General features: G+C 64.8%; 60 protein-coding genes, 1 tRNA gene and 1 pseudogene (1 of these 62 cut by a window edge). 44 read left to right on the top strand and 18 right to left on the bottom strand.

The features are described from left to right. The 3 genes in view from B4N44_RS10490 to B4N44_RS10480 are tightly spaced (at most 43 nt apart) and all read left to right on the top strand, a layout consistent with a single transcriptional unit that may run on beyond the window. Positions 1–423 carry the 3' portion of an HPP family protein gene (locus tag B4N44_RS10490; RefSeq protein ID WP_296700444.1) on the top strand. 117 nt of this gene lie to the left of the window's left edge, so only the last 423 of its 540 coding nucleotides appear in the window; its start codon lies off the left edge, out of view; it ends in the stop codon at positions 421–423. After that, positions 420–1,136 (top strand): c-type cytochrome, encoded by a 717-nt coding sequence (locus tag B4N44_RS10485; protein WP_296700388.1) that lies wholly within the window; start codon positions 420–422, stop codon positions 1,134–1,136. Before B4N44_RS10490 ends, B4N44_RS10485 begins: the two co-directional genes overlap by 4 nt. 43 nt (positions 1,137–1,179) lie before the next feature. Further along, positions 1,180–1,539 carry a nitrous oxide-stimulated promoter family protein gene (locus tag B4N44_RS10480; protein WP_296700385.1) on the top strand — a complete coding sequence of 120 codons (360 nt, stop codon included), beginning with the start codon at positions 1,180–1,182 and terminating at the stop codon, positions 1,537–1,539. 18 nt (positions 1,540–1,557) lie between these two features. Here the strand turns inward: B4N44_RS10480 and B4N44_RS10475 are convergent, their stop codons facing one another. Then, a complete protein-coding gene (locus B4N44_RS10475) occupies positions 1,558–2,739 on the bottom strand; it encodes an NnrS family protein (protein WP_296700381.1) in 1,182 nt (393 codons plus the stop codon). A gap of 315 nt (positions 2,740–3,054) precedes the next feature. Here B4N44_RS10475 and uvrC point away from each other — a divergent pair, with 315 nt between their 5' ends. From uvrC to B4N44_RS10365, 24 genes and pseudogenes are all read left to right on the top strand, one after another. Beyond that, positions 3,055–4,908, top strand: coding sequence for an excinuclease ABC subunit UvrC (gene uvrC, locus B4N44_RS10470; RefSeq protein WP_296700378.1), 1,854 nt, complete (start codon positions 3,055–3,057; stop codon positions 4,906–4,908). A gap of 3 nt (positions 4,909–4,911) precedes the next feature. Then, the gene (gene pgsA / locus B4N44_RS10465) at positions 4,912–5,487 is read left to right on the top strand and encodes a CDP-diacylglycerol--glycerol-3-phosphate 3-phosphatidyltransferase (RefSeq protein ID WP_296700376.1); all 576 of its coding nucleotides are present in this window, start codon (positions 4,912–4,914) and stop codon (positions 5,485–5,487) included. A gap of 129 nt (positions 5,488–5,616) precedes the next feature. Further along, positions 5,617–5,691, top strand: a tRNA-Gly gene (locus tag B4N44_RS10460). A 93-nt stretch (positions 5,692–5,784) separates the two neighbouring features. Next, complete coding sequence (locus B4N44_RS10455; RefSeq protein ID WP_296700373.1) at positions 5,785–6,666, top strand: tyrosine-type recombinase/integrase; 882 nt, start codon at positions 5,785–5,787, stop codon at positions 6,664–6,666. A gap of 155 nt (positions 6,667–6,821) precedes the next feature. After that, complete coding sequence (locus tag B4N44_RS10450) at positions 6,822–7,328, top strand: hypothetical protein (RefSeq protein WP_296700371.1); 507 nt, start codon at positions 6,822–6,824, stop codon at positions 7,326–7,328. A 268-nt stretch (positions 7,329–7,596) separates the two neighbouring features. Next, positions 7,597–7,815 (top strand): hypothetical protein, encoded by a 219-nt coding sequence (locus tag B4N44_RS10445; protein ID WP_296700368.1) that lies wholly within the window; start codon positions 7,597–7,599, stop codon positions 7,813–7,815. Next, positions 7,808–10,660 carry a PriCT-2 domain-containing protein gene (locus B4N44_RS10440; protein ID WP_296700366.1) on the top strand — a complete coding sequence of 951 codons (2,853 nt, stop codon included), beginning with the start codon at positions 7,808–7,810 and terminating at the stop codon, positions 10,658–10,660. The genes B4N44_RS10445 and B4N44_RS10440 overlap by 8 nt, the downstream gene beginning before the upstream one ends. Before the next feature lie 283 nt (positions 10,661–10,943). Next, entirely contained in the window at positions 10,944–11,318 is a 375-nt protein-coding gene (locus tag B4N44_RS10435; RefSeq protein WP_296700363.1) for a hypothetical protein, read from the top strand. 208 nt (positions 11,319–11,526) lie between these two features. Continuing rightward, positions 11,527–11,991 (top strand): hypothetical protein, encoded by a 465-nt coding sequence (locus B4N44_RS10430; RefSeq protein ID WP_296700360.1) that lies wholly within the window; start codon positions 11,527–11,529, stop codon positions 11,989–11,991. Between the two features lie 44 nt (positions 11,992–12,035). Further along, on the top strand, positions 12,036–12,380 hold the full coding sequence (locus tag B4N44_RS10425) for a hypothetical protein (protein WP_296700358.1): 345 nt from the start codon (positions 12,036–12,038) through the stop codon (positions 12,378–12,380). After that, positions 12,377–12,781 (top strand): hypothetical protein, encoded by a 405-nt coding sequence (locus B4N44_RS10420; RefSeq protein ID WP_296700355.1) that lies wholly within the window; start codon positions 12,377–12,379, stop codon positions 12,779–12,781. The genes B4N44_RS10425 and B4N44_RS10420 overlap by 4 nt, the downstream gene beginning before the upstream one ends. Then, on the top strand, positions 12,774–13,034 hold the full coding sequence (locus B4N44_RS10415; protein WP_296700352.1) for a hypothetical protein: 261 nt from the start codon (positions 12,774–12,776) through the stop codon (positions 13,032–13,034). Before B4N44_RS10420 ends, B4N44_RS10415 begins: the two co-directional genes overlap by 8 nt. Continuing rightward, positions 12,965–13,498, top strand: coding sequence for a hypothetical protein (locus B4N44_RS10410; RefSeq protein ID WP_296700350.1), 534 nt, complete (start codon positions 12,965–12,967; stop codon positions 13,496–13,498). The genes B4N44_RS10415 and B4N44_RS10410 overlap by 70 nt, the downstream gene beginning before the upstream one ends. 3 nt (positions 13,499–13,501) lie before the next feature. After that, entirely contained in the window at positions 13,502–13,822 is a 321-nt protein-coding gene (locus B4N44_RS19940) for a hypothetical protein (protein WP_414718138.1), read from the top strand. Beyond that, positions 13,794–14,036 carry a hypothetical protein gene (locus B4N44_RS10405; protein WP_296700348.1) on the top strand — a complete coding sequence of 81 codons (243 nt, stop codon included), beginning with the start codon at positions 13,794–13,796 and terminating at the stop codon, positions 14,034–14,036. The genes B4N44_RS19940 and B4N44_RS10405 overlap by 29 nt, the downstream gene beginning before the upstream one ends. A 1,177-nt stretch (positions 14,037–15,213) precedes the next feature. Continuing rightward, entirely contained in the window at positions 15,214–15,534 is a 321-nt protein-coding gene (locus B4N44_RS10400; RefSeq protein ID WP_296700345.1) for a hypothetical protein, read from the top strand. After that, positions 15,531–15,968 carry a hypothetical protein gene (locus tag B4N44_RS10395; protein WP_296700342.1) on the top strand — a complete coding sequence of 146 codons (438 nt, stop codon included), beginning with the start codon at positions 15,531–15,533 and terminating at the stop codon, positions 15,966–15,968. The genes B4N44_RS10400 and B4N44_RS10395 overlap by 4 nt, the downstream gene beginning before the upstream one ends. Further along, the gene (locus tag B4N44_RS10390) at positions 15,965–16,150 is read left to right on the top strand and encodes a hypothetical protein (RefSeq protein ID WP_296700339.1); all 186 of its coding nucleotides are present in this window, start codon (positions 15,965–15,967) and stop codon (positions 16,148–16,150) included. The genes B4N44_RS10395 and B4N44_RS10390 overlap by 4 nt, the downstream gene beginning before the upstream one ends. Beyond that, positions 16,147–16,371: a hypothetical protein gene (locus B4N44_RS10385; protein ID WP_296700337.1), complete on the top strand. Its 225-nt coding sequence runs from the start codon at positions 16,147–16,149 to the stop codon at positions 16,369–16,371. Before B4N44_RS10390 ends, B4N44_RS10385 begins: the two co-directional genes overlap by 4 nt. Before the next feature lie 48 nt (positions 16,372–16,419). Beyond that, positions 16,420–16,659, top strand: coding sequence for a hypothetical protein (locus B4N44_RS10380; protein WP_296700334.1), 240 nt, complete (start codon positions 16,420–16,422; stop codon positions 16,657–16,659). A 125-nt stretch (positions 16,660–16,784) separates the two neighbouring features. Further along, positions 16,785–17,066, top strand: a complete 282-nt coding sequence (locus B4N44_RS10375; protein ID WP_296700331.1) for a hypothetical protein — start codon at positions 16,785–16,787, stop codon at positions 17,064–17,066. A 961-nt stretch (positions 17,067–18,027) separates the two neighbouring features. Next, positions 18,028–18,210, top strand: a pseudogene (locus tag B4N44_RS10370) (transposase); the annotation flags it as partial. Positions 18,211–18,223: 13 nt separating this feature from the next. Continuing rightward, positions 18,224–18,496, top strand: coding sequence for a Fic family protein (locus B4N44_RS19935; protein WP_414718139.1), 273 nt, complete (start codon positions 18,224–18,226; stop codon positions 18,494–18,496). Continuing rightward, positions 18,390–18,731, top strand: coding sequence for a hypothetical protein (locus B4N44_RS10365; RefSeq protein ID WP_296700329.1), 342 nt, complete (start codon positions 18,390–18,392; stop codon positions 18,729–18,731). The genes B4N44_RS19935 and B4N44_RS10365 overlap by 107 nt, the downstream gene beginning before the upstream one ends. Before the next feature lie 20 nt (positions 18,732–18,751). Here B4N44_RS10365 and B4N44_RS10360 read toward each other — a convergent pair whose 3' ends face one another. From B4N44_RS10360 to B4N44_RS10350, 3 genes are all read right to left on the bottom strand, one after another. Continuing rightward, positions 18,752–18,982, bottom strand: coding sequence for a hypothetical protein (locus B4N44_RS10360; protein ID WP_296700326.1), 231 nt, complete (start codon positions 18,980–18,982; stop codon positions 18,752–18,754). Between the two features lie 252 nt (positions 18,983–19,234). Next, positions 19,235–19,525, bottom strand: a complete 291-nt coding sequence (locus B4N44_RS10355; RefSeq protein WP_296700324.1) for a hypothetical protein — start codon at positions 19,523–19,525, stop codon at positions 19,235–19,237. Positions 19,526–19,617: 92 nt separating this feature from the next. Further along, positions 19,618–19,749, bottom strand: a complete 132-nt coding sequence (locus B4N44_RS10350; RefSeq protein ID WP_296700322.1) for a helix-turn-helix domain-containing protein — start codon at positions 19,747–19,749, stop codon at positions 19,618–19,620. 254 nt (positions 19,750–20,003) lie between these two features. Here B4N44_RS10350 and B4N44_RS10345 point away from each other — a divergent pair, with 254 nt between their 5' ends. After that, complete coding sequence (locus B4N44_RS10345) at positions 20,004–20,936, top strand: aldo/keto reductase (protein WP_296700320.1); 933 nt, start codon at positions 20,004–20,006, stop codon at positions 20,934–20,936. Between the two features lie 8 nt (positions 20,937–20,944). Continuing rightward, positions 20,945–21,616: a DUF6064 family protein gene (locus B4N44_RS10340; RefSeq protein ID WP_296700317.1), complete on the top strand. Its 672-nt coding sequence runs from the start codon at positions 20,945–20,947 to the stop codon at positions 21,614–21,616. A 65-nt stretch (positions 21,617–21,681) separates the two neighbouring features. On the opposite strand, the gene B4N44_RS10335 is transcribed toward B4N44_RS10340, so the two are convergent. From B4N44_RS10335 to B4N44_RS10320, 4 genes are all read right to left on the bottom strand, one after another. Continuing rightward, positions 21,682–22,116 (bottom strand): YybH family protein, encoded by a 435-nt coding sequence (locus B4N44_RS10335; RefSeq protein ID WP_296700314.1) that lies wholly within the window; start codon positions 22,114–22,116, stop codon positions 21,682–21,684. Beyond that, the gene (locus B4N44_RS10330) at positions 22,113–22,748 is read right to left on the bottom strand and encodes a Uma2 family endonuclease (RefSeq protein ID WP_296700313.1); all 636 of its coding nucleotides are present in this window, start codon (positions 22,746–22,748) and stop codon (positions 22,113–22,115) included. The genes B4N44_RS10335 and B4N44_RS10330 overlap by 4 nt, the downstream gene beginning before the upstream one ends. A gap of 100 nt (positions 22,749–22,848) precedes the next feature. After that, on the bottom strand, positions 22,849–24,402 hold the full coding sequence (locus tag B4N44_RS10325; RefSeq protein ID WP_296700310.1) for a glycine betaine ABC transporter substrate-binding protein: 1,554 nt from the start codon (positions 24,400–24,402) through the stop codon (positions 22,849–22,851). A gap of 59 nt (positions 24,403–24,461) precedes the next feature. Then, positions 24,462–25,211: an ATP-binding cassette domain-containing protein gene (locus B4N44_RS10320; protein ID WP_296700307.1), complete on the bottom strand. Its 750-nt coding sequence runs from the start codon at positions 25,209–25,211 to the stop codon at positions 24,462–24,464. 98 nt (positions 25,212–25,309) lie between these two features. Here B4N44_RS10320 and B4N44_RS10315 point away from each other — a divergent pair, with 98 nt between their 5' ends. After that, on the top strand, positions 25,310–27,397 hold the full coding sequence (locus tag B4N44_RS10315) for a molybdopterin-containing oxidoreductase family protein (RefSeq protein WP_296700304.1): 2,088 nt from the start codon (positions 25,310–25,312) through the stop codon (positions 27,395–27,397). Positions 27,398–27,587: 190 nt separating this feature from the next. Here the strand turns inward: B4N44_RS10315 and B4N44_RS10310 are convergent, their stop codons facing one another. From B4N44_RS10310 to B4N44_RS10300, 3 genes are read right to left on the bottom strand one after another with little or no spacing between them, the layout of a single operon-like run. Then, entirely contained in the window at positions 27,588–29,363 is a 1,776-nt protein-coding gene (locus tag B4N44_RS10310) for a diguanylate cyclase (RefSeq protein ID WP_296700301.1), read from the bottom strand. Further along, positions 29,360–31,663, bottom strand: a complete 2,304-nt coding sequence (locus tag B4N44_RS10305; RefSeq protein ID WP_296700300.1) for an ATP-binding protein — start codon at positions 31,661–31,663, stop codon at positions 29,360–29,362. Before B4N44_RS10305 ends, B4N44_RS10310 begins: the two co-directional genes overlap by 4 nt. A 2-nt stretch (positions 31,664–31,665) precedes the next feature. Next, positions 31,666–31,839, bottom strand: coding sequence for a hypothetical protein (locus B4N44_RS10300; protein WP_296700297.1), 174 nt, complete (start codon positions 31,837–31,839; stop codon positions 31,666–31,668). Between the two features lie 332 nt (positions 31,840–32,171). Between B4N44_RS10300 and B4N44_RS10295 the strand changes: the two genes are divergently transcribed. After that, the gene (locus tag B4N44_RS10295; protein ID WP_296700296.1) at positions 32,172–33,032 is read left to right on the top strand and encodes a hypothetical protein; all 861 of its coding nucleotides are present in this window, start codon (positions 32,172–32,174) and stop codon (positions 33,030–33,032) included. 26 nt (positions 33,033–33,058) lie between these two features. Here the strand turns inward: B4N44_RS10295 and B4N44_RS10290 are convergent, their stop codons facing one another. Then, positions 33,059–34,036 (bottom strand): hydrolase, encoded by a 978-nt coding sequence (locus B4N44_RS10290; RefSeq protein WP_296700441.1) that lies wholly within the window; start codon positions 34,034–34,036, stop codon positions 33,059–33,061. A gap of 127 nt (positions 34,037–34,163) precedes the next feature. On the opposite strand from B4N44_RS10290, the gene B4N44_RS10285 reads away from it, so the two are divergent. The 7 genes from B4N44_RS10285 (at position 34,164) to B4N44_RS10255 (ending at position 43,430) form a co-directional block, all read left to right on the top strand. Next, positions 34,164–35,516: a TolC family outer membrane protein gene (locus B4N44_RS10285; RefSeq protein WP_296700291.1), complete on the top strand. Its 1,353-nt coding sequence runs from the start codon at positions 34,164–34,166 to the stop codon at positions 35,514–35,516. Between the two features lie 3 nt (positions 35,517–35,519). Further along, positions 35,520–36,611 carry a chorismate synthase gene (gene aroC / locus B4N44_RS10280; RefSeq protein ID WP_296700288.1) on the top strand — a complete coding sequence of 364 codons (1,092 nt, stop codon included), beginning with the start codon at positions 35,520–35,522 and terminating at the stop codon, positions 36,609–36,611. A gap of 200 nt (positions 36,612–36,811) precedes the next feature. Next, the gene (locus B4N44_RS10275; RefSeq protein ID WP_296700437.1) at positions 36,812–37,975 is read left to right on the top strand and encodes an MFS transporter; all 1,164 of its coding nucleotides are present in this window, start codon (positions 36,812–36,814) and stop codon (positions 37,973–37,975) included. 177 nt (positions 37,976–38,152) lie between these two features. After that, on the top strand, positions 38,153–40,243 hold the full coding sequence (gene glgX, locus B4N44_RS10270) for a glycogen debranching protein GlgX (protein WP_296700285.1): 2,091 nt from the start codon (positions 38,153–38,155) through the stop codon (positions 40,241–40,243). Positions 40,244–40,368: 125 nt separating this feature from the next. Then, the gene (locus B4N44_RS10265; protein ID WP_296700283.1) at positions 40,369–41,604 is read left to right on the top strand and encodes a glycoside hydrolase family 57; all 1,236 of its coding nucleotides are present in this window, start codon (positions 40,369–40,371) and stop codon (positions 41,602–41,604) included. Then, positions 41,601–42,674: a hypothetical protein gene (locus tag B4N44_RS10260; RefSeq protein WP_296700281.1), complete on the top strand. Its 1,074-nt coding sequence runs from the start codon at positions 41,601–41,603 to the stop codon at positions 42,672–42,674. Before B4N44_RS10265 ends, B4N44_RS10260 begins: the two co-directional genes overlap by 4 nt. 78 nt (positions 42,675–42,752) lie before the next feature. Then, positions 42,753–43,430, top strand: coding sequence for an SOUL family heme-binding protein (locus B4N44_RS10255; protein WP_296700279.1), 678 nt, complete (start codon positions 42,753–42,755; stop codon positions 43,428–43,430). Positions 43,431–43,506: 76 nt separating this feature from the next. Here the strand turns inward: B4N44_RS10255 and B4N44_RS10250 are convergent, their stop codons facing one another. Next, positions 43,507–43,695, bottom strand: a complete 189-nt coding sequence (locus tag B4N44_RS10250; protein WP_296700276.1) for a hypothetical protein — start codon at positions 43,693–43,695, stop codon at positions 43,507–43,509. 151 nt (positions 43,696–43,846) lie between these two features. Then, on the bottom strand, positions 43,847–44,170 hold the full coding sequence (locus tag B4N44_RS10245) for a DUF1840 domain-containing protein (protein ID WP_296700273.1): 324 nt from the start codon (positions 44,168–44,170) through the stop codon (positions 43,847–43,849). 211 nt (positions 44,171–44,381) lie between these two features. Here B4N44_RS10245 and B4N44_RS10240 point away from each other — a divergent pair, with 211 nt between their 5' ends. From B4N44_RS10240 to fghA, 5 genes are all read left to right on the top strand, one after another. After that, positions 44,382–46,055, top strand: coding sequence for a glutamine--tRNA ligase/YqeY domain fusion protein (locus B4N44_RS10240; protein WP_296700270.1), 1,674 nt, complete (start codon positions 44,382–44,384; stop codon positions 46,053–46,055). Continuing rightward, complete coding sequence (locus B4N44_RS10235; protein WP_296700268.1) at positions 46,052–46,633, top strand: DinB family protein; 582 nt, start codon at positions 46,052–46,054, stop codon at positions 46,631–46,633. The genes B4N44_RS10240 and B4N44_RS10235 overlap by 4 nt, the downstream gene beginning before the upstream one ends. Then, positions 46,630–47,334 carry a uracil-DNA glycosylase family protein gene (locus B4N44_RS10230; RefSeq protein WP_296700265.1) on the top strand — a complete coding sequence of 235 codons (705 nt, stop codon included), beginning with the start codon at positions 46,630–46,632 and terminating at the stop codon, positions 47,332–47,334. The genes B4N44_RS10235 and B4N44_RS10230 overlap by 4 nt, the downstream gene beginning before the upstream one ends. 102 nt (positions 47,335–47,436) lie before the next feature. Further along, positions 47,437–48,546 carry an S-(hydroxymethyl)glutathione dehydrogenase/class III alcohol dehydrogenase gene (locus tag B4N44_RS10225; protein ID WP_296700262.1) on the top strand — a complete coding sequence of 370 codons (1,110 nt, stop codon included), beginning with the start codon at positions 47,437–47,439 and terminating at the stop codon, positions 48,544–48,546. A gap of 92 nt (positions 48,547–48,638) precedes the next feature. Next, complete coding sequence (gene fghA, locus B4N44_RS10220) at positions 48,639–49,484, top strand: S-formylglutathione hydrolase (protein ID WP_296700260.1); 846 nt, start codon at positions 48,639–48,641, stop codon at positions 49,482–49,484. A 29-nt stretch (positions 49,485–49,513) separates the two neighbouring features. On the opposite strand, the gene B4N44_RS10215 is transcribed toward fghA, so the two are convergent. Then, positions 49,514–50,215, bottom strand: a complete 702-nt coding sequence (locus tag B4N44_RS10215; RefSeq protein WP_296700434.1) for a cupin domain-containing protein — start codon at positions 50,213–50,215, stop codon at positions 49,514–49,516. Positions 50,216–50,449: 234 nt separating this feature from the next. Here B4N44_RS10215 and B4N44_RS10210 point away from each other — a divergent pair, with 234 nt between their 5' ends. Then, positions 50,450–50,887, top strand: coding sequence for a rhodanese-like domain-containing protein (locus B4N44_RS10210; RefSeq protein ID WP_296700257.1), 438 nt, complete (start codon positions 50,450–50,452; stop codon positions 50,885–50,887). Between the two features lie 95 nt (positions 50,888–50,982). On the opposite strand, the gene B4N44_RS10205 is transcribed toward B4N44_RS10210, so the two are convergent. The 3 genes from B4N44_RS10205 to katG all read right to left on the bottom strand — a co-directional run. Further along, positions 50,983–51,507, bottom strand: coding sequence for a DMT family transporter (locus B4N44_RS10205; protein ID WP_296700255.1), 525 nt, complete (start codon positions 51,505–51,507; stop codon positions 50,983–50,985). Between the two features lie 51 nt (positions 51,508–51,558). Beyond that, the gene (locus B4N44_RS10200) at positions 51,559–53,211 is read right to left on the bottom strand and encodes a cation:proton antiporter (RefSeq protein ID WP_296700252.1); all 1,653 of its coding nucleotides are present in this window, start codon (positions 53,209–53,211) and stop codon (positions 51,559–51,561) included. 263 nt (positions 53,212–53,474) lie between these two features. Further along, a partial coding sequence (katG, locus tag B4N44_RS10195) for a catalase/peroxidase HPI (RefSeq protein WP_296700249.1) occupies positions 53,475–54,899 on the bottom strand: 1,425 nt, incomplete at its 5' end.

Here is a 54,899-nt window from a genome sequence, read left to right as displayed (position 1 = left end):
GTCAATCAGGCGTTCTTCTCGGGGACCGATCTCACGCTCGCCATCGGTTCGCTCGGTGCGTCCGCAGTCTTGCTCTACGGGGCGGCGCGCAGTCCATTGGCTCAACCCCGCAATCTGGTCGGCGGTCACCTCATCTCGGCGCTGGTCGGCGTGACCAGCTGGAAGCTGCTTTCGGCAGACCCCTGGCTGGCCCAAGCGGTGGCCGTGGCGACGGCCATCGCGTTGATGCACCTAAGCAAGACACTGCACCCGCCGGGCGGGGCAACCGCACTGATCGCGGTCATCGGATCGGAGGAGATTCACGCGATGGGCTATTTCTATGTGCTGATTCCGGCGACGCTCGGGCCGCTGATCCTGTTGGGGGTGGCCCTGATCGTCAACAATATCCCGGCAACCAGACGTTATCCGGAGAACTGGAGATGAGCCGGTCCTGGCGGCATGTCAATCGAGGCTTTGCCCTCCTCCTCGGCTGCCTGCTCGCCGCGCCCTGTACGCTCGCCGAGGAGGTCGCGGATCCGTTCGCCGACGCGGACATGGACAACGCCACCGAGATCAACGAGGTCTGTGCCGGCTGCCACGGCGAGTACGGCCAAGGCGGAAAAGACGGCGAATATCCCCGGCTTGCCGGTCTCCCGGCGGCCTTCATCGCACGGCAGCTCGAGCTGTTCCGAGGTCGCGAGCGCGAGAATCTGGCCATGGTCGAGCACACCGATCACCGACAGATGCCGGATTCGGATGTCCGCGATATCTCCGCCTTTCTGGCGGCGATCGAGCTGCCGAGTCGACTGCCGCCGGTCGACGAGACCGCGGCGGATTTCAACGCCTACGAGCGGCTGATGGCCACGAAGCGGATGGTTCAGATCCCGCGCGCGGAGGGCGATACGATTGCCGGCGAGCGCCTCTACGCTAAGGAGTGCGCCTCCTGCCACGGTCGCGATGGTCTGGGCCGCGAGCGCGATGCCGTGCCCATGTTGGCCGGTCAGTACACCGGCTATCTGCATCGTCAGGTCGAGAAATACATCGACAAGCGGCGTGTGCATGATCCCTCCGACCCGGATGCCGAGGAGCTGCTTGCCGCCTTCAGCGCCGAGGAGCTGCGCGACATCTTCGCCTACATCTCGATCCTCGACGACTGATCGTCGAGGAGACCCGCTTCCGATCCGAATCCGAGGACACCCCATGCCGTTCGGCCGACGCATAAGGCGCGAGAAGAAGACCATCACCGCCATGATGGCCATCTACTGCCGGGACCATCATCCCGGTCACAAGGGACTCTGCGCCGAGTGCGTGTCCTTGCTGGACTATTCGCATCGCCGTCTCGACACCTGTCCCTTCCAGGACGAAAAGCCGGCCTGCAATCTCTGCGAGGTGCACTGCTACAGCGCCGTGATGCGCGAGCGCGTGCGCGATGTCATGCGCTATGCCGGCCCGCGCATGCTCCGACCTCATCCGATCCTGAGTCTCGGTCATATCCTCGATAAACTCCGTCCGGCGCCGAAGCTGCAGGCTCGGGCGCAGTCGGCCAAGACGCGCAGGTAACCGCGGCCCGATGAGGCGTCAGCCGGATCGCCCGTCCGGTCGGGGCGCGACCAGCATAGGTGCATGAACCCAGAGGAAGAGTCCGAAGGCGAGGATCCAGCAGATCCCGGCGCTCATCAGCCAGGCGTGGTAACCGGCCGGGTAGATCAGAGGTGCGAGACCGCGCAAAGCCGCGGCGCAGTTGATCAGGACGAAGGCGAGGATGGTCAGGCGAGCGGCCTGCATCGCGCGACCCGTATGGCCGACGGCGACCCGGGCCATCATCCCGAGCGTCACCACACCGATGGCCCCGATGGTCAGGGTGTGCAGCGCGCCGCGGGCGGGTAGGTCGGTAAAGGCGGGGACACCGTCCAGGATCAGGCCAAGCGCAAGCCAGAGCAGCCCGACATAGAGTACGGTCAACATGGGTGTTGTCCAGAGACGTCGATCGTGCCAACCGAGGATCCGTATCAAGAGCACCAGACCCAACGCAATCGCAAAAGCGCCTGACTGAGATCCATAGGGCTGCATGAGGTCCGCGACCAGGAGTGCTGCGGCGAGGAGGAAGCTCAGACGCTCGAGGAACTGAAAGCTTCGCGGCTTGGCGCCGGCAATTCCGCGCTCGATGAAGAAGGGCATCACGCGGCCCGAGACCAAAAGCATCGTCAGGATGGCCAGGTCCAGCATCAGACGGTGACCCCGCGCCACCCCGCCCGGAAGGACGCCGAGCACATCCAGATGCACCGAAGCACTCGCGAGCATCATGCCGGCGAACAGCAGCAGGAAGACGCGGTTCACCGGGTTGGGACCGAACCAGAGCGGCCGTCGCAATGCGAACGCCAGAACCGGGAAGAAGGCGACATCGGTGAGGGCGACCAGCAGCGGCGGCAGCCCGAGCCAGGGCATCAGACGCGCAGCCAACCAGAGTGCGACCAATCCCGCCAGTGCCGGACCCGTCGGCGTGTCCATGCTGCTCCAGTTGCGCACGGCTGTCAGCAGGAACCCTGCGATGACGGCCGCCAGATAACCGAAGAGCATCTCATGGGCGTGCCAAGCCGGCCCGGCGAGATAGCCGGGCTGCGGGACATGCCCCGTCAGCATCGCGAGCCAGATCAAGACGGAGAGGATGGCGGCGATCCCTGCGGCCAGGAAGAAGGGCCGGAAGCCGAGCGCAAGGACGCTGATCGGTCTTTTGGTCTTGGTGAGCGGGTCGACGCGCATCTGTGTGCTTGTCCTTATCGGTGGTCGGGAGCGAGCCCGAGCAGGGCCGGCTCCCGAGCGTCGGGAGTTGGTGTCGGAGGCGGTCGAGCCGGATCGCGCAGGTCGTCTTGCGCTGAGGTGGCCGGACCTCGCGGGGTCGGGGTGCGCTGTCGCAGCGACTTACCCTAGCGATGGCGTAAGGATGCAGCCTTGACGTGGATCAAAAGGAGAGGGCGGTCCGGGGCGAAGCGAAAGATCGGTTCGGCATGACAGCGCCTCGTGTTGCATTGAGGTTTGGTCTGGATCGGCATCGGTCGTTTGCGCTCTAATCCGCACATGAACGACACCCCTGCAGATCCGGATGCCGAGTGCAGCCAGCCCGCGCGAGCCCTCCTCGAGCGCATCCCCCAAAGCCCCGGCGTCTATCGCATGCTCGATGCCGAGGCCGCCGTGCTCTATGTCGGCAAGGCGAAGAACCTCAAGCGCCGGGTGTCGAGCTATTTCAGCCGGGCCCTGACACGTCGTCTTCAGGTGATGGTGAGCCAGATCGCCGACATCGAGGTGACGGTGACTCGCACCGAGGGCGAGGCGTTGCTGCTCGAGAGCAACCTCATCAAGTCACTGCGTCCGCGCTTCAATGTCCTGCTGCGCGACGACAAGAGCTATCCCTTCATCTATCTCAGCACCCAGGACGCGTTCCCGAGACTCGCCTTCTATCGGGGTCCGCGCAAATCCAAAGGGCGCCTCTTCGGCCCCTATCCAAGCGCCTGGGCGGTGCGCGAGACCCTTCAGTTGCTGCAGAAGCTCTTCCCGGTGCGTCAGTGCGAAGACAGCTTCTTCAACAACCGCTCGCGACCCTGTCTGCAGTATCAGATCAAGCGCTGCAGCGGCCCCTGTGTCGGACTCGTCAGCCGCGAGGCTTATGCCGAGGATGTCGCCCACACCATCCAGTTCCTCGACGGGCGCGCCGAAGAGGTGATCGCGGATCTGGGTCGCGGCATGGAGCAGGCCGCCGCCGCGCTCGAGTTCGAACGCGCCGCCGTGCTGCGTGATCAGATCGCGACCCTGAGCCGGATCCAGCAACGCCAATACGTGAGCGGGGAGGGCGGCGACCTGGACATCATCGCCTGCGCGCAGGAGGGCGGGACGAGCTGCGTGCAGGTCTTCTTCGTCCGCGCCGGGCGCAACCTCGGCAACAAGGCATTCTTTCCGAGGACGCCGGAGGACACCGACGACGCGACCCTTCTGGCCGGCTTTCTCGCCCAATTCTACGCCGACAAGCAGATCCCGCCCGAGCTGGTCGTCAGCGTCGAGCCGGAGGAGCGTGTGCTCTTGGAGACGGCGCTTTCGCAACGCGCCGAGCGGCGTGTGCACATCAAATGGCGGGTGCGCGCCGAGCGTGCGCGCTGGCTCGAGATGGCCCGCGGCAATGCCGAGGTCGCGCTCAAGTCCAGGCTCGGCAGCCAGGCCGGCTACGGACGCCGTATCGAGGCGCTGCGCGATGCCCTGGAGCTCCCCGAGCGGCCGCAGCGTATGGAGTGCTTCGACATCAGCCACACCCAAGGCGAGCGCACCGTCGCCTCCTGTGTGGTCTTCGACGGCGAGGGGCCGCGCAAGTCGGATTACCGCCGCTTCAACATCGAGGGCATCACCCCCGGCGACGACTACGCGGCCCTGCATCAGGCCCTGACCCGGCGCTACACCCGAGTGATGCAGGGCGAGTATCCGATCCCCGATATCCTCTTCATCGACGGCGGACGGGGACAGATCCGCGCGGTCGGCGATGCGCTCCAAGAGCTCGGTATCGCCGCCCTGCAGGTGGTGGGTATTTCGAAGGGGCCTGATCGGCGTCCGGGCACCGAGCTGCTTTGGTTGTTGGGCGTCGAGTCGCCGCTTATACTGGCAAGCGACTCCCCCGCCATGCATCTGATCGAGCAGATCCGCGACGAGGCCCATCGCTTCGCGATCACCGGTCATCGCCAGCGTCGTGCCAAGGCACGCACCACCTCCACGCTGGAAGGGCTCGCCGGGATCGGACCGCGGCGCCGCCAACGTCTCTTGAAGCAGTTCGGCGGCATCCGTGGCCTGGCCCACGCAGGGGTCGAGGACATTGCCTGCGTCGACGGCATCGGCCGGCAGTTGGCCCAACAGATCTACGATGCCTTTCACGAGGAGGCCACTGGGCCCTGACGTATGTGGAATATCCCCAACATTCTGACGATGCTCCGGATTGTCTTGATTCCGGTGTTTGTCGTCGTCTTTTACATGGGCGCACCCTGGGCGCCCTACGTCGCCGCCGCGGTCTTCGGTGCGGCCGCCCTGACGGATTGGCTTGACGGCTATCTTGCGCGTCTCTGGGAGCAGACCTCGCCGCTCGGCGCCTTCCTCGATCCGGTCGCCGACAAGCTGATGGTTGCGGTCGCGCTCGTCCTGCTCGTTCAGTACGACCCTCGCACGTTCTTGGCGCTCCCGGCGATGGTCATCATCGGACGCGAGATCACGGTCTCTGCGCTGCGCGAGTGGATGGCCGAGATCGGTGCGCGCGCCAAGGTCGCGGTCTCCATGACCGGCAAGATCAAGACCACGGCCCAGATGATCTCGATCGTGCTCATGATCCTGCACGATACAGTCTTCGGACCCTGGGTCTACGGGTTGGGTGTCGTTCTTCTGTACGTCGCTGCCGTCCTGACACTCTGGTCGATGGTGCTCTATCTGCACGCCGCTTGGCCGAGCCTGTCCGGTCAGGTCGATATCGAGGGGCGTGGTTGAGCCCGGCTCCGAGCGATGGCGCGAAGCCGTCAGCGGAGCCTTGTCCACACCGCCCCTGCGAGCCGCGAGATCGGATGCAATCCAGGGGTTGACAGCATCGCAAAAGGCCTTAAAATGCACGGCTCCAAAGCGGGAATAGCTCAGTGGTAGAGCACAACCTTGCCAAGGTTGGGGTCGCGAGTTCGAATCTCGTTTCCCGCTCCAATTCAACCCTAAGCGCTTGAAATTGCTTCCGAAAGTGCGCCGCCACGGCGATCAGTTCACGGTTCTGATCGTTTTGCACTCGGAGCAAGTTTTATGCCTACACTTTCCGTGACCATTGACGCGTTCGTCGCGTCGCGCGAATTCGACCGGGGAACCCTGGCCCGTCTCGCGTTTTGGGATGAGTCGCTCGGCTCTCGGGATCTCGCCGAGATCACCGCCGACGACGTGGACCTTGCGCTTGTTCGGCTCGCCGAACGCGGGCGCCTGGTGCCCCGCCGCGGTCAAGCCACCGAGCCGGCCGGCGCGCCCATGTCCGGCGCCACCTATAACCGCTACGTCTCGCAACTCGCCTCCGTCTTCAAATACGCTCGACGCCTGCGTCTGCTGCCCCGTGCCCATGTGCCCCCGACGCGCGGCGTGGAGAAATCCCCCGAGCCCGCCGACCCGAACCGATACCTTCGCGCGGAGGAGGTCGAGCGTATCCTTGCCGTCACCCGTCTACTCGACACCCGATGGGGCAAGCTGTCTGCCCTGGTCCTGGTTGCCTTTCACACCGGGTTGCGCGTCGGCAATCTCATGACCCTTCGATGGGGCGACGTGGACCTTGAGCGCCGCACCATCACCGTACTGAAGACCAAGAACGGCCGGCCCCAGGTCTCCGCACTCTCCGCGCGTGCGGCCGATGCACTGCGCCTGCTGCCGGGGAAGCAACCGGATGCCCTGGTCTTCGAGGGTAGCGAGGGGCGCCCGTTCGGGTTCCGCCGTCTCTGGATTCGCGTCTGCACCGAGGCGGGTCTGCCGGGTCGCAACTTCCATCAACTGCGCCACGGCTGCGGGCATGCGATGGCAACCTCCGGGGTCAATCAGGCCGCCATCATGGCCGTCATGGGACACCGCACCTTGAGCGCGAGCGCGCGCTACATGCACGCCAACGCATCCGACAAGCTCGACGTGGTGGATCGCGTGTTCGGCTAGAGACATCGCAACACCCGCCCGACAAGAAACCGACCGACGAAGTGAGGGGTTCCACGACGCTTCGGGTCGGTTTCAGCAAAAGCAGCTTGAACAGTATGAAAAACAACTTAGCCTGCTGAAACACGCCGTGGTGGCGAACTTTCGGAGGCCAGTTCATGCAATCCCAACCCGTTCACGTCGATTTGTCAGATTGGCGAACGATGCGCCAATGGGTCGCCGAGAAAGGCGGCTCGATCTTCAAGAGCTACTCGTCGTTCGAGTGGTTCATTCGGAAGCATCGCGCGGAACTTGTAGCCAGCGGCGAATATATCCCTCGTCCCGGGGCGAGCGGCTCTCTGTGCGGTCCCGGGCTCGCCACGAAGGTCCTGGAGATCATCCGCGACGAAGCGCAGAAAGCGGAGGATCTGCAAAACGCACCTGCCCCCGCGACCGAGCCCGATGGCGTTGTCGAGTTGGGTGGCAAAAAAGAAACGGTTCCGGCGGTTCCGCCGGAAGCTGTAGCGGATCCTGAAGGCGTTGTAGAGCTGAGTGTGTGGATGAAGCCCAGCGAGGCGGACGCCCTTCGAGCCATGGCCAGCGCGCGCGGATCCGCCGCGAACGACCTGGCGGAAGAGCTTGTTCGGGATGCGCTCGAGCGGATCAGGGAAGGTGGCCAGCTATGAGCCGGCGCGCCAAGACGAGCGACCGATGGAGCGGAAACAGAAAGACCGGCCGGGATTGCGCCCCGGTCGGTCTGGATGTTATCGCCTCGATCAATTATGTTGTGAGCCGTTCGCGGAGGACCTGCAAGTCCGACCGCGACGTTTAAGCACCGACCGATCAAAGCCAAAGGTGCACCGGCATGATGATGATACCGCGCCCGCGGTGCATCTGTCGTGTCTGCTCCCGTCTTTGCGCGGTTGGCCGTCCACATGCTTGGAGGCCGATCACATGCCCACCCCAACCTTGCCAAAACCGCCCCGGAACCGACACGCGCCGCTGAGGCAATCGCTCGGATCCGGGCTGCAGAATGCCCTCATGAAATACGCCGAGACGACCGGCGTTCTCCCCGAGACCGTCGCCGTGTCTGGCGTTACGGTGCGTCTGCGCGACGGCCGGCGAGCCCGGTACAGCGTTACGGTGACGCGGGAGTTCTTCACCCATGCGTGACGACGCCCCGACACCGCCACCCCTGGAAACACTCCAGCTTGAGATTCCCACCACCATGCAGGCCGCGCGGCGCTGGCTGGTGTGGAAGCTGATACCGGCCAAACCGAAGCCGCGAAAGGTCCCGTACTACGCCAACGGTAAGAAGCGATCCGGAAAGCTCGACAGTCCGGAGGATCTGGCTTGCCTGGTGACGATGGACGAAGCCGTCCACGCCGTCGCGCGTGGCGGATACGCTGGGCTCGGATTTGCGCTCGGTCCGGATGATGACGGACTCGTCTGGCAAGGGATCGACCTAGACAACACGGCGGAGCGGTCCGAGCTTGCAGCTTTGATCGACATCCTACCGGGCTACGTGGAGCGGTCGCCGTCCGGTAAGGGAGTGCACGCGATCGGCCACGGTTCCGCGTTCGAGGGCTTGGGCTCAAACAAGACCGGGATCGAGGCGTATTGCAGGGGTCGCTACTTCACCGTTACCGGCGAGGCCCTCGGGGGCGACCTTGAGGACCTTGCCCCTTTTGTTCGCGACACCCTGACGCCTTTGCATCGCGGCCATGAATCGGGTCGCGAAGCGGAGCCCACAGCAACACCTCGGCATGCCCTTGAGCCGCGCCAAATCTCCGAGCTACGCGAAGCCCTCTTTACCATCGACGCCGACCCCTATGAAACGTGGGTTCGGATGGGGCTCGCGCTCTCGGCTTACGGCAACATCGGCCGGGGCTTGTGGCTCGCTTGGAGCGCGACATCCGAGAAGTTCGACGCGGCACAAGCCGCCGCCAAGTGGCGCAGCTTCCAGGGCTCGGAGCTGGATTACCGCGCTGTCTTCGCTGAGGCGCAAAAGTGCGGATGGGCGAACCCGCGCGCCCGTCACGCGGAGGAACGACCGCCACCCGCAGCGGAGCCGGAGCCCGAGCCCGAAGAGGTCCCGGAGGATGAACAGATCGGCCCCTACGTCTGGTCTAAAGGGGTTTTCTACCAGTTGCGGACCATCACGACAGGCCGCGGCGAATCCAGGGAGACGACCGAGAAGCGGATACCGCTCGCCAACTTTTCGGCCGTGGTCGCCGAGCAGCGCCTGTATGACGACGGCGTGGAGACCGAGCATCGAACGCAGCTCAAGGTTTATCGGCCCTCCGCGGGTGGCGTCTCAACGGTGGACGTGGAGATCCTGACCGCACAGTTCAGCGGGATGGCGTGGGTCACGAACAAGCTCGGTCATCAATACGTCGTCACGGCCGGGTCATCCGTCCGTGACCATCTGCGGGCGGCGATCCAGACCTACAGCCGAGACATGGTGACACGCCAAATCTACACCCACACGGGATGGAGGAAGATCGGCGGCGAGCTTGTTTACCTGCACGCGGGAGGCGCGATCACGGCGAATGGAGCCCGAGACGACATTGATGTCGAGCTCGAAGACAACCTGATGAACTACCACCTCCCGCACCCACCGGAACCGCCGGCATTGGTTGACGCGGTGCGGAAATCGCTGCTCCAGATGCGGCTCGTTAACGACGGCGTGGGCGCCGTCCAGTTGGCGCGGATCTACGGCCCGCCGCTCGGCGGATGGTATCGGCAGGATTGCGGGGTTTTCGTAGACGGCCGGTCGGGGACCTTCAAGTCCGAGATCGCCGCCCTGGCGATGGCCCACTATGGGCAGGGCTGGAATGCGCGGTCCTTCCCCGAAAGCTGGTCCAGTACCGAAAACGCCATGATGAAAAAGGCGTTCGGCATCAAGGATGCCTTGTTCGAGATCGACGACTACAACCCTCAAGGGACCGCGAGCGATCAACAGGCCATGAGCATCAAGGCCGATCGCGTCTTTCGTGGCGCCGCCAACCAAGCCGGCCGGGGGCGCATGACCGCCGACACCCGCTTGCGTCGGACCTACTACCCGAGAGGCATGGTCTCGGCATCCGGTGAAGACCTACCGGCCGGGCGTTCGTTGCGGGCGCGAATGTGGATTCTCAGCTTGACCCCGGGGACGATGGAGCTGGACATCCTTACCGAGTGCCAGCGTCACGCCAGAGCGGGAATCTACGCCGCCGCGATGTCCGGATATCTGCGGTGGATCGCCTCCCGTGCGGAGCAGCTCGAAGCCGAACTGCCGATCCGCTACGAAGAGCTTCGCGCCGAAGTCGGCTCGGAGCTTCGGGACCATGAGCGCATCCCGGCCAACTTGGCGGGAATGCGTCTCTCGATCGAAGTCTTCTTTCGCTTCGCGCTCGACATCGGGGCGCTGTCTCGGGAGCGCGCCGCCGATCTCGAATCGCGGTGCAAAAGCGCCTTGCTGGACCAAGCGAGGGTTCAAGCCGACCTGCAGGAAACCTCGGAGGATGCCGTTCGCGCGATGGAACTACTCAGGGCGGCATTCTCTCTCGGTCGCGTCCACGTCATCGACGCAGCACAAGTGCCGGCGTCGAAACCGCCCGTATCCCGATCACACCTCTTGGGCTGGAAAACAACCATTCACATGCACCGCAATGAGGGACCAGACGGGGAGCCGCGCGTAGAGCAGCGATTCGAGGCACTCGGGGAGCCGATCGGCTACTTCGTCGACCAAGCCAACGACCTAGGCCCGCAGCTTTGGCTCAGTCCAGCCGCCGCGTATACGGCGATTGCCAAGCTCGCCAGAGACCAGGGAGCAGGGGCGCCGCGTTCGCAACACCGGCTGGCGAAAGCGCTCGCCGAACGCGGATTCCTGCAGCGGGGCTCGGGGCGCGACATCGGGCACAAGCATAACCGGGCCAACATCTCCCCCGATCGTGTGTGGCGGATGCCTCTAGGGCAGTTGCTTCCGAGCGGATCGCCTGAACACGAAGCCTCCCCCGCTCTCCATGAAAGTTAATAGGTGTTATCTGTGAAAAGTCGGGAAGTCGGGAAGGTTGCTGTTTTGCTCAAGGCTGGCGTGGGGTTAGACCTTCCCGACATGGTTTTTCGGAAGTCGGGAAGGCTGCAAAAGTCGGGAAGGGTAACGGCACGCTTCCCGACTTGCCTTCCCGACCCGAAAAGCCCTGTCGGGAAGGCGTTTTATCAATCAAGGCAATGGGTTAACCATACCTTCCCGACTTCCCGACATTTCCAGGGAGAGAGGGGCTTAGTTTTCTGCACACACACCGGGAGGGCTTGGCATGGCCCGCAAGGATGATGACCGCCCTCAGGTCCGCTGTTGCGACTGTCAGTCCTTCACCAGCGCGACGAACTACTGTGTGACCGCTCGGAAGGTCTTCGTCATCGGGAAGGCAACCACCTGCATGAAGTTCGCGCGGAAGTGGGCCAAGAGCGAGCAGACGCGAAACCCGCGTGAGGCTCGCCCTGGATCCGTGACGCGCCGGGAACCGTGGACGGTGGACGAGCTGAGGTTCTGCTTAGAGGTGGAGGATCTCGCCGACGCGGTTACGGAGGTCGCCGTAGATGAGCAGGGTAGGGCGGCCGTTCGGTTCGCCGCCGACGTGGATCTCGACACCATGAACCACGTCGGCCGGCTGCTGACTTCCGCGTTTTGAGGGTCATGCTTTCGATGCAGCATCCAACGGGCTCGGCTGAGTTTCGCAACCGCATGTTCTCTCGGAAGATTCAGCAGCGATGGGACCCCGGCACCCCCGCCGTAACCGCGGGGAATTCGAGCCCCGGTTTTCGACAGGATTTCAGTCGCTTAGGGTCTCGGCAGCAGATATGTTCGATGTCAACTGGCTATGGATCGAGATTGTCGATATGAAACAGAATGAAGGGCTCGCCATGCTGCGCCGCGCGATCACCGCGACCGCCCGGACCGACCCGGAGGCCGCGGCTTTCCTCGCCGATGGGCTGCGCCTAGCGGCCACCGGAGCTGTGGCGACCTTGGATGAGGGTCTCGGCATCCGCGGCCGCGGCATCGCGAGCCTTGCGACCCGCGAGCGCCTTTCCCGTCGAGATCGGCACCTCCGCCGCGCCTTCGCCCTGGTCCCGTTCAACGAAGACACGTCTACCCCCGCGCGCATCCGTGAGCTGGCGAGCGAGATCGGGATGTTCGAGGCGTCCACCTGGCGATGGTCCCGGCACCATGCACAACCACCGGCACGCCTTAGCCCTCTGCAGTGCGAGCTGTGGTTCGCCTTGAGCAGCGCACCGGCTCCGACATCCGCGACGCACCTGAAGCGCATTATCGCCGAACACCAAACACCCGGTTTTGATGGTTGATTCGTCGGCTGAAAATGTCCGCACTCCAAACACCGGACACGAACATGATCGACAACAGCATCATCAAACATCGGCCGGTCGCGCTCGCCGTCGGCGCAGCGATCGGCCCCGAGATCACCGCAGGCCACTATCCAACGCCGCGCAAGATGTCCGCCGAGCAGCAAGCCGAGATGGACGAAGCCCTCGCGCAGATCGCCGCCAACGAGCCGCACCGCGCCAACCAGGCCGGCCCCTCTGCGTCCGGGACTACTGACGCGCAAATGCGCGCGATGGAAGCACTCGAAAAAGCCCTGTCGTCAGGCCGCACCGGTGGACCCGCGCGCGACGTGGACATGAGCGCGCCGCGATCGCGGATTGTGCGGCCGGATCGCGGAGGCTTTCAGCGATGATCTCGGCACCATTGACGCTTGCTCAGAAGCAAGCCCGAGCCGCCAAGCTCGAGCCCTACGAGATGCGCTTGCGGGAGCTGCGACGCGCCGCCAAGGGCGCGCACGCTGCCCTGTCCGGGCTGATCGGCGAACGCCTCGCGCTGCACCAAGAGCGCCAAGACCTTGCGCGGTACATCGCCCAATGGGGAGTGGACCTGCAGCGCAATCCTCGTGTGCCCGGCACGCCCGAAGACCCGAAGCTAGCCGGCGCCCGAATTGACCTGAAGATGGTCGAGCAGCGCCTAGCCGAGCTGGAAACGGCGATCGAGTCCGCGCAAGCCGCCTGGAAGCCGCAAATCAAGCTGCTGACCGCGTGCGAGGAATGGCTGGAGGACAACACCGGGCGCATCGCCAATGGCTGACCCCGTGCCCCTGACTGCGGCTTATACGGAGATCGCCGGCGCCTCGCTCGATTTCGCGTGTCAGTGCGATGGCGTGGACGGCTTCGAGGTGATTTTCAGCGACAGCGAACCGGCGCCGACAGCGCGTGGGCTATGGGTGCGCGGAGGCGACATCTTCCGCCGCGACGGGCTGCGAGGTCGCGCGTGGGCACGCCTGCCGGCGAAGCGCCGCAGCGACAACAGCAACATCTACATCATCGGAACCATCGCATGACCATTGAGAAAATCCGCGACCGCATCACCGCCCTGCAAGCCGAGCGCAAAGCCGTGGAACGCGAGTGGCCCGCCCAAGCCGAAGCGGCCGAAAGCATCGCCGCCGAGGTCGAGCACCTTGCCGAGCGCGGCCGGGACATCCTTAACCCCTCCCGGCTGCGCAAAGGCAAAACCGACTTGACGAGTCACGCCGCATCCAGGATCGACGTGCTTTCGATCGTCGCCGCGCTGGACTTCGAGCGCACCGCCGCACGGCTCGCCGCGATTGCCTTCGAGGCACATCCCGAGCCCGGCATCAGCGCCGCAGACCGGCGCCGCCGCCTCGCCGAGCTCGACGCGGAGCTGCGTAGCCTGGAAATCGAGGAAGAGCGCGCGATTCGCAGCTCGCCGACGCCGATCGTTCGACGCGGCGATGCGGATCCTACTGTTGTTTTGGCGCCCGATCTCGGCCGGATCGCTGCCTGATTCTTGGCGCGGGCAGTTTTGGACGGCTGCGAGGTCGCGACTTCCTCCGCGGCCTCCCGGCGCCGACCCGGTCGCAAAGTCGGCACCCACCACCGAGGCCGTACATTGAGCGCATCTTGCCCCCTCTGCGGGTCTGAACACACGGCAGTACTGGAGACCCGCCAAGCCGGCGCCGACGCCATCAGGCGCCGCCGCAAGTGCCTTGGATGTCGATTCCGTTACAGCACACTCGAGACCATCACCCGAGCGGCCGCCATCGAGGCCGCCGCGCACCGCGCACGACGAACAGACGCCGATGAACCCCGCCCTGACCCTGCACCTTGACGGGCTGCTGCTCGCCGCCAACGACTCGGGCGGGTTCGACGTGCGCATGACCGACGAAGACACCGCCGTCGAGCTGTTCCGGTCCTGGTTCCGAGCGGAGCAGGCCCGGCTCGACCGGGAGGCCCGCGCCGCCGCCCGCCGGTCACATCTGCGCCTGGTCCCACCGCCCCGCCGAGCCGAGAGGATTGACCGATGCCCCGATACGCCGCCTTGATCCGCAAGCCTGCGACCACCCGGAAGCCGCTGCAGCGCGCAACGGTCCTGGCCGGCATGTTGGACCCACCGCCCCCGCCCGCGGCCGTCAACGCGAAGCGCGCCCGCTCTACGCGCTTCAGGATGACCGCACCGCCCGCTTGACCCGTGCCGTGCCCCGGTTGCGCTCACTGCGCAGCGCTGCGCAGTGAGCCCGGGCAATCTCACGGCTCAACCTTGAGCCGCGACATCTGCGCATGGGTTCGCCGATGTCCGCTCTCCTTATCCGCAAGGAGACCCGAACCCCTCCTGGATCAGGTCACGCCTTCCGACGCCTTGGACATGTGCGACAGCCGCAGCCCACAGCGCTTCCGTCTTGACGTTAAGTCATGGGGCGATCGGTACTTTGATGAGGTTTCTTACATCAAAGAAACCGACACTGAAGAAGTACCTGAACCCCAAAACACCCAGGAAGCAACGCCTGAATCCACTGAATCGCCTGTCGAGACCGAAGCGGAAAGCGAGATTCAGGGAGAGACCGAACCCAACCTGGATCGGGTCATGCCTTCCGACTGCACCCGCAGAAATCACCAGCGCCGACGCCACCTTGCGCGCACCCTTGAGGATCCATCGCCGAGCGCAAAAACCGACGAACGGTATGTAGACTTCCGTCCGCACGCTGTTACACTCGGCATATGTCACATGTTACCGATACCGAGAAACGGAAACCGACCCGCGTCCGCATGGCTGAATGGCGGGATCGGATGCGAGCCGAAGGGTTCGTGTCGGTTACGGAGTGGGTGCCTGCGGAGTCGAGACCGCTGGTCCGAGACATCTGCAAGAAACTGAGGGAGGGGAAGAGAACCGCGAAGACGAAGTGAAGTAGAGGAGATCGGCATCCAGGGGCGCGCCAACGCCCGAGGATGCCTGACCATCACCAACCTGTAACGGAGGTTCGGCAATGGCTACCAGCCATGATATATCACTGCGCGTGCCGACTTGGCACCGCATGACATCAGACGCCCTTGCGCGTCGAGACCATCGCACACTGCGCACTCTTCGCGCGTCCGTCGCCTGGTGCCTGTCCGGCATGCAAGGCCGGGAGCTGTCCGAGGCCCGGGCCCTACTGGCTCGCATCGAAGCCGCGCTGCGGTTTATCGGCGTTCGCCGCCGCCGTTCGATCTTGGGAGGTCGCCGACATGGAAGGTAAACGCCAGCCGAGCCGATCCATCATCCTCCTCGCGCGCGATCTCGTCGGCGAGATGCAGCGCTGCGGCAAGCCGATCGACGGCGATGACTTCGCTCACAAGGGCATCGCCCTGTCACATCAACTCTTCGGAGTCGTGCGCTACGGCTTACGCTGTGACCCCGTGCGCGCCGCCGATGTCGTCGCCGCGCACCGATGGCATGACGCTATCCTGCACATGGTCACGACCGCCCCGGACGGTCGCGCCGCCGAACTGACCCGCTTGGCGACCCGAGCCCATGCAGGATTGACCCCGATGGAGGCGAGCTCATGAGCGCAACACAATTCAGCGGCATGAGTGAGCTTTGGCAACTGGCGTGGGCGCTGCAAGGCTTGAACCGGACGCTCGACATCGAAGAAAGCGGGCTGGACGACACACCTTTCGAGCGCGATCGCCTGTCAGGCATCGCGACTGCGGCACACCTGCTGTCGAGCCGCTTACTCGAGTTCGCCGACGCCTTCAACGAGGTTGCGACCGCCGAACGCGAAACGACCCTGGCCCGCATCGCCGCCGATACGGGGGAGACGGCCGCGGAAGTCGCCGCCGGTCTGTTGAGCATCGCACTGGACGCCAGCATCGCCGAACGCGAAGCCGAGCAAGCCGCCGCGCTGGCTCGGGAGGAGCGCATCGCCGCCGCCCGACTGAAGGCGAAGGCGGCAATCATCACGGCCGTCGACCAGCTCGCCGCTGAGGAGCAGGCGGCATGAGCGACAGCGAGCACATGATAGATGCGATCGTCGGCGGGGTATGGCACCTGGAACGGTGGAACGAGGTAGCGGATCGGCTGTTTTCAGCAAGCATCGCGCTTATTTTCTGCGCACCGGATCACCCGGCACGGGAAGACATCGAGTTTCTTTCGCAGATCGGAGCAATGAGGGCAAGGTCATGACCGACGTGGAGAACTACAGGATCGAGGACAAGACCCGCGTGAATCTGCGGGGCAAGCCTGCGACATCCTTCAAAATGTTCGAGCGCAACGGCCGGGCGTTCGTCTTCGCGGGCAACTTCTTCAGGCCGGGAGGGCATGACGCGACCGACGAGCAGTGCATCGCCTTCGCGCGATTCGAGGGCGGAGCAGAAGACTTCGATCCGCTGGACCTGCAAGACTGACCAACCCGCCCGGCATCGGCCGGGCGCAACCTCAAGGAGCAAGGACGAATGAGCAACGATCAATCCTATCTCGACGGCACCCCGCGCGACGTGGTCGCCGTCCCGTTCGACGCGGAGGGCAATATGGGCGATTTGCAGCGGATCGGATCCGCGCTCGACTGGCGATCCGCCGTCCTGCTGGTGTCCGAATCTGGCTACCGGGTCGCACCGGAAGGCGAGGGGTTCGACTGCGGACACATCGCCAACGCTGAAGGCCCCGACGCTTTCGGGGTCGCCGTCCTGGTCTGAGCTGATTCGAGCTCAACCCGAGACCCGCCCGCGTGGCGGGTCTGCCGATCCAGTCCCTTGCGTGGTTCGGATCCAGACGCACGCCAACCCGCCCGGCATGCCCGGGCACACCCGGAGCCCGATCGATGAGTAACAAGGTCAACGACCCCGATGCAGTCCCGCGGATGTTAAGCGTACTGATTCCGATGTCGGATTCAGGCCGGTTTGATGACATAGATAGTCCCTTGGAACTGGTCTCTGCGTTCGAGTCTGCTCTTCGGGAACGAGGCGTTATCGCCAGCGATGAGAGCTTGTCATTGGCGGCCGTGGCGCGGTTGATGGACGCGATTTCATCCAACGAGCGCCAACACTTAGACGCGCTCGAAGATCGCCTAAAAGATCAAACCGCCCAACTCGACCCGAGCTGACCACACCCCTGTAGTTAGCCCTCCGCCGAAACTCACGTGAGTTTCGGTCAACACCTCCTTCAGGTTCTGATCTGTCCCAAAACGGAAGCGCTTCCGTTTTGGGACAGGCTGCCTTCAGGTTCCGATCAGGTCGCCAACCTTCCCGACTTATCCTCCCGACCCGAAAAGCCCTGTCGGGAAGGTATTTTCTCAATCAAGGCAATGGGTTAACCCTACCTTCCCGACTTCCCGACATTTCCAGGGAGAGAGGGGCTTAGTTTTCTGCGCACATTCGCGGAGGGTCCGCGTAATTCCGTGTTGCTCCGAGCCGCTCGCGTGCTAATCTTTCCGTGTATCGCCGTGGTCAATAAGGTAGCAATCTCCTTGCCAAGGTTGGGGTCGCGAGTTCGAATCTCGTTTCCCGCTCCAAATTTATCAAAAGCTCAAAAGCTCAAAAGCTCAAAAGCTCAAAAGCTCAAAAGCTCAAAAGCTCAAAAGCTCAAAAGCTCAAAAGCTCAAAAGCCGGCCTTGTGCCGGCTTTTGTTTGTGTGGCTGAACGGCGCCCAAATCGCGCCCGGAATCCTCGGCGATCGGGCCTTGAGGAGAGGCGAGATGTGGCTGAGAACAGAAAGGTCGCGTCCGCGCCGCGGAGGCGCTGGACGTAAACCTATGCGTCTCGCATAGGTGCAAGAGGCATCCATAAGTGACCGCCAACCTTCAGCATCTGAATCGGACCCTGTTCAGTCAGGGACTGCCCGGTTCTTCCGCAACGGGAGAAATCAGGCCGTGCGGTTGCCCCGTGACCTCGAGATCGATGCCGACGGGGTTTTGATGCGCCGCGAGGGCGACAGCATCGTCCGGCGTTATTCATAAGCTCGGCCGGTAGGGTATTGGGATGGTCCGCCCCGCTCCCCCAACGAGCCCTGAGCGGGCACCATGAGCGATGTGATCGAACATCGTCAACCGAGGTCACGGAGCAGCACAGCGCCTGATGACGATCCGGGGCATCGTCGCGCAGTGCGCGACGGCCTTGTCGGCGGCGGTGGGAGAGGATCCGACGCTGTTCGGCAACGGGCGCGCGCTGGCCGCCTGGCTCGGCTTGGTGCCGCGACAGCACGCCACCGGCGGGCGCGAGCGCCTGCTCGGCATCAGCAAGCGCCCCGACCGGCAAGCGCTCGCTGCCGACCCTGACACGTGCGGGTATTGCCCACCTCTATTTCGCCCCGATTCACCCGTTCGAGGACGGCAACGGTCGGGTCGAGCGGTACAAAAAGGCGTATTACGCCGCACTGGAGCGGGCGAACAAGGTCAATCGCATCGACGATTGGCTGGGCTATTTCTCCCATGCCGTCCTGGATGCGCTGGATTACACGCGCGCGGGTCATCGCTCTGATCGGCAAAGCCAAGCTCTACGACCGGCTTCGGGATCAGATGAACGCACGCCGGGATAAGGGGCTCGCCCGGGTGTTCCGGGCGGGGCCCGAGGGCTTCGTCGGGGGCTTGAGCGCCGAAAGCGATATCGCCATCGCCCGTACGTCGCGCGCTACCGCGACCCGCGACCTCCAGAACCTGGTCGCCAAGGGCGCGCTCGTGCGCACCGGGCAGCGCAAGCATAGCCGTTATGCCTTGAATCTCGGGACGGCCGGGACGTCGGGTCTGCTCGACAGCACAGGCATCGCCTCATAAAGGCTAGATCGGGATCGCCGTCAGGTCCGCAGGAACGGGCCCGCGGTTCTGGACCGGATCGGCATGGATTCCGTCGGCCGTCGCCCGGATGCCCTCGCTCGGGCCTCGACATCCCGCCAGAACCGCACCAGGAGATAGTCCTCGGTCGCCTCGAACTCCGGATCCACTCCGCTGTGTTGCCGCAATAGCGGGACGATCTTGCATCGTACCCCCATGCCGCGTGCATCGACATAGCCGTAGTCACGCAGCACGTCGACGATCAGGGGGTTGCGGGCGAGCGCTGTCCGGCCAGCATCTTCTCCACGGTCATGGGGTTCTGCAGAGCGCCCGGGCTGCGGATCTCAGCGCACCCCGGTCTGACGCAGCGCCCAGCGGGGCCGACGCCCGAAAAGCAGGGTACCGGCGATGGTGCACACCGCCTCGCCGCCCGCTCGCTCCGTCATGAAGCCCAGGCCCGTGAGGCGTTTCGTCCAGGCGGCCGGATCAGCGGGGGCATCTCCGGGTCATTGAGCACCCGGGACAGTCGTGCAGTCGATCCAGGTCGAGATCCTGAAGCGCCGTTCCGGACACCGGCAGCAGCTCCGCGTGGAGCATGCCCCGAGTGCAAAGAGCCCCGCCTGCTGCTCGCGCGATGCCTTGCGCGACGTGCTCCGGGCGCGCACGTCAATCTCATCCCGGCCCTTATCGCGCACCACGTAGGGCTTGGCCGTGCCCTGCGTGAGCGAGATCACGGCCACCCGGCGACTGGCGTCCGTCTGCACCGTCTCGAAGAACGGCAGGATCGTCGGATGCACCTAACGCCCGAAGACCGTATCCATCACCCACTCCTCGAGATGCTCACGCCGGATGCCGGTGATGGCCCCGTCGTCTTCCACACCGAGGAGGATCACGCCGCCTGAAAGTTGGCCAGCGCCACGCTCTCCTTGGCGAGCTGCTTCGGGCGCACGTCGACGCGCTTGAGCTCCACGCCGGAACTCTCGCCGTTCTCGATCAATTCGAGCAGTTCGGTTTTGGTCATACCGATGCCTTTTAATGCGAACCATGAAGGGCATAAAGGACCGGAAAGGGTTTTGCTCTTTGGAGGGGATGCGATCGCGCCTCGCTCCGTGAGTGTCCGCCTTGTCAACGCACTGGTCTAGCCTGGCGGGTAGTGTACGTGCGCGCCCCGATACCGGCACCCTCATCGATGTCCTCTGTGCAACCATCCCCACGATCATGGTCAAACTGCGGAATGCTCGAGTCCGCTCGGCGGACAGTACCTGGAGGATGTCTATGGATCGATCTTGCGTATCGAGTCGGCGCGCCTTCCTTGCGGCCCTCGCGGTTGCGCCTTTGTCCTTTCTGGTGCAGCCGGACAAGGCGTGGGCGGCGGACGGGCAGCCCATCACCAAGCCCATCCCCTCGACCGGCGAGCCCTTGCCCGTCGTCGGCATGGGAACCTGGATTAGCTTCAACGTCGGCGGTGACCCGGTGGCGCGCGATGCGCGCACCGATGTCCTGCGTGCCTTCTTCGCGGCAGGCGGCGGCATGATCGACTCCTCGCCCATGTACGGCACGGCCGAGGCGGTCGTCGGCAGTTGCTTGGCGCGGCTCGATCGCCCCGAGGGTCTATTCTCGGCGACCAAGGTCTGGACCTCCTCGACCGCAGAGGGGCTCGAGCAGATCGCCACCTCCGAGCGCCTCTGGGGCCTGCAGCGTCTGGATTTGCTGCAGGTCCATAACCTGCTGAACTGGCAGGGCCATCTGCAGACCCTCTCGGCGATGAAGGCCGACGGGACGGTGCGCACTATCGGCGTCACCACCTCGCACGGGCGCCGTCATGCCGAGCTTGCGCAGATTCTGGAGACGCAGCCGATTGATTTCGTGCAGTTGACCTACAACATCGCCGATCGCGACGTCGAGGCCCGCCTGCTTCCGCTGGCCGCGGAGCGGGGGATCGCGGTGATCGCCAATCGGCCCTTCCAAGGCGGTTCGCTGATCGATCGTGTCAAGCGTCATCCCTTGCCGGGGTGGGCGCGCGAGATCGACTGCACCGACTGGTCGCAGGTCCTGCTGAAGTTCATCGTCTCGCACCCGGCCGTGACCTGTGCCATCCCGGCGACCAGCCGCGTGGACCATATGGAGCAGAACATGGCGGCCGCGCGCGGCGACATGCCGGATGCGGCGCTGCGCCGTCGGATGGCCGCCGATGTCGCCGCACTCTGATGGACCTCTTGAGCTATTCCCTCGTCGACCTGATTCCGTTTTCGCGCGAGACCTATTTCAGGCTGTTCGAGCGCTACAACATCGGGGTCTGGCCGGCGCCGATCATCGGGCTGGCGATGGGGCTCACGGCCTTGTTCACGGCACGGCGGGCAGACGGATGGGTGCTCCGGGCACCGTTTCTTCTGACCGCGGCCTGCTGGATCTGGGTCGGCTGGGTCTTTCAGATCCACTGGTACGCGCCCTTGAGCTGGCCGGGGATCTATTTCGGGATGGGCTTCGTGTTGCAGGGCGTCCTCATGGCGGTCGTGCTCGGGTGGGGTCCGATCTTGGGCTCGCCGGAGGCTACGGATCGGAATCACGGTCCGGGGCTCTGGATCCTTCTCTTCGCCCTGGCGCTGCAACCCCTGCTCGGGCTCCTTTCAGGCCGCCCCTGGTATGGTCTGGAGGTCTTCGGCAGCGCACCGGATCCGACGGCTCTTGCAACACTGGGTCTGCTTCTGATGATCCGTCATCCGCTGCGCTGGCTGCTGTCGATCATCCCGCTCGCCTGGTGCTTGATCAGCGGGGCGACGCTTTGGGTGCTGAGCGTTCCGACCTGGCCGGTCATGCCGCTTGCCGTTGTGCTCTATTTGGGTGTCATCGTTTGGCCGTGGGTCTCCGGGCGAAGTCAGCTTGAGTAAAGTCGAGTCCGCCGGGGCCGATCCCATCCAAAAACACCACATACCACGAGGGGCGCGGTTTAGTTTCAATGCATCCGCGCCTTCGGAGCCTCGGACGGCGTTGTCTCGGGTCGCCTGCGCATGAGCGGCAGGGAGGCGTGATGGGCCGTCAGCCGCCAGCCCTCGCCCGTTTGACGGTAGACATTCATCGCCAGGATTCGGTTGGGCTCTTCGCGCGAGCGGCTCGGGCGGATCAGCTCCTCGACCAGATGCACGGCAAGCCCGTCGGCCGCCGTGCGTTGGATGACGCGGTACTGCAGGTCGGGGCGCTCGGCCCCGGTCAGGACCTCGCGCCAACTGTTCAGGACCTCGCTGCGACCCTGCAGGAGATCGCCGCCGGGGTGGACGCAGACCGGGCTTGGTTGCTCCGCCCAGACCGCTCCCATCAGGGCGATGTCGAGTGTCTGGAAGGCGCCGTAGAAGGCGGCTTCGACCTCGTCGGGGGTCTGGAATCGGCTCATTGGCCGGAATCCGGCGCCGCCGGGGTACCGAGCAGCGCGGTGCGCAACGCCCGGATCGCGCGTGTCTGGGTCGGCTCACCCATGCAGCGCACGATGAGCGCGGGATCGAGCTCAGGCAGTGCGCGACTGCGCGTCGCGGCGAGATAGGTCTCGTCCTGCAGGACGAAGAAGCGCAACGTGCCGTCCTCCCAGAACCAGACCTCGGGGACTCCGAGTCCGCGATAGACCGCGAGTTTGTCCACACCGCCGCTGGTCCAGATCACCTCGATCGCGATATCCGGGACCTTCGGCGTCCGACGGACCGGGCCCACCAGATAACACTCGTCGGCCTCGGCACCGAGCCGCTTGGCCTTTTCCTTCAGGGTCCAGGAGCCGTAGCCTTCGAGCTCGATGTTCCTAACCTCTGCATAGGTCTCGAGCAGACGGGCAAGCCGCTTCTTGAGTGATTCGTGATCGACCGAAGGTGTCATCAGCTCCAGCTCGCCGTTGAAATAGGTAATGCGGACTCCGCCGTCGTCCCCGCGGGCGGAGAGGATGGCCTCATAGTCGTCCCACCCGACGTCGCGCAGAAAGACACGCTGATCGACATGGTCGGTATCGCAGACGGCCGAAGGATGGTGGGCGGGCATCATGGCTGTGGTCGCTCTCGGTGAGATCGCATGGGGTGCTCGAGCCGTTGTCGATTCGAAGGTTAGTCGCCGGCCCGAGCCGCGGCAAGGAGACTCGGCACGCTCAAGGCCCGGGTCTTTCGTGATCGGGATCCGCCTCGGCCCTGACCCCGTCCGTCGGTTTCAAGCGCAGCCCGCGTGGCACCACCCAGCGTTCGGCAAACTCGAAAAGCCCTTGGAGTCCGAGCGCGAGCAGTGCAGCCGGGACGGCACCCTGCATGATGAGTGCGGTGTCGTCAAGGCGAATCCCGGTGAGGATTGGCTGTCCGTAACCGCCGGCGCCGATGAGTGCCGCGACGGTGGCGGTGCCGACATTGAGCACGGCCGAGGTCTTGATCCCGGCCAGGATGGTGTTGGCGGCGAGCGGCAGCTCGATCAGGCGCAGGCGTGCCCAGCAGGTCAGCCCGAGGACGTCGGCCGATTCGCGGATCGGCACCGGGATGTCCATCAGACCGGCGTGGGTGTTGCGTACGATCGGCAACAGGCTGTAGAGAAAGAGCGCGACCACCGTCGGCAGCCAGCCGATCCCGAGCCAAGGGATGAGGAAGACGAAGAGTGCGAGCGAGGGGATGGTCTGGATCACCCCGGTGATGCCGAGGATCAGATGACCGAGCCGAGCGTTTTGTGCAGCCAGCACGCCGAGCGGTACGGCGAAGAGGATGGCCGCACCGAGCGAGACCCCGACCAAACCCAGATGCTCCAGCGTGCGCTGGCCGAGTTGGCTCCAAAAGCCTTGACCGGAGAGCGTAACCTCGAGCCCGAGTCCTTCCGACAAGAGGCGAGCGGCAACCGTCTGCTCGGAATCGCCCTCGAGCTTCACCGCCCCGTTCATGCCCGCCATGGTGGATTCGTCGATCGCGCCTTCGAGACGGCGAAAGGCAGCGACGGCGGCCGGCGCCTCCTCGGCCAGCTCCGCGCGATAGAGCAGGATTGCTTGGTAGTCCTCGAAATAGCCCAGATCGTCGTCGAGCATTCGCAGCCCGTAGCGCGCGATCTCGGCATCCGTGGTGTAGACCACCGTCACGTCGAGATGCCCGGCGTCGACCCCGCGATAGACCAGGTCGTGATCCAGACCCTGCACGCGGGTCTGGGGGAGTCGGTAGCGCTGGCGTAGCCCCGGCCAACCGTCGGCGCGCTCCAGGAATTCGCTGCTGAAGCCGAGCCGCAGATCCGGATGCTCACGCAGATCGGAGATGCGTTGCAGGCCGAGCTGCTCCGCCAAGGGCTCGGGGACTGCGATTGCGTAGGTGTTCTCGAAGCCCAAGGACGCCGAGGATCGCACTCCGCGGGCCGCCAGTGTCGCTTCCATCCTCTCCGGCGAGGACACGTCCTCGCCGGAGAGGATCTCTCGAACCAGCGTGCCGCTGTATTCCGGATAGATGTCGATCTCGCCGCTCAGCAGCGCACCCCAGAGGATGCGCGTCCCGCCCAGCTCGGCGCGATGACGCGCCGGGTGGCCGGCGTCGAGTGCGAGCAGGCGCAGCGTCTCGCCGAGGATGACCGACTCGGTGAACTTCTTCGACCCGATAGTGACGGGGCGGGGTGTGGATTCTTCGGCAGACGACTCGGCCGACCAAGCGACGAGTCCGAGCGCGAGCAGCAAGGCAACGAGCGTCACAAGCGCAAGCCCGGTGGCTGGAGCCCGGCGGCTGGAGGCCCTTCGTAAGATGCCGCGCCTCACCCTCCCGCTCCCGACAAAACCCGCTGCGGCTCGCGTTGCGCCGCCACGAACTGTGCGACAAAGGGCTCGGCGGGGCTGTCCAGGAGCACCCGCGGCTCGGCCTGCTGGACGATCCGACCGGCACGCAGCAGGACGATCCGATGCCCGAAAAAGACCGCCTCGGCTAAGTCATGTGTCACCATCAGCACCGTCTTGCCGAGTCGGGCGAAGATCGCCTTGAGCTCGCGTTGCAGCTCGAAGCGGATCATGGGGTCCAGCGCCCCGAGCGGCTCGTCGAGCAGCAGCAGATCCGGGTCGAGCATGAGCGCGCGCATCAGTGCGACGCGCTGGCGCTGTCCGCCGGAGAGTTCGATCGGATAGCGCGCCAGCATCGCAGTCGGGAGTTGCACCAGGTCCGCAAGCGCGGCGAGACGCTGCTCGCGACGCTCGCGCGGCCAGTCCAGCCGGCGTGCCATCAGGGTGACATTGTCGCGTACGCTCAGATGGGGAAACAGTCCGCCGTCCTGGATCATGTAACCCATGCGCAGACGGGCAGGGCGCAGGTTGCCCGCCAGCCGGGCGCCCTCGAACCAGACTTGGCCGAGGTCGGGCCGGATCAGGCCGGCGGCGAGGCGCAGCAGCGTGGATTTTCCGCAACCGCTCGGGCCGATCAGGACGGTGGTCTGCGCCTCCGACACCTCGAGGTCGACACCCGCCAGCGCCGGTGTCCCGCCATACTCCTTGAAGATCCCTTCGAATCGCAGCATCGCTCACTCCTGCCGGGTCATGCATGAGCCGCTTGAATTCGTGCCTATTGGCTCGAATTCCAGTGCATCGCTAAAAGGAGCTTCAGGATCACCGTCGTATGTCGTGGAAAACCAGTACCTGTTACGAGTGTGATGCCAACTGCGGGATTCAGGTCGAGCTCGACGACGACGGCGAGCCGATCCGCGTCCAAGGCCCCGATTGTCCTCGCTGCTATGTACAGCTGGATCGGCGCAACCATCCCGAGCGCATCCTCTATCCGCTCAAGCGCATCGGGCCGCGCGGGAGCGGCGAGTTCGAGCGCGTCTCTTGGGACGAGGCGCTCGACACCATCGCCGAGCGCCTGAGCGCCGCGAAGGCCGAGCACGGTGCACCGGCCGTGGGCTTTTTCGCCGGCTACACCAAAGAGGCGCGCCCTCAGCTGCAGCGTCTGGCACATGCCTTCGGCTCGCCGAACTACCTGACCGAGAGCGGTTGCTGCTTCTCCGCGACCATGGTGGCCGAGAAGGTGACCTTCGGCTACAAGATCAAGACCACGTCCACGGTCGTCTCGCCCAAGACCCGCTGTCATCTGATCTGGTCGACCAACCCGCGCGGCTCGATCCCGCCCTTCGATACGCACCCGCTCGTGCTGCGCCGGCCGGGCAAGACCCTCATCGTGGTCGACCCGCGCCGCACGCCGCTCGCCGAGGAGGCCGATATCCACCTGGCGATCCGCCCCGGCACCGACGGTGCGCTCGCCTTGGGCTTCCATCATCTGATCTTCGAGAACGGCTGGCAGGACCAAGCCTTTCTGGACGAATGGGGCAACGGCGTCGAGGGCTTCCGTGACTATGTCCGCGACTTCACGCCCGCGCGTGTTGCCGAGATCTGCGGGATCGCGGAGCAGGATCTGCGTACCGCCGCGGAGCTGTTCGCGACCACCCCGCCGGCCCAGATCACGCTCTCGCCGACCGCGACGGTCCAGCACAGCAACGGCTTCCAGAACCATCGGGCGGTCATCCTGCTCTCGGCGGTGACCGGCAACCTGGATCGCGAGGGCGGCAACCGTTTCTTCAACGACAAGGCTGCGCCGAAGCCGATCGAGCTGTTCGACTACTGCCGCACCCATTTGCCGCCGCGCGTCGGCGACGAGGTCTATCCGGTCTGGACCCGCTATTGGCCGGCGGCCCAGAGCATGCTGTTGCCCGACTGCATCCTGGACGGGCGCCCGCAGCGCATCCGCGCCCTGCTGGCGATGGGCATCAACACCGCCATGTGGCCCAACTCCAAGCGGATGGAGCGCGCGCTCGGCGCGCTCGACTTCTTCGTCGCGACCGACTTCTTCCACAACCCGGCCACGCGCATGGCGGACTTCGTGCTCCCCGCGGCGACCAGTCTGGAGCGTCCCGCACTGATCGCCTATCCCGGCTGCGCCTATCAGGGCGAGCTACGCTATCGCCGGCCGATCGTCGCGCCCAAGGGCGAGGCCCGGCCCGACGGCGAGATCTTCCTGCAGCTCGGCGTGCGTCTCGGCATGGCCGACCAATTCTGGAACGGCGATCTGGCGGCCTCCTGGGCCGAGGCGGCCGAGGGCATCCCGGAAGAGATCCGCCGGGAGGTCTACGACAACCCGGACGGCGTGGTCGTCTATGCCGAGGCGATCGAGGATCTGGTCGAGAACGGCTTCATGGACGCGGATCGGCTTTATCGGCTGCGCGGTTTCCGCACGCGGTCCGGCAAGGTCGAGTTCGACTCGATCGAGCTGCGCGAGGCCGGTCACGACGGACTGCCGATCTATCGCGAGCCGGCCGAGAGCCCGATCTCCACACCCGCGCTGGCGGTCGATTACCCGCTGGTCCTGACCAGCGGGGCACGCACCAAGTTCGATACCCATTCACAGCACAACACCATCGAGCGGATGCGCCGCGCGATCCCCCACCCCTTGGCCGAGATCCATCCGGACGACGCGGCGCCGCGCGGCATCGAGAACGGGGATCACGTCATGGTCAGCTCACCGCGCGGGGCGGTGCGCTTCCTCGCCAAGGTGACCGACCGGATCAAGCCGGGCGTCGTGCACTGCACCCACGGCCGGAACGACGCCAACATCAACGAGCTGACCGACGACCGTCACCTGGATCCGATCAGCGGGTTTCCGCCGTTCAAGTCGTTGCTGTGCGAGGTGGAACGGGTAGCGCCGAGCACCTAACGGAGCAGTACAGAGCATGCGAGAGCCTCGGAGATCATGATCGTTGTCGTATCGGTGATCGATGACGACAACGACTGGAGAAAACCGGCGTATCGACGGCCCCGGTGGCCCACTGGACCGAACCGGGGTGCTCGGCGCGGGAAGCGATTTGCCCCCGCCGCCGGTATCCGCCCTCCGTCTTCCGGGCTGCTCAGGTGCAGGGCAGAGCAGCGTCCGACCGGTCAAACACCCGGAAGAAGACGCGGTCATCCTGCAACATGTGGCGCGCGACCACGTCCTTGCAAAGAAACTCCGCCAGCGTGCCGAATTCCAGGAGGCCAGCCGCGACCTGACTGCGCAGGTCCCGGGCGCGAGTGATCAGGTTTTCGTGCAGCTCGGCATGGCGAGCGAGGTCGGCATAGCCTCGGCGGCGGAGAATCTCCTCTTCGTGGGCGAAATGATCCGTGACGTGGGCCAGCAGGGCATCCATGGACGGGAGCAGGGCGTCGGGCGGCGGCTCAATGATCGCGAGGTCGAGGAGCGCATTGGCCAACCGAAAGAGCTCGTGATGCTCGGTGTCAATGACCGGGTCGCCGCAGCGATAACCGGCCCGCCAGCGCAGATTTAGACTGACGGTTCCAGCGCCGGGTATGGTGTCCGCGCCGGCGACCACACGGTTACGTCCCCCTTCCTTTGCCCGATAGAGGGCGTCGTCGACCCGTTTGAACCAGGCATCCAGCGTTTGGCCCGGTGCGAATTGCGCCACCCCGAAACTGGCGGTGACGGTTCCGATCGTGCCGAACGGCCTGGTCCCAACCAGGGTGCGGATCCTCTCCGCCAGGTGCATGGCCTCGGTCTCCCCGCAGTGCGGCATCATCACCACGAATTCCTCTCCGCCCCAGCGGGCCAGCAGATCGCTCGCTCGCAGCGTGCTGCGCACCCGTTGCGTCAGCTCGGCGAGTACCTGATCCCCCATCTGGTGACCGCAGTTGTCGTTGATCGACTTGAAATGGTCGATGTCGAACAGGATTAACGACAACGGCTCGCCGTAGCGTTGGATGCGGGCGATCTCGGCCGCAGCGGTCTGCTCGAAATGCCGCCGGTTCCAGGCCCCGGTGAGCGCGTCCGTGCTGGCAAGCTGACGCAGCTCGGCGTTGGCGATGTGCAGCGCCCGGTTGGCCGTTTCGGCGTCATCACGGGCTTGGCGCAGATCACGATCGTGGCGTTTGCGCTCACTGATGTCGCGGGTGATGCCGAGTATCTCGATGAATCGGCCCCCGGGATCGTAGGCGCCGTTCGCGGTGATCTCAGTCCAGATGGTCGAGCCGTCTTTGCAGTACTCCTCCAGCTCGGCACGGAAATGGTCCGTCGGGCGCCTGGCCTTGACTGCCTCGATCATCTCGGCCAGCCCTTCGAGTACGATGGCCAGGGATGCGGGGGTGAAAATCTCGGATAGTGATTGCAGGATGCGCTCGGACGGCGTGAATCCAGTCAGCCGCTCGACGGATGGACTCGTATAGGTCATTTGGCCATCGAGATTCATGGTCCAGATCACGTCGGATGCATTGTCGGCCAGCAGGCGGTGTCGCTCCTCGCTGCGGTGCAACTTGTCGGTCTGCTCCTTGAGCATGAGATAGACGCTGACCCGCGCGCGGACCACGGGCGGATTGATCGGCTTGCTGATGAGGTCCCGCGCGCCGGCCTCCAGTGCCTGCATCTCGCCGCCGATGCTGTTGTCCTCCGTCACAAAGATGATTGGCATCTCGGGGTAGTCGGCGTGCAGGGCCCGACAGGTGGCGTAACCGTCCATGCCGGGCATCCAGGCATCAAGCAGGATCAGATCGAACGGGCGCTCCGCCGCCAAAGTCAGGGCTTGGGCGCCGCCAGTCGCAAAGAACAGGTCGCCGAGGCCCTCCAGCGCGCCGTGCAACGACGCGATGACCAGTGGATCGTCATCGACGATCAGGATTCTCGGTGGAGGTGTCATGCGCTCGATCCAGGCCCGGTCGCACGGTCCTCGGTCTCGCCACAGGCATCCAGCAGGGACAGCGCCTCGTCGATGCGCAAGCCATGGATGGCGCGCCCGATCTCTGCTGTCCTGGCCTCACCCAGGACGGTGAGGAGTGCGGGCTGCAGCGCCTCGTAACGCCTTAAGGCATTGAGGTTCTGCGCACGCAGTGCATCGCGTAACCCGGCCAACTCCGCGGCATCGAGCAGCGTCAGTGCGTCCGCCAGCGCGGATACAGGCGCCGCCGACGTGGAATCGGCCGCGCTACCTCTGCGCCAGGATGCAATGGCCGCGATCAATGCGCTGACCTGATCGTCGAGGGCCGCAATCGACGCATCCAATGCCGACGCGTCCTGTTGAATGGCCCTCTCCAGCGCTCCGGCCGACGCGGCGATTTCAAGCGCACCAAGCTGGCCGGCGATGCCGCGCAAGCTATGCATCCGCATGGCGGCACTCGGCCGATCACCGGCGGCCAGATCGCGCCCGGTCTGCCTCGCTACGTCGGCGTAGTCGTCCGCGAAGCCTGCCAATAAGCGGAGAAACAAGGCACGTATGCCTTCAAAAAACTGGGTGGCGCGCACCCGGTCAATGCCCGCTATCTCCGGAAAGTCGTCGGTCGGCGCCGGGACGATGGATGGCGTCGTGGACGACGACAGATGCTCCTGCGGTTTGCGATCGGGCATCGGCTTGAGGTATCTGCGCAGCGCCGCAAGGAGCTGTTGCCTGCTGATGGGCTTGGTGAGGTGCTCGTTCATGCCGGCCGACAGGGTAGCGTCGATGTCTTCTTTGTACGCGTTGGCCGTCAGGGCGATGATGGGAACCTCGGGATCAAAGGCGCGAATGCACCGGGTGGCCTCCAGACCGTCCATGACCGGCATCTGGATGTCCATCAGGATCAGGTCCCAGGGCGTCTCCTGGCTGCGCTCCACCGCCTGCTGGCCATTCTCGGCCACTTCAACGAGCAGATCGCTTCCCTTGAGCAGGCCGATGACGATCTCGCGATTGATGGCGGAGTCATCGACGAGCAGGATGCGGCGCCCGGCGAACCCCGCCGGGATGCTCTGGTCGCCCATGCCCTCCGGCGAGATGCGCACCGCCCTTCCCGCGAGCAGACCGGAGTCCGGCGCGTCGCACTCCGGGGCATCGATCTCGACACTGAAGCAGCTCCCCTGGCCCGGCGCACTGGTGACCTCGATGGTGCCCCCCATCAGTTCCACCAGGCGCTTGCTGATGACCAATCCGAGACCGGTGCCGCCGAATGTGCGGGTGGTGCTGCTGTCGGCCTGGGTAAAGGCTTGGAAAAGCCGTTGTCGCTGCTCGGTGGTCATCCCGATGCCGGTGTCGCGGACCGCGAAACACAACCGCCCCGCTACCGGTTGGCGGATGCCGAGGCTGACCGTGCCGGCCGCGGTAAACTTCACGGCGTTACCCAACAGATTGGTGAGAACCTGCGTGATCCGCAGGCTGTCGCCCACAAACCAGCGGCTCAAGTCGGGCGCGTAGTCGACGGTGAGCGCGAGGTTCTTGCCATGCGCCGTGATTTCGACCAGGTAGATGACCTTCTCGATCAGTTGTCGCAGATCGAATCCAGCCTTTTCGATCTGTAATTTCTCGGCCTCGATCTTGGACAAATCAAGGATATCGTTGAGGATGCCGAGCAGGGAGTTGGCCGAGCTTGCGATCTTTTGCACATAGCCGAGCTGCTGCTCGTTCAAATCGGTGCGCAGGGTCAGCTCGGCCATGCCGATAATCCCGCTCATGGGGGTGCGAAGCTCGTGGCTCATGTGTGCCAGGAACTCACTCTTGGCCGCATTGGCGGCCAGCGCCTCGGCGGTGCGTTCTTCGACCTTGCGTTCCAGGTCGGCGTTGAGCGCACGGATCTCCTGCTCCATCGCCCGCCGCTCGCTGATGTCGGTGAGGATGCAATGGGTGCGTTGGAAGCGACCGTCCGCATCGTGCTGGATGCGCCCGGTGAGGATGACGGTGATCGATGAGCCATCGCGGCGGCGCAACCGCAATTCTCCGCGGGTTGCGCCGGTGTTCTTGAAGGCCGAGAAGGTGGCCGGAAAATACTGGCGCGACGCGTCATCCCAATAATCCCCGAAATCCAGACCCAGCAGCTCGTCGGGATGATCGAAGCCAAGGAGCCTGGCCATGGCCGGATTCGCGTCGAGCCAGTAGCCATGGATGTCCAGAGATTGATAGGGAATGGGCAGATACTCGAAGAGGTCACGGAAACGTTGTTCGCTCTCGCGCACTGCGGCGGATTCCCGCGTCACGCTCAACGCACTCCCCAGTCGCGTGTCCGCCTGATCTTTTCGCCCGGGTCTTGGTCGATCGGGGCGCCGCCGGCACCGATCAGGCGCGTGGGCGCGAGCAGTGGCAGAACCAGCCGCCATTGCAGGCGGTCAACACCGTCTGCCTGCACGAAGGGGGGAAGAACCGCGACTGTCATGGATGAAACTCAGTTCCGGTTGGGAATCTCCAGCGATAATGCTGAAGTTTAAGCGATCCCCCTACTGGGGTATATCGACGCCGGCTTTCGGATCCGGCCCAAAGTCGCTCTGGAGTTGGCGTGTCGCCTTTGCCGGGGCTGGAGTCACCAAGCGGCACGCCGGGCAGTTGAGCCATCGTCTCGCGCCGCCGCAGGTTGCCCAAACGCTCCGGAATGAAGACGGGTTTTTCCGGTCGACCCGAGAACTGGCCTTTGCGCTCGAAGCTTGAGATAAGAGCTGTTGTTCCGGCGTCTGCCCGGCGCACCCGTCCCTGACACCAGGAGTCTGTATCTTGCCTTTTATCGGTGTTTTACCCGAGCGTGAGTCGCTGTTTCAGCCGCAGCCCAAGCCTGATGTGGGCGTGAACGATGCGGCGGCCTGGCGGCTCAACCCGGCGCATCGCCAGGTTTACGACAAGCTCTCGCTCGCGCTGGGCGCCGGATTGCGCGCGGCGCCCTGCGGCGTGGACCCGCGCGACTGCGGTGTCGACCCGGCGACTCAGGTGTTCGTCAAACCCATGATCAATCTCGCCGGAATGGCGGTGCGCGCCCGTGCCGTGCCGGCCGATGCGGTACCGAGCGAGCCGGGTAGCTTCTGGTGCGAGCGGCTCGAAGGTCCACACACCAGCACGGATTGCCTGGTCCAGGACGGCCGGGCGGTCTGGTTTGCGCATACCCGAGGCGCGAACGAGAAGGATCGTGAGCGGCCGGTCTACTGGGAGATCGGGGCCGATCTGCCCGAGCTGGAGCCTGTGATCGCCGATTGGATTGCTGCGCATCTGCGCGGCTACAGCGGGCTGTGCAACCTGGAGATGATCGACGGGCGACCGATCGAGGTGCATCTGCGCGGATCCAATGGCTTCTTCGACTTTTATGGCCCGCAGTTCATCCCGGCCTGGGTTGCGCTGGTGGACGGGACCGACTTTGCCCCGCCGCCACCCGTTCCGGGCGGCTTTGTGATCTCGGTCTTCGGCGAGGTTGCGATCAGCCAGGCGCAGATCGATGCCGCAGCCCGGCGCGGCGTTCGGGTGGATCTCGATCGACACACGGCCGGACGGTCGGCGATTCTGCGCTGCGCACACCGAGCGCCTGGGCTTGCCGTGTTGCGTGAGCTAACGGCAACAACTAAAAACCTCGAGCTCACGCGCAAGTGAGCTGCTCGCTCTGGACCCGGTTTCGGTCAACAACGACTCCCGGTATCGGCGCCGAGCTCCCGGAGTCCGACGATGATCCGCTCTTCGAGCCAATAGTGCGGTCGGCCGGGCCAGTTGCCCGCGATGAAGCCGACATGCCCGCCATGCTCGGCAAGCTCCAGGGTGACGCCGGCTCCGAGCTCATGCTCCCGGGGCACGGTGGTCGGGAACATGAAGGGGTCGTCGAGCGCATGGATGATCAGCGTCGGCGTCGTAATGTGCGGGAGAAAGCCGCGGCAGCTCGCCCGGCTGTAGTAATCAAAGACGCCGGCGAAGCCGTTCAGCGGCGCGGTGATGCGGTCGTCGAATGTGTTGAAGTCCCCGATGTCATCCAGCTCGACGTCCAGCGGAAAGTCGCGGGTCGCGAATTTGCGCCGTAGGCTTTTTCTTAATTTATCAATGAGATAGCTTTGGTAAATCCTCGAGAAGCCAATATCCAGCCTGAGCATGGCATCGCGCAGGACGAAGGGCACGGACACCGCCACAGCACAGCCCAATGCCGGCTGTGCGGTCTCGCCGAGATATTTGAGCAGCAGGTTGGCGCCGAGCGAGAAACCTACTGCGGCGCCGGGTGGGCCCTGCGGGTCGTTTTGCAGGACGGCGAGGACTTCGGCGAGGTCTTCGGTAGCGCCGGAGTGGTAGGCTCGGTCGAGCCGATTCGCCTCCTCGGAGCACCCCCGCAGAAACATGAAGATGGGTTGATAGCCCTCGCGCTCCAAGCGTTCGACCAGGCTTGCGGCATAGTGCGACTCGAGCCTGCCCTCCAGCCCGTGGATTACCATGACCCGCGGCCCTGCGCCATGGCCGATAGCCAGATCGATGAAGTCCCCGTCCGCCAGCTCGATGCGCCGGCGCGCGAGATCGGGTCGCGGACGCGGTCGCGATAGACTCGGCCAAAGCGTCTGCAGATGCGCCCCGGGAAGCCACCAGGCCGGTCGGAAGGTGCTGCGAATGATCGCGCCCATGGTGGACGACATCTCCGTTTGATCGAGCGTGCAGAGGGCCCCGGATTGAGAGCCGGCCCCGTTGTCCCCTATACTGAAGGCCTTCAGGGTATCACCTGACCCCGCGAGCCCGACCAAGGAATCCAACATGCGAACACGCCTTTCGACCCTGATCGCCGCATTGCTTTGCGGTCTGGCATCGGCGAGCCAAGCCGAGGATCTCCTGCAGATCTACGACTTGGCGGTTCAGAGCGACCCCCAGATCCGTCAAGCAGAGCAGGAGCTGTTCGCAACACGCGAGGTCATGCCCCAAGCCCGCTCTCTTCTGCTCCCGAACCTGAGCGTCGTCGGAACGGTGGACTATCAAAACGTCGATTCGAGCGGAACCAGCAGTTTCGGGACGAGTTTCAGCAGGAACGATAGCTTCGGCACCCAGGGTGCCCAAGCCGTCGTCAGCCAAACGGTCTACAACCGGGCCAACTGGATGACCCTGAAACAGACCGACAACATCATCGCGCAGGCCGAGGCCCAATACCGCGACGCCCAGATCACCTTGATGGTCAATACGGCGGATCGCTACTTCGGGGTCTTGCGTGCCGCCGATGCGGTGACTGTGCAGGAAGCACTGGTTCGAGCAGACGAGCGTCAGCTCGAGCAATCCAGGCAGCGCTTCGAGGTCGGCTTGGTCGCCATCACGGATGTGAACGACAGTCAGGCCGCATACGACCGTTCGCGCGCCAACCTGATCACGGCAAAGAACGATCTCGACAATGCCTGGCAGGCGCTCCTGACCATCGTCGGTCCGATCCAGGTGCCGCTCGCGCGACTCGGCGACACGCTGCCGCTGACCCCGCCCGAGCCCAACAACATCGAGATCTGGGCCGAAACCGCCGGACGCTCGAACTACGGCATCATCGCGGCCAGCGAGGCGGTGAGCGCGGCCAAGAAGGGGATCCAGATCGAGCGCTCGGGCTATTACCCGTCGGTGAACCTGCAGGCCGGCTACGACGTTGCCCGCTCGGGTGCCGAATTCAACACGGATTCGGACACCGGGTTCGTCGGACTCACGCTCAACGTGCCCATCTATCAGGGCGGCGCGGTCGCCTCGCGGACGCGTCAGGCCGGGTTCAACTTCCGCGCCTCGCAAGATCAGCTCGACGCGACACGCCGACAGGTCGATCAACAGGTCAAGGACGCCTTTCGGGGCGTCATCTCGAGCATCGAGGACGTGAAGGCTCGTCAAGCCGCGGTCGTCTCGGCGAGGTCGTCGCTCGAATCCACCGAGGCAGGTCAGGAGGTCGGTACCCGCACCCAGGTCGATGTCCTGAATGCGCAACGTCTGTTGTTCCAGGCCGAGTTCGATTACTTGAGCTCGCGTTACGACTACATCCTCAACGGCGTGCGTCTGCACCAAGCCACCAGCACCCTGACGCGGGAGATCCTCGCGCGCGGCAATGCCTGGCTCAACCCCGCCGATACGATTGCCCCGCTGGCGTACTGAATCATGTCCGGCAACAGCTTCGGGCGGGTCTTTGTCTTCACCAGTTTCGGCGAGAGTCACGGTCCGGCCATCGGCGGTGTTGTCGACGGCTGTCCTCCGGGGCTCGCGCTTGAAGCCGCGGATCTGCAGCGTGATCTGGATCGGCGCAAGCCCGGCCAGTCGCGTCACACCACCCAGCGGCGCGAGTCCGATACGGTGGAGATCCTCTCGGGTGTGTTCGAGGGCCGTACCACCGGCGCCCCGATCGGCCTGCTGATTCGAAATGAGGATCAGCGCTCGAAGGATTACTCCGAGATCGCCGCGCGTTATCGCCCCGGACACGCCGATTACACCTACGACCAGAAATACGGCCGACGCGACTATCGCGGCGGCGGACGATCCTCCGCGCGCGAGACCGCCGTGCGGGTCGCGGCCGGGGCGATCGCCAAGAAATACTTGGCCGAGCACGCCGGCATCTCGGTGCGCGGTTATCTGTCCCAACTCGGCCCGATCCGTCCCGCAAGCCTCGACTGGGATCAGGTCGAGCAAAACCCCTTCTTCTGTCCCTGCGCCGAGACGGTGCCGCGTCTCGAGGCGTACATGGACGACCTGCGCAAAGAGGGCAACTCCATCGGCGCAGCCATCACGGTCGTGGCGAGCGGCATGCCGACGGGTCTCGGCGAGCCGGTCTTCGATCGGCTCGATGCCGACATCGCCCACGCCATGATGAGCATCAACGCCGTGAAGGGTGTGGAGATCGGCGCCGGTTTCGCCTGCGTCGAGCAGAAGGGCACCGAGCACCGCGACGAGATGACCCCCGAGGGCTTTCTCTCCAACCACGCCGGCGGCATCCTCGGTGGCATCTCCTCGGGTCAAGACGTGCTGGTGCGCATCGCCTTGAAGCCGACCTCCAGCATCCGGCTGCCGGGTCGTACCATCGACACCTCAGGTCAGGCCATCGAGGTGGTCACCAAGGGCCGACACGACCCCTGCGTCGGTATTCGGGCCACGCCGATTGCCGAGGCCATGCTCGCATTGGTCCTGATGGATCACCTGCTGCGGCACCGCGGCCAGAACGCCGGCGTGGTGCCGCCCACCCCGCCGATCGCCGCCTGAGCCGGTTCCGCGGCGGCGGGAGCCGATTCGGTGCCTGTCCCGCGTCATTCCCGCCCACGACGTTTGCGCAATGCCGGTCGGTCAAGAATTTCATGAACTGAACCGCGTCGACGATGCCCTCGATGGGCCAGCGTAAGGTCGATCCGGGGCGCAAAGAAAGCATGTCAAAGCGGACGCGGTTCAGCGCCTGGCCAGAGGCGATGCCTTACTGGCGACTCTCCGGCTACTACTTCTTCTATTTCGCGGCGCTCGGTGCACTGGTGCCCTTTTGGGGGCCTTATCTGCAATCGAAAGGGTTCGACGCCCTGGCGATCGGTCAGCTCATGGCGATCCTGGTCGGCACCAAGATCGTCGCACCGATGCTCTGGGGTCATATCGTCGACATCACGGGTCGGCGCATGCCGATCGTGCGCCTCGCCTCGCTGGTCTCGGCGGTGACCTTCCTCGGCGTCTTTCCGGCCAACGATTTCTGGACCATCGCCGTGGCGATGGTCCTGTTCAGCTTCTTCTGGAACGCATCCCTTCCGCAGATGGAGGCGGTGACCTTCAATCATCTGGGACATCGGCCCGCCGGCTATGCCCTGATTCGGCTGTGGGGCTCGGTCGGGTTTATCCTGGTGGTGGCGATCCTGGGCGTGCAGTTGGAGTCGGCGCCGATGGGCGTGGTACCGATCTGGGTGCTGGTCCTCTTCGTCGGCATTTGGCTCTCGACCCTCACCGTCCCGGACAGTGCGCCCGTCACGGGTGATCAGGCTACGCCCGGATTGCGCGTGCTCTTGGCCCGACCCGAGGTCATGGCGTTCCTCGCCGCCTGCTTTCTCATGCAGGCGAGTCACGGGATCTATTACGCCTTTTACTCGATTCATCTCGCGGCGGTGGGATACTCGACCTCGGCGATCGGCGCGCTTTGGGCGCTCGGCGTCGTGGCCGAGGTGCTGGTGTTTCTGGTGATGCGCAACCTGCTCGAGCGTTTCGGTGCGCGTCATGTTCTGATCTGGAGTCTGGCGATCGCGCTCGTGCGATGGCTTCTGATCGGCACCTTCGTCGCGATCCCGGCGGTTGCGATCTTTGCCCAGCTCATGCACGCCGCCACCTTCGGGACCTTCCACGCTGCGGCGATCCATCTCGTCCATCAGTACTTCCGCGGACGCACCCAGGGGCGCGGACAGGCGCTCTACAACAGCCTGAGCTTCGGCGCGGGCGGTGCGCTCGGCAGTCTGATCGGAGGGTTGCTCTGGAGCGCCGAGGGTGCCGGGGTCACCTTCGGGATCGCATCCGGTGCCGCGGCGCTTGGACTGCTCGCGGCTTGGCGTTGGGTGGATCGTCCCCCGAGGGCGGTTCACGGCCGCCGGTCTGCGCGTTGATCGGATGGGTCCTGCTCATCGCGAGAGCCATCCCGAGGTCCAATCAGGGCGCATCCGGGGACTCATCATGGATCCGGGTTAAAGGGGCGCGTGTTATTCTATTTGCTTTCGCGGGTCGGCCGACGGCGCCAACCGCATCCGAGCTCGCTCGGCATTACTACATCAAGCATCACCGCCATGCCAGTCGATCAAGGTCCTTTTCAGATCCTTCCCGGTCGTCGCTATCCCAACGGGGCGAGCGTCGAGGACGACGGGGTCAACTTCTCCGTATTCAGCCGCCATGCCTGCGGGGCCGAGCTGCTGCTTTATCGCAGCGCGGACAGCTCGGAGCCCTTCCAGATCATCCGGCTGGATCCGGAGGTCAACCACACCTTCTTCTACTGGCATGTTCTGGTCGTGGATCTGCCGCCGGGAACCCACTACACCTGGCGTATGGAAGGTCCGTTCGAGCCCCGTGCCCACGGTTGGCGTTTCGATGCCGGCACCGAGCTGCTCGACCCCTGGGCGCGTGCAGTCAACCTCTCGCATTGGGATCGCTGGAGTCGCCTGAACAAGGGTGTGAAGCCCCATGACTCGCCCCGTGCCATGGTTCTCGCCGAGGAGTACAACTGGGAAGGCGACACGCCGATCCGCCGCCCCACCGAGCAGACCATCATCTACGAGCTGCATGTCGGCGGCTTTACCCGGCATGCCAGCTCGGGCGTGCATCATCCCGGGACCTTCCTCGGTCTGATCGAAAAGATTCCTTATCTGCAGGACCTCGGCATCACCCATGTCGAGCTGATGCCGGTCATGGCCTTCGACGAGCAGGACGTTCCGCCGGGCGTCTGGGAGGCGGGGCTGCGCAACTTCTGGGGCTACAGCAGCTTCGGCTTCTTCTCGCCCCATCCCGGTTACTGTGTCACGCCCGAGCAGGGCACGCATCGGCGCGAGTTCCGCGACATGGTCAAGGCCCTGCACAAGGCCGGCATCGGCGTCATCCTGGATGTGGTGTTCAACCACACCAGCGAAGGCGGCACCGGCGGTCCGACCATGAGCTTCAAGGGACTCGGCAACGAGACCTTCTACTGCCTGGACAGTCTGGACAAGCGTATCTATCTGGACTTCACCGGCTGCGGCAATACGGTCAACGCCAATCACCCCGTCGTGTCCCGTTTCATCATCGACGCACTCGAGTATTGGGTGCGCGAGATGCATGTGGACGGGTTCCGTTTCGATCTCGCCAGCGCCATGGCGCGTGACTCGGACGGCCGACCGATGGCCAATCCGCCCGTGCTCTGGGCGATCGAGCTCTCCGATACGCTCAACGCATCCAAGATCATCGCCGAGGCCTGGGACGCTGCGGGCCTGTATCAGGTCGGCAGCTTTCCCGGCTATCGCTGGATGGAATGGAACGGCTGCTTTCGCGACAGCGTACGCCGTTTCGTTCGCGGAGACCCGGGGCTGGTGCCGGAGATCGCCACCCGGATTGCGGGCAGCAGCGATCTCTATCAGGCCAACCTGCGCCAGCCCATCAACAGCGTGAACTTCGTCACCTGCCACGATGGCTTCACCCTATGGGACCTCGTCTCCTACGAGCGCAAATACAACCGCGCCAACCGTGAGGAGAATCGCGACGGGACCGACAACAACCTGAGCTGGAACTGCGGTGTGGAGGGCGAGACCGAGAATCCCGAGATCCTCGCGCTGCGCAGGCGTCAGGCCAAGAACCTCTTGACCCTGATGTTCATGAGCCAGGGTATCCCGATGCTCTTGGCCGGCGACGAGGTGCTGCGCACCCAACAGGGCAACAACAACACTTGGTGCCAGGACAACCCCTTGGGGTGGTTCGACTGGTCGTTGGTCGAGCGCAACGGCGATATGCTGCGCTTCGTGCGCGGATTGATCGCCTTGCGCAAGCGTCACGCGAGTCTGCGTCGCCGTCACTTCCTGTCCGGCCAGCCGCGCAACAGCAGCGATCTTCCGGATGTGGTCTGGCACGGGACCGCGCCGGGCGATCCGCCCTGGGATGACCCGGACGCGCGGGTGCTCGCCTTCACCTTGGCGCGCGCGCGCCAAGACGACGACTTGCTGTGCGTCCTCATCAACATGGATGCCGAGGCGAAGCGCTTCGAGATCCCGGCGATCGAGCAGTGTCGTTGGCACACCGCGCTCGACACCGGACGGGCCAGCCCGACCGATCTCATCCTGCCCGAGGATCAGGTCGCGCTCGAAACAGACGCCGTCCTGGTGCGCTCGCGCAGTATTCAGATCTTCGAGGGACGCTGAGCCTAAAGAAGAGAAGAGCGCCGACGCTCCGAGGGCGTAGGATGGGTAGAGCGAACGAACCCCATCCCCCGCTGAAGGCCGACCGCCGACGATCCATACAGGCATCCCCCTGACTGTGGTGATTCATGACTCGGACCGACATCCATCACGCCCTCGGGTTGCACATGCACCAGCCGCCCGGAAACCTGCGCCTCCTGATCGATGCCAATCCTTGGGAGGCCGAGGAGATCATCAGGTGCTACGAGCGCGTGCCGTGCTATGCCCTGCAGTATCGCGACGTCGCCCGGCTTCATGTCGGTTTCTCAGGTGTCTTGCTCGAGCAGCTCCTCGATCCCGAAATCGTCGATCGGTATCGTCACATCGTCGATATCCCGGAGATGCTCGCGCGCTACCGCGAGGCCGATAATATCGAGCTGATCGGCATGGGCTACTCCCACCCCATCTTCCCCCTGATCCCGCATGCCGATTGGTCCGAGCAGCTTGCCTTGGGGCGGACACGGATGGAGCAGGTCTTCGGTCGCGCCCCGCGCGGCTTTTGGCCCCCGGAGATGGCCTTCACCATGGCCATGATCCCCGCGCTGGTGCAGGCCGGCTACGACTACGTGGTCGTCGACGGCGTGCATGTGCGCCCCGAGGACGGCATCAGCGATATCTTTCGCCCTTATATCGCTTGCCACGAGGGTGTCTGCATCAGCGTCGTCCCGCGCGATCGCGAGGTCTCCAACGCCCAAGAGAGCGGGCTGAATCCGCGTTGGTTTCGCGACGAGGTCTTGTGGCGGACCGCAGGCTCGCCGCGGCCGGACGAGAGACGACTGGTCACGACCTGGTCGGACGGCGAGAACGGCGGCTGGTTTCGCCAGACCCACGAGCCATCCGGATTCTTCGGCCATTTCTTCGCGCCTTATATGGAGCAGGTGCGCGACGGGACCTGCCCGATCATCCCGGTCCGTCTGGCAGACTATCTCGGTCGGGTGACGCCGACCGCCCACGCGCAGGTCCAGACCGGCGCATGGAACGTCGGATCCACCTCCGGGGAGGATCTCTCCCGGTGGGCGGGCAGCGAGCGCCAACGCGAAGCCGTCGCGGAGGTTGCGCAGTTGAGTGCCCGCTACTGGCAGATCAAGCGTGGATCTGCGGACGCGACCGCTCGGTGCTGCGAGCACCTCGCGCGCGCCCGTCGTTTGATCCTCGAGGCCGAAACCAGCTGTTTTCTCTTTTGGGGCGATTCCTGGATCCCGCATCTGCACGCACGGACCCATGACGCGTCGCTCGCATTGGACGAGGCGCAGATCGCGCTCACGCTCACGCAGGCGTCCCGGGCGGATGCGAACGGGCTTAGTTCAGGCGGTCTCGCGCAGTGAAACGGACGCTGGTACCACGATTCCCCTTACGCGAGCGCGGGACGCATCTCGTGTTGGCGAGCGCAGGGGAGGGCGGACTCTGCGCCTTCTGGCGCCTCTCGGGCGACGATCTTATCCCCGCGGCAGCCGGTTTCGGACGTGGCGGCGCCAAGGCGGCGCCCGTGCTGCGTCTGCGGCGCCTTCATGCCGACGGCACAACGCAGGTGGAAGAAATCGCCCTGCAGCTGCGCAGCCCGGGTGGCCACGGGGAGCACGTCTTTTCGGTCGATGCGCGGCCGGCGCGTTACGACGCCGAGTTGGGTCTGAGCGATGCGTCGGGCGGTTGGGTGATGCTCGCCCGATCCAACGTCCTTGATCACGGCGCGCGGGTCGATGTCCGCTTCCCGACCGTCGAGAGGATCAGGGCACCCTCCGATGCGCTGATCGAGGCACCGGCGCCGGCTGCGACGCCGGGGACCGATCCTCCGAAGTCGGGAGCGGCAGCGACGCCGTCCTCAACGGCACGCGAGCCGCTCGGCACGCGATCTGTCGTTGCCGAGCAGCCCGGAATCCGCGCCGTCGACGTTTTGGCCCGACTGCGTGCGGGCCTTGATCTGGGTCCCGGTCACGAGTTCGGCCGTGTTCCGGACCGCGAGGTCACGCTGGTCGCCGAGATCCCGATACAGCCCGATCGCGTCGGTCAATCGCCGATCAGGTCGCCGGATCCCGATTCGGAAGCCCCGGCGCCACGCGAGGACGTCTCTGCACCATGGGGCGAAGACACCATCCCCGAGCCCGCTCATCCCGCCGAGCGGCGCGCGAGCCCATCGCCGACCGCGCCGATGCGCTACGGCCAGCCGACGCCCGGCGGCACCGAGCTGTTGATCGAGGCCGAGCTGCGCATCAACGGCTGTGCCGCACCCGGCACGCTGATCGACCTCTACGGACACCCTTATCGCGTCGGGCCGGGAGGTCGCTTTCAGCTCGTCATTCGGGTCGATGATCCGGAATTGATCCGGCGGGCTTTCCAGCTCCATCCGCCGGATCTGCCCGAACGACCCGCCGAAAGCGACGATTCAGAAACAAGGTGAACACCTTGGTCCGGGCGATGTCGAGACCGGGCCGTGCCAACAGTCAACCCCCGATACCGGGAACAAGAGGCACCTGCGATGACCGGATCAAGATTCAAGACCCTGCGCACGACCACGACCCTGGTGTGCGCCCTTCTCATGGCGTTCGGAGTGATCGAAGCGATGGCGGTCGAGGAACCCAACTACACGGTCGTTCGAACCTTTCCCGATTTCGAGCTACGCCGTTATCCGTCCTATGCGGTTGCCGAGACCGAAGTCGCCGGCCCCTTCGACGAGGCCGGGAATCAGGCGTTTCGCATCCTTGCCGGCTACATCTTCGGAGACAATCGCGCGGATACCAAGATCGAGATGACGGCGCCGGTCAGCCAGCGGCCGGCGGCGGGCGAGGGCGAGCGCATCGAGATGACCGCGCCCGTTGTACAGCGCCCGGCGAGCGGGACCGAGGGCGAGACCTTCGTGGTCAGCTTCGTCATGCCGGATCGGTTTACGCTGGACACCCTGCCCGAGCCGGTCGACCCGCGGGTGCGGTTGCGTGAAGAGCCCGGCAAGCTGATGGCGGTGCGGCGCTATTCCGGACGCTGGACCGAAAAGAGCTATCGGGAAAACGAGAGAGGACTCCTGCGTGCCGTCGAATCGGCCGGCCTGAAGCCCGTCGCCGCGCCCGTCTATGCGCGTTACAACTCGCCCTTCTCGCTCTGGTTCATGCGGCGAAACGAGGTCATGGTCGAGGTGGCGGAGACCGGAACGAACCCCTGATCGGGTGCTGCACCATTCGAGTCCGGCCGAGGGCGAGGTTCCGTCTATTCGCACTCGACGAGCCTCCGGGCGGCTTTCAATGGCTCTCGACGGATTGCTCGGCAAGCATCGGTCCGGCGACCGACGTCTCGGCCTGCTTCTTCTCGCGCGCCTCGGCGTCCTCGCGCCGGATGCGGCGAATCACGGCGAGCTGCCACAGGCAAAAGCCCATAGCGCTGCCGAAGAACAAGAGGGCCTGGAGTGATTTGAAGGTAGCGTATTCCATCGGTGGTCTCGTTCGGCGGTGGATGATCGAGTCGCCGCGTGGTCTCCAACTTGGGTCGATTGGGCCACGCGGCCTACCTGATATCGTTTCAACCGGACCGCCACTCAACGCTGTCCTTTTCATGGAAACCAGAACCTGCGTCGGGCGCGCTTCAATCCCACATCACAAATTCGCCGTCGGCCGCTGCAGCGGTCAGCAGCTCGATCAAAGGCAGCGCCCGGTGTGCGAGGCTCACGTGTTGACCTTCTTTGCCGTCCTGCGGTGCAGGTTGAGCGCTGTTCGGCGCCGGGTCCAGAGGCTCCTGTGCGTGCTCCTCCACCGCGGCCTTCAATCTCGCCAAGGCCGCCGGGATGTCCTCCGGCATGAGTGCGCCCGGGACCGTGCCGCTTTGCCCCATCAGTTTGAGGAGCGCGACGGCGACGTCCCCGAACATGGTGATGTTGGCGTACGCCTTGGTTCGAAATGTGACCAGCATAAGGACCTCGACCGGGTTGAGTCTGTCCTGGACGGACGGCAATTCAGGATAGCGCAACTTGCCGCGGCGAGCGGGTCGTTCACGCGATGGCCTCGGACGCGATCCCGAGCCGCCCGCGACCCTTTCAATCCGGGCGGCAAGCGCTAGAATGCGGGGCTTGGGGCCGCTTCGGGGAGCGCACGGCCCACCCGCCAATCGCAGCAAGAGCATCATGAGCGACACCGTCGAGACGCCACGCACCAATTTTATCCGCCAGATCATCGAGGCCGATCTGGCTGCCGGCAAGCACGCGCGCATCGTCACGCGCTTCCCGCCGGAGCCGAACGGTTATCTGCATATCGGGCACGCCAAGTCGATCGTCCTGAACTTCGGTCTTGCGCGGGCGTTCGGGGGCACCTGCAATCTGCGCTTCGACGACACCAATCCGCACAAGGAGAACGTCGAGTTCGTCGACTCCATCAAGGCCGACGTGCGTTGGCTCGGATTCGACTGGGGCGATCGGGTCTATTTCGCATCCGACTATTTCGAGCAGCTCTACGCGTTCGCCATCGAGCTGATCGAGAAGGGACTGGCCTACGTCTGCGACCTGAACGCCGAGGAGACCCGCAGCTACCGCGGGACCCTGACCGAGCCGGGCCGGGACAGCCCCTATCGCGATCGCACGGTCGAGGAGAATCTCGACCTCTTCAAACGGATGCGCGCCGGCGAGTTCCCGGACGGCGCCCGCACCCTGCGCGCGCGCATCGACATGGCCTCGCCGAACATCAACCTGCGAGACCCGGTGCTCTATCGCATCAAGCACGGTGTCGTCCATCATCAGACCGGCTCCGCCTGGTGTCTCTATCCGACCTACGACTACACCCATCCCATCTCCGATGCGCTCGAAGGCATCACGCACTCGCTCTGCACGCTCGAGTTCGAGGACCATCGCCCGCTTTACGACTGGTGCGTGGACAACGTCTCGGTGCCCTGCAAGCCGCGTCAGATCGAGTTCAGCCGGCTGAACCTCGAATATACGGTGATGAGCAAGCGGCGCCTGACCGAGCTGGTCGGCGAGCACCATGTCCACGGCTGGGACGATCCGCGCATGCCGACAGTGGCCGGCCTGCGCCGCCGTGGCTACACGCCGGGTGCGATCCGCGACTTCTGCGAGCGGGTCGGGATCACCAAGTCGGACAACCTGGTCGAGATGGCCCTGCTCGAGAGCACCATCCGTGAAGACCTGGATGCGACCGCGCCGCGTCGGATGGCCGTGCTGCGTCCACTGAAGGTCGTCATCACAAACTATCCGGAGGACCGAACGGAGTCGATCGAGGCGCGCAATCATCCCAAGGACGAGGCACTGGGTCTGCGTGCCGTACCGTTCGGACGCGAAATCTATATCGATCGGGCCGACTTCGAGGAGATCCCGCCCAAAGGCTTCAAGCGCCTGGTCCCGGGCGGCGAGGTGCGTCTGCGCAATGCCTACGTGATCCGCTGCGAGGAGGTTGTGAAGGATGCCGACGGCGGGATCGTCGAGCTTCGGGTCAGCGCCGATCTGGACACCCTCGGCCGCGATCCCCAAGGCCGCAAGGTCAAGGGCGTTGTCCATTGGGTGTCGGCCGATCATGGCGTGCGGGCGCAGATCAGGCTCTACGATCGGCTGTTCCGCGTCCCGGTGCCGGGCGCAGGCGGGGCCGATTTTCGTTCCGACATCAATCCCGATTCACTACAAATCCTCACCGATGCCGTCCTCGAGCCGGCCTTGCAGGGTGCCGAAGCGGGCGCACGTTTTCAGTTCGAGCGCGAGGGTTACTTCGTCGTCGATGCCGATTCGACGCCCCAGCGCCCGGTTTTCAATCTCACCGTCGGGCTCCGCGACACCTGGGGCAAGAGCCAGCCATGACCGAGGCGCGGGACGATCTGGATGCCGCTCCTGCCGGGATCCCCTGGCACGAGCGCCGCGCTGCGGATCTCGGGCTGCGTCTCTACGCCTCGTTCGTGTCCCCGGCAGCGATCCTGCGGGCGTTCCGACGCGATGCTCTGCAGGCCAAAACGCTCGCGCAAGGTCTCTCGGACGAGCAGGGGAGGGCTCGAGTGCGGATCGCGCGCTTTCCGGGGATCGAGGAGAGCAGCCGCGATTGGTCCGTCTACATGACGCTCGACCATCTCGTCATGGTCAACACCGCCGTCATGGTCCTGATCCACGCGATCTGCACCGATCACAATCACGGCGCCGAGATCGGTCTGGAGGACGTCCGGCCGCACGATGACGCCGGACCGGACCGGATCACCGCGTTGGGAGCCGCGGTCGAGCGCTATACGGATGTGGTCCAGCGACTGGGCACGCTGCGCTCGCGCGAACGGCACCCGCATCCTTGGTTCGGTCCGCTCAATGCCCGTCAATGGCACGCCGTGGCGGCGATCCATAATCGGACGCATCGCGCTCAGATCGAAAAGATCCTGCGGCGTCTCCAACCATGACGGGTGGTCATGACGGCGAGGCCATGACGGCGTGGCAGGGAACGCAAGGCGTCGACGCGCTCGCGCACCTGTATCGCGATCTCGTCGGCTGTCGGCGCTGCTCCGGGATGCAGGGGCCGCCCGTGCACGGTCAGGCGGTCATCTCGCCGGTCATGATGGTCGGTCAGGCCCCGGGCACGCGCGAGATCCTGCAGGGCATTCCGTTTTGCTGGACCGCCGGCAAGACGCTCTTTCGTTGGTTCGAGTCCATCGGGATCGACGAGCCGACCTTTCGCAGTCGCGCCCTCATGAGTGCCGTCTGCCGCTGCTTTCCCGGCAAGGCCCCGAAAGGCGGCGACCGGGTTCCCGACGCCGCGGAGGTCGAGCGATGCAGCGGCTGGTGGCGAACGGAGGTCGAGCTGGCACGGCCCCGCTTGATCATCCCGGTCGGCAAGCTCGCCATCGTCCAGTTCATGGCGTCCAAGCGTCTGAATGATGTCGTCGGAGCCCAGTGGCCCTATCGCTCCCCGAGCGGTTTGGAGGCCGACCTCATCCCGCTCCCGCATCCCTCGGGCGCCTCGACCTGGTTCAAGATGGAACCGGGTAAGACGCTGCTTGAACGGGCGCTGTCACTGATCGAGCTGCACCCGGCCTGGCAGGAGATTCGGACCGCGTCTCCCGCGGAGCACAGGTTCCGTGCGGGTCGGATCGGCGCGGCCTGATGCGAAATTCGGTCGTTCATCGCGATCGGTCTTCTTTGGGAACAAACGATTGTGCGTCGCGCCCGCGGCGCCACCTTGCGCCGATCACCACCGGAGAGAACCATGAAAGCAAGAGCCGCCGTCGCCTGGGAGCCCGCAAAGCCCCTGTCCATCGAAGAGATCGATGTCGAGGGTCCGAAGGAGGGCGAGGTCCTGCTCAAGGTCATCGCCTCGGGCGTCTGCCATACGGATGCCTTTACGCTGTCCGGACAAGATCCGGAAGGTGCCTTCCCCTGCGTGCTCGGTCACGAGGGCGGATGCGAGGTGGTGGAGTGCGGGCCGGGCGTGAAGGGCCTGAAGCCAGGGGATCATGTCATCCCGCTCTATATCCCGGAGTGCGGCGACTGTGAATACTGCCGTTCGACCAAGTCCAACCTCTGCCAATCCATCGCCTCCACGGTTTGGACCGGCTACATGCCGGACGGGACACGTCGCTTCTCGCACAAAGGCAAGCCGATCTTCCACTACATGGGCTGCTCGACCTTCTCGGAATATACGGTCGTGCCCGAGATTGCCCTGGCGAAGATCAATCCCGCCGCACCGCTCGATAAGGTCTGCCTGCTCGGTTGCGGGATCACCACCGGCATCGGTGCGGTCTTGAATACGGCCAAGGTGGAGGCCGGCTCGACGGTTGCTGTCTTCGGACTCGGCGGGATCGGCCTGTCCGTCATTCAGGGCGCGGTCATGGCGAAGGCGGCCCGCATCATCGCGGTGGATCTGAATCCGGCCAAGTTCGAGATGGCGCGTCAGCTCGGCGCCACCGACTGCATCAACCCGAAGGATCTGACCGACAGCGTCACCGAGGCCATCGTCGAGATGACCCGCGGTGGTGTGGACTATTCCTTCGAGTGCATCGGCAATGTGGACGTGATGCGACAGGCGCTCGAGTGCTGCCGCATGGGCTGGGGTGTCTCGACCATCATCGGTGTTGCCGGCGCCGGACAGGAGATCCGCACCCGGCCGTTTCAGCTGGTGACCGGCCGCACCTGGAAGGGCAGCGCCTTCGGCGGGGTCAAGGGTCGCACCCAACTCCCGGTCTATGTCGAGCAATACCTGGCCGGCGAGATCGAGGTGGACCGCATGGTGACCCACACCATGCCGCTGGAAGACATCAACCGCGCATTCGATCTCATGCACAGCGGCGAGAGTATCCGCTCCGTGATTCTGTTCTGAGCGTAACCGCAAAGACCCCTTCCACTTGCCCCCTCCCGCGAGGGGAGGGGGGACGCAATTCCGAGTCTTGATCGTACTCCGAGGGTCCGAAGATGGAACGCATCGAACGCATTCGCGAATTCGACGGCTGGTTGGAGCGCTACACCCACGACTCCGACGTCTGCAACTGCCGCATGACCTTCTCGGTCTACCTGCCCCCGCAGGCCGAGGCCGCTGCCGTGCCGGCCGTCTATTTTCTCTCCGGGCTGACCTGCACCGACGACAACGTCCGGGTCAAGGCCGGCGCCCAGCGTTATGCCGCCGAGCTGGGTCTGGCGCTCGTGATGCCGGACACCAGTCCGCGCGGCGAGCCGGTGGCCGATGCGCCGGACCGTTACGATCTGGGACAGGGCGCCGGCTTCTACATCAACGCGGCGCGTGAGCCTTGGGCCGCGCATTATCGGATGTTCGACTACGTGAACCTGGAGCTGCCGGCCTTGGTGGAGCGCGAGCTGCCGCTCATCCCCGGACGTCGCTCCATCACCGGGCATTCGATGGGCGGGCACGGTGCCCTGATCAGCGCACTGAAGAACCCCGGACTTTACCGCTCGGTGTCCGCCTTCGCGCCCATCTGCAACCCGGTGGAGTCCGGCTGGGGTCGCGGTTGTTTCGCCGCCTATCTGGGCGACGACACGGCGACCTGGAAGGACTGGGACGCCACCGAGCTGATCCGCGCGGGCGCCGAGGCGATGCCCTTGTTCATCGATCAGGGCACCGACGACGAGTTCCTACGCGAAGGCCAGCTCAGACCCGAGGCCCTGTCGCAAGCCTGCAAGGAGCGCGGCATCCCGCTGATTCTGCGGATGCAGCCCGACTATGACCACAGCTACCACTTCATCGCGACCTTCATCGGGGAGCATCTGGCCTATCATGCTCGCGCCCTGACGGCCCGGAGCTGACCGTCCTTGTCCGCCCGATCAGCGGCGTGTCATAGCCCGCCGACGCGCACGTAAATCAGACACCCCGTATCCGAAAACGGGGTATGTTGGCTCATGTGCGGACTGCGGATCCAGGTGCCTTCCGGGTAGCGGCCATGCTCGTCGGCAAACTCGCCCTCGAGCACCAGGATCTCCTCGCCGCCCCAATGGGTGTGTCGCTGGAAGTGCGTTCCCGGTGCCCAGCGCACCAGCGCCACGCTCTCCGGGTAGCCGCCCTGCGAATAGATCGGGCGTACCCCGAGCCCTTCCACGAGTCCGGGTCGCCAGCTGTGCGTCGCGGTCGTGTCCTCGACCAGTCGCGGCCGATCCGTTCCCGGGTATTGGCGCAGCCGTACGAACAGGGTGCAGCCGGTCTGCGAGCGCGGTGAATGACGACTGCCGTGAGGATTCATCAGGAAGGTCCCGGCCGGGTAGTCGCCGTGCTCGTCGGAGAAGACCCCGTCCAGCACCAGGATCTCCTCGCCCTGCGGATGCGCGTGCACCGGGAAGGCACCGCCCGGTGCATAGCGCACCAGGCTGGTCACGGGTCCGGACTCGCCACCCTGTCGATACAGCGGCTTGCGCCACACGGTGCCGCTCGGGCTGGGCTCCCAGGTCATCGACATCGTCTCGACCACCACGCGCTGCGTCGTGTCGGCGTTGACGTCGGCCAGTGCCGGGGACACCGGGGGCGGGGTCTCGTTGGTCTGCATGGGGGTGTTCACCGTGAAAATCCCGGTCGGTCGGAGCGCATCCGCATTCTTCAGATCAGGTGGCGGCGGTCGAGGCCCTCGTCAACGGGGCCGCGAAGCCAAGCCCGTGTTCCGGTTTCGGTCCGCCGACGTCGGCCTCCCGAAGACAGTGCGCGTTTGCGCCTTGGATTGTCGGCGCGCGACCCGATTTCCGACGCCATTCACAGAGAGCAGTTCCAAAAGGAGCCCGTCACCATGTCCATTCTTCGATCCGTTCGTCAGCACGCAGTCGTCGTGCTCGCGGCGCTCTTTCTGATCGGCGGCGCAGCACAAGCCGGTTCGACCCTGTCCGCCCCCGAGGCGCTGGAGAAGGCGCGCGCCGGCGAGATCACGTTCATCGATATCCGCACTCCGGCCGAATGGCGCCAAACGGGCGTTGCGGCCGGTGCGCTCACGATCGATATGACCGCACCGACCTTCGTGCAGGATGTCGCCAAAGCCGTCGAGGGCGATCCGAACGCCCCGATCGTGCTCATCTGTCGTACCGGAAACCGGACCGGCTACACGCGAGAGGCCCTCGAAAAGCTGGGGTTCAACAACGTCTCGCATGTCGCCGAGGGCATGGCGGGAAGCAAAGCCGGGCCCGGTTGGGTACGCCGAGGGCTGCCGGTGGAGAGCTGCAAGACCTGCTAGGGAAAGGGGTCGGCGGCGTAGATCCAGTTGCGATTGGCGCGGTCAGCGCGTCTGCCGCTCGACCTCGGCATACCGCTCTTCCCTTAATTCCTCCGTCATCGGATTGCGGTGGCGAGAGCGATGCCCGCGGCGATCGTCAGTGCGCCGAACAGATGGTAAAGATGCAGACGCTCCCCGAGCATCTGCGGCCGACCTTCGGTTGCGACGAGGACCACACCGGCGAGCGACAGCAGGATGCCGAGGATCTGTGCGCGCTGCAGCGGCGCGCGAAACAGCAGGACGGACAGCCCGAGAATCACCATCGGCGTCACCGAGGTCAACAGGACGGCGTTTGTTGCCGTCGTGTTCTGAAGACCCAGGTAGGTAAAGGTGTTGTAGTTGGTGATCCCCAGCAGGGCGAGCAGGGTGAGCGCCGGCCAATGACGCCGCAGCAGTGTCCGCTGCCGCCACAGGTCGGCGTACGCGAACGGCAGCAGAACAAGCAGCGCGATCGCCCAGCGCCAAAAGGAGAGTGCGACGGGGCTGATGTCCGCGTGCAGTGCCCGGGCCAACACGAAGTTGCCGGCCCGGAACAGCGGGGGCAGGGCGGCCAGCAACCAGATCGGTGCGAGGGCATTCATCGGCCGGCGAATCCGGTGCAGGATCAAGCGGTGGTTGCGCGAGCCCGCCGGTCAATCCGCTTGGCTCCGGCGGCGCATGATGGCCATGATGTTGTCCGCTGCAAAGTCCACCGCATCGCGGAAGGGGTACAAAATGACGGGCGCGCCGATCTGCCAGAGCTGTGCGCCTTGCGCGTCGTCGCGGGCGACGACGGCGATCTCGCCGGCAAAACGACGCTCGGCCAAGGCGTAGAGCAGCACGCGGTTTGAATCCAAGTCGGGCAAGGTGCTGATGACCCAGCGCAGCCCATCCATGGGGAGACTATCCAGAAAGGCTGCATCATGGCCATCGCCGAAGCGCACGCTCAAGCCGGCTTCCGATAAGCGCCGTACAACGTCCGGATCACAATCCACGCCGATCACCTGTAGGCCCTCGTCGCGCAGGCGTCGCGCCAAGCGCAGTCCGTAGCGGCCAAGCCCGATCACCAGCACCTCCGGCTGCATCTCCTCCGACGCTGGGTTTTCATCGGCGATCTCGCGGTAAGGCCGGCGTCGCTCGAACACCCCGAGCAGAGGCGCGAGGATGCGGTACAAGGGGTGCGAGTATAGGATCATGTATGTCGACAGGGTGATAGTGATCAGCCCGACCAAGGTCGTGAGCCCGAGCGCCTCGACCCCGACATGACCCAGGCTGATCCCCATCGCCACGAAGACGATCGAGAATTCGCTGATCTGGGCAACCGTCAGGCCTGCCAGAAACCCCGTTCGCTTGCGATAACCCATCCCGCCCATGATGGCCATCACGATCAACGGATTGCCGATGAGCACGAACAGCGACAGCCAGACGGCGGGCCAGACCTCGGCACCGAGGGTCGTCAGGTCAAGCTCGGCACCGAGATGGATGAAGAAGAACAGCAGCAGAAAGTCTCTGATGCCCGTCAAGCGCGCGCTGATCACCTCGCGATAGGCGGTCGACGCCAATGAGAAACCGGCCAAAAAGGCGCCTGCTTCCTTGGAAAATCCGACCCATTCGCCGAGTGCCGCGAGCCCCGTGCCCCACGCGATCGCGAAGATCAGGAGCAGCTCCTGCGAGCGCGCGATGCGGTGCAGGAGATTCGGTAGCACGTAGCGCATCAGCACGAACATCAGCATGGCCGCGGCCGTGATGCGGCCCGTCAGCGCGATCACGACACTCCAAACCGAGGCGTCGACGCCTGTGCCGAGCGCGCTCATCGCCATCATCGCGAGCACGACGGCGATATCCTGCACGATCAGGAAACCGATCGCGATGCGTCCGTGGAGCGCGTCGAGCTCGCCCTTGTCGGAGAGCAGCTTGACGATGATGATGGTACTCGAGAAGGTCAGCGCGACCGCGACATAGAGCGCCTCGACGAGCCCCTTGCCCAAGGCCAGGACGATCAGGAGGCCGAAGACAATCGTGAAAGCGAGCTGTCCCAAGCCGGTAGCCAAGGCGACCGGGCCGATGTCGCGCACCCGTGTCAGGTCCAGCTTCAGACCCACCACGAACAGGAGCACCGCTACACCGACTTGGGCGAGCACCTCGATCTGATCGTGGGTGCTGACCAACGAGAATCCCGCCGGCCCGACCGCGATGCCGACGACGATGTAGGCAATCAGCAGGGGCTGGCGCAGGCGCACCGCAATCGCGCCCGCGCCGGCAGCGATCGCCAAGAGGAGGGCAAGCTCCGCGAAGGCGTCGGTCATGGCAACTCCGTTGTGCGACCTGCCGCATTCCACATGTGCTGGCTGCTCCTCGTGTGGTGTCGTCGCGTACTCGGGGCGCTGCGACGTCGTCGATCGAGATCGCTGGACGCTCGGGCGGATCGGTAGGATTTCGGGAAGCCGGACTCGCGTTCGGCGGATGGTATCCATGCATGACCGGAAGCCCCTGTCGGTCAGAGGCTTCCGGCGGCTTTGCGACCTCCTCGCACTGCTCGCGGGCGGTGTGTGGGACGCGCTGCCGAGACTTAAGCCAGGTCGAAGCGGTCGGCGTTCATGACCTTCGTCCATGCTGCAACGAAGTCTTGCACGAACTTTTCCCTGTTGTCATCCTGCGCGTAGACCTCGGCATAGGCGCGAAGGATCGCGTTGGACCCGAACACCAGATCCACGCGAGTCGCCGTCCACTTGACCTCATCCGTCTTGCGGCTACGGATGTCATACAGGTTGATGCCTGTCGGCTTCCAGGTGTAGGCCATATCCGTCAGATTCACAAAGAAGTCGTTCGTGAGAACGCCTTCCCGATCGGTGAAGACGCCGTGCTTGGTACCTCCGTGATTGGTGCCCAACACACGCATGCCGCCGACCAGCGCCGTCATCTCGTGTGCGGTGAGTCCCATCAGCTGCGTGCGGTCGAGCATCAGCTCTTCGGGGCTGACGACATAGTCCTTCTTGAGCCAGTTGCGATACCCGTCATGGATGGGCTCCAGAGGCTCGAACGACTCTGCGTCCGTCATCGCCTCGGTGGCATCGCCACGACCGGGTGCAAAGGGAACGTCGATCGCAAAACCGGCTGCCCGGGCGGCCTGCTCGATACCGACGTTGCCGGCCAGGACGATGACGTCGGCCAGGCTGGCGCCGGTCTCGGACGCGATGCCCTCGAGGATGCCCAGAACCCGGGCAAGACGCTCGGGTTCGTTGCCCTCCCAGTCCTTTTGCGGGGCCAGACGGATGCGTGCGCCGTTGGCGCCGCCGCGCATGTCCGAGCCACGGAAGGTCCGTGCGCTGTCCCATGCCGTGGCAACCATGTCGCCGACGCTCAGACCGCAGGTCGCGATCTTGGCCTTTACCGCGTCGACGTCGTAGTCGGTGCGGCCTGCGGGTACCGGATCCTGCCAAATCAGGTCTTCCTGCGGGACATCGGGACCGATGTAGCGCGCCTTGGGGCCCATATCGCGATGCGTCAGCTTAAACCAAGCACGCGCGAAGACCTCCGACAAATAGTCGGGATCCTTGTAGAACCGCTCGGAAATCTTCCGATACGCCGGGTCCATCTTCAAGGCCATATCGGCATCGGTCATGATCGGATTGTAGCGGATCGAAGGATCCTCGACATCGACGGGCTTGTCTTCCTCCTTGATGTCCTTGGGCTCCCACTGCCAAGCGCCGGCCGGGCTCTTCTTGAGCTCCCAGTCATGCTCGAGCAGCATGGCGAAATAGCCGTTGTCCCACCGGGTCGGGTGGGTCGTCCAGGCGCCTTCGATGCCGCTGGTCACGGTGTCGCGGCCGATGCCGCGGCTGGTGTGGTTGTTCCAGCCGAGCCCCTGCTCCTCCACATCGGCCGCTTCGGGTGCAGGCCCCAACAGACCCGCGTCGCCGTTGCCGTGGCATTTGCCGACCGTATGGCCACCGGCGGTCAGGGCCACGGTCTCCTCGTCGTTCATGGCCATGCG

The organism is Thiocapsa sp. UBA6158 (assembly GCF_002423035.1).
GTDB lineage: Bacteria > Pseudomonadota > Gammaproteobacteria > Chromatiales > Chromatiaceae > Thiocapsa.
The sequence above is the reverse complement of the archived record's forward strand: the minus strand, read 5'-3'. Positions and strand labels throughout refer to the sequence as shown.

Excerpts from the sequence above, each read along its gene's own strand:
- B4N44_RS10335 (WP_296700314.1), bottom strand. The coding sequence starts at position 22,116 with ATGAGCCGATTCCAGACCCCCGACGAGGTCGAAGCCGCCTTCTACGGC.
- B4N44_RS10430 (WP_296700360.1), top strand. The coding sequence starts at position 11,527 with ATGAAACAGAATGAAGGGCTCGCCATGCTGCGCCGCGCGATCACCGCG.
- B4N44_RS10225 (WP_296700262.1), top strand. The coding sequence starts at position 47,437 with ATGAAAGCAAGAGCCGCCGTCGCCTGGGAGCCCGCAAAGCCCCTGTCC.
- B4N44_RS10240 (WP_296700270.1), top strand. The coding sequence starts at position 44,382 with ATGAGCGACACCGTCGAGACGCCACGCACCAATTTTATCCGCCAGATC.
- B4N44_RS10205 (WP_296700255.1), bottom strand. The coding sequence starts at position 51,507 with ATGAATGCCCTCGCACCGATCTGGTTGCTGGCCGCCCTGCCCCCGCTG.
- B4N44_RS10415 (WP_296700352.1), top strand. The coding sequence starts at position 12,774 with ATGGCTGACCCCGTGCCCCTGACTGCGGCTTATACGGAGATCGCCGGC.
- B4N44_RS10435 (WP_296700363.1), top strand. The coding sequence starts at position 10,944 with ATGGCCCGCAAGGATGATGACCGCCCTCAGGTCCGCTGTTGCGACTGT.
- B4N44_RS10425 (WP_296700358.1), top strand. The coding sequence starts at position 12,036 with ATGATCGACAACAGCATCATCAAACATCGGCCGGTCGCGCTCGCCGTC.
- B4N44_RS10480 (WP_296700385.1), top strand. The coding sequence starts at position 1,180 with ATGCCGTTCGGCCGACGCATAAGGCGCGAGAAGAAGACCATCACCGCC.
- B4N44_RS10215 (WP_296700434.1), bottom strand. The coding sequence starts at position 50,215 with ATGCAGACCAACGAGACCCCGCCCCCGGTGTCCCCGGCACTGGCCGAC.
- B4N44_RS10210 (WP_296700257.1), top strand. The coding sequence starts at position 50,450 with ATGTCCATTCTTCGATCCGTTCGTCAGCACGCAGTCGTCGTGCTCGCG.
- B4N44_RS10310 (WP_296700301.1), bottom strand. The coding sequence starts at position 29,363 with ATGACACCTCCACCGAGAATCCTGATCGTCGATGACGATCCACTGGTC.
- B4N44_RS10385 (WP_296700337.1), top strand. The coding sequence starts at position 16,147 with ATGACCGACGTGGAGAACTACAGGATCGAGGACAAGACCCGCGTGAAT.
- B4N44_RS10485 (WP_296700388.1), top strand. The coding sequence starts at position 420 with ATGAGCCGGTCCTGGCGGCATGTCAATCGAGGCTTTGCCCTCCTCCTC.
- B4N44_RS10200 (WP_296700252.1), bottom strand. The coding sequence starts at position 53,211 with ATGACCGACGCCTTCGCGGAGCTTGCCCTCCTCTTGGCGATCGCTGCC.
- B4N44_RS10350 (WP_296700322.1), bottom strand. The coding sequence starts at position 19,749 with ATGACCAAAACCGAACTGCTCGAATTGATCGAGAACGGCGAGAGTTCC.
- B4N44_RS10300 (WP_296700297.1), bottom strand. The coding sequence starts at position 31,839 with ATGACAGTCGCGGTTCTTCCCCCCTTCGTGCAGGCAGACGGTGTTGAC.
- B4N44_RS10405 (WP_296700348.1), top strand. The coding sequence starts at position 13,794 with ATGAACCCCGCCCTGACCCTGCACCTTGACGGGCTGCTGCTCGCCGCC.
- B4N44_RS10475 (WP_296700381.1), bottom strand. The coding sequence starts at position 2,739 with ATGCGCGTCGACCCGCTCACCAAGACCAAAAGACCGATCAGCGTCCTT.
- B4N44_RS10375 (WP_296700331.1), top strand. The coding sequence starts at position 16,785 with ATGAGTAACAAGGTCAACGACCCCGATGCAGTCCCGCGGATGTTAAGC.
- B4N44_RS10315 (WP_296700304.1), top strand. The coding sequence starts at position 25,310 with ATGTCGTGGAAAACCAGTACCTGTTACGAGTGTGATGCCAACTGCGGG.
- B4N44_RS10320 (WP_296700307.1), bottom strand. The coding sequence starts at position 25,211 with ATGCTGCGATTCGAAGGGATCTTCAAGGAGTATGGCGGGACACCGGCG.
- B4N44_RS10390 (WP_296700339.1), top strand. The coding sequence starts at position 15,965 with ATGAGCGACAGCGAGCACATGATAGATGCGATCGTCGGCGGGGTATGG.
- B4N44_RS10440 (WP_296700366.1), top strand. The coding sequence starts at position 7,808 with ATGCGTGACGACGCCCCGACACCGCCACCCCTGGAAACACTCCAGCTT.
- B4N44_RS10400 (WP_296700345.1), top strand. The coding sequence starts at position 15,214 with ATGGAAGGTAAACGCCAGCCGAGCCGATCCATCATCCTCCTCGCGCGC.
- B4N44_RS10255 (WP_296700279.1), top strand. The coding sequence starts at position 42,753 with ATGACCGGATCAAGATTCAAGACCCTGCGCACGACCACGACCCTGGTG.
- fghA (WP_296700260.1), top strand. The coding sequence starts at position 48,639 with ATGGAACGCATCGAACGCATTCGCGAATTCGACGGCTGGTTGGAGCGC.
- B4N44_RS10380 (WP_296700334.1), top strand. The coding sequence starts at position 16,420 with ATGAGCAACGATCAATCCTATCTCGACGGCACCCCGCGCGACGTGGTC.
- B4N44_RS10365 (WP_296700329.1), top strand. The coding sequence starts at position 18,390 with ATGCCGTCCTGGATGCGCTGGATTACACGCGCGCGGGTCATCGCTCTG.
- B4N44_RS10285 (WP_296700291.1), top strand. The coding sequence starts at position 34,164 with ATGCGAACACGCCTTTCGACCCTGATCGCCGCATTGCTTTGCGGTCTG.
- aroC (WP_296700288.1), top strand. The coding sequence starts at position 35,520 with ATGTCCGGCAACAGCTTCGGGCGGGTCTTTGTCTTCACCAGTTTCGGC.
- pgsA (WP_296700376.1), top strand. The coding sequence starts at position 4,912 with ATGTGGAATATCCCCAACATTCTGACGATGCTCCGGATTGTCTTGATT.
- B4N44_RS10455 (WP_296700373.1), top strand. The coding sequence starts at position 5,785 with ATGCCTACACTTTCCGTGACCATTGACGCGTTCGTCGCGTCGCGCGAA.
- B4N44_RS10445 (WP_296700368.1), top strand. The coding sequence starts at position 7,597 with ATGCCCACCCCAACCTTGCCAAAACCGCCCCGGAACCGACACGCGCCG.
- B4N44_RS10275 (WP_296700437.1), top strand. The coding sequence starts at position 36,812 with ATGCCTTACTGGCGACTCTCCGGCTACTACTTCTTCTATTTCGCGGCG.
- B4N44_RS10235 (WP_296700268.1), top strand. The coding sequence starts at position 46,052 with ATGACCGAGGCGCGGGACGATCTGGATGCCGCTCCTGCCGGGATCCCC.
- B4N44_RS10265 (WP_296700283.1), top strand. The coding sequence starts at position 40,369 with ATGACTCGGACCGACATCCATCACGCCCTCGGGTTGCACATGCACCAG.
- B4N44_RS10420 (WP_296700355.1), top strand. The coding sequence starts at position 12,377 with ATGATCTCGGCACCATTGACGCTTGCTCAGAAGCAAGCCCGAGCCGCC.
- B4N44_RS10450 (WP_296700371.1), top strand. The coding sequence starts at position 6,822 with ATGCAATCCCAACCCGTTCACGTCGATTTGTCAGATTGGCGAACGATG.
- glgX (WP_296700285.1), top strand. The coding sequence starts at position 38,153 with ATGCCAGTCGATCAAGGTCCTTTTCAGATCCTTCCCGGTCGTCGCTAT.
- B4N44_RS10330 (WP_296700313.1), bottom strand. The coding sequence starts at position 22,748 with ATGATGCCCGCCCACCATCCTTCGGCCGTCTGCGATACCGACCATGTC.
- uvrC (WP_296700378.1), top strand. The coding sequence starts at position 3,055 with ATGAACGACACCCCTGCAGATCCGGATGCCGAGTGCAGCCAGCCCGCG.
- B4N44_RS10245 (WP_296700273.1), bottom strand. The coding sequence starts at position 44,170 with ATGCTGGTCACATTTCGAACCAAGGCGTACGCCAACATCACCATGTTC.
- B4N44_RS10395 (WP_296700342.1), top strand. The coding sequence starts at position 15,531 with ATGAGCGCAACACAATTCAGCGGCATGAGTGAGCTTTGGCAACTGGCG.
- B4N44_RS10290 (WP_296700441.1), bottom strand. The coding sequence starts at position 34,036 with ATGGGCGCGATCATTCGCAGCACCTTCCGACCGGCCTGGTGGCTTCCC.
- B4N44_RS10345 (WP_296700320.1), top strand. The coding sequence starts at position 20,004 with ATGGATCGATCTTGCGTATCGAGTCGGCGCGCCTTCCTTGCGGCCCTC.
- B4N44_RS10250 (WP_296700276.1), bottom strand. The coding sequence starts at position 43,695 with ATGGAATACGCTACCTTCAAATCACTCCAGGCCCTCTTGTTCTTCGGC.
- B4N44_RS10230 (WP_296700265.1), top strand. The coding sequence starts at position 46,630 with ATGACGGGTGGTCATGACGGCGAGGCCATGACGGCGTGGCAGGGAACG.